Origin of the sequence: Thermotomaculum hydrothermale (assembly GCF_016592575.1) — a bacterium.
Lineage (GTDB): Bacteria > Acidobacteriota > Holophagae > Thermotomaculales > Thermotomaculaceae > Thermotomaculum > Thermotomaculum hydrothermale.
The window spans coordinates 2,141,544-2,199,214 of record NZ_AP017470.1 but is presented as its reverse complement, the minus strand read 5'-3'; the positions used below and the strand labels follow the sequence as shown (position 1 = coordinate 2,199,214).

41 protein-coding genes (2 of these 41 cut by a window edge) are annotated in these 57,671 nt (G+C 37.4%); 27 read left to right on the top strand and 14 right to left on the bottom strand.

Translation table 11 applies throughout. The features are described from left to right. The 9 genes from TTHT_RS10180 to amrB all read left to right on the top strand — a co-directional run. Window positions 1-205: the final stretch of a metal-dependent transcriptional regulator gene (locus tag TTHT_RS10180; RefSeq protein WP_201327874.1), read on the top strand. The gene continues 224 nt to the left of window position 1, outside the view; the window shows 205 of its 429 coding nt (coding positions 225-429); the start codon falls outside the window, past its left edge; the stop codon is at window positions 203-205. Next, window positions 202-2,127, top strand: a complete 1,926-nt coding sequence (gene feoB / locus TTHT_RS10175; protein WP_201327873.1) for a ferrous iron transport protein B — start codon at window positions 202-204, stop codon at window positions 2,125-2,127. Before TTHT_RS10180 ends, feoB begins: the two co-directional genes overlap by 4 nt. An 8-nt stretch (window positions 2,128-2,135) precedes the next feature. Continuing rightward, a complete protein-coding gene (locus TTHT_RS10170) occupies window positions 2,136-2,360 on the top strand; it encodes a FeoA family protein (protein WP_201327872.1) in 225 nt (74 codons plus the stop codon). A 1-nt stretch (window position 2,361) separates the two neighbouring features. Then, the gene (locus TTHT_RS10165) at window positions 2,362-3,303 is read left to right on the top strand and encodes a radical SAM protein (RefSeq protein WP_201327871.1); all 942 of its coding nucleotides are present in this window, start codon (window positions 2,362-2,364) and stop codon (window positions 3,301-3,303) included. A gap of 201 nt (window positions 3,304-3,504) precedes the next feature. Beyond that, entirely contained in the window at window positions 3,505-4,038 is a 534-nt protein-coding gene (locus TTHT_RS10160; RefSeq protein ID WP_201327870.1) for a hypothetical protein, read from the top strand. A gap of 55 nt (window positions 4,039-4,093) precedes the next feature. Next, complete coding sequence (locus tag TTHT_RS10155; RefSeq protein ID WP_201327869.1) at window positions 4,094-4,567, top strand: hypothetical protein; 474 nt, start codon at window positions 4,094-4,096, stop codon at window positions 4,565-4,567. Between the two features lie 8 nt (window positions 4,568-4,575). Next, window positions 4,576-5,463 carry a spermine/spermidine synthase domain-containing protein gene (locus TTHT_RS10150; RefSeq protein WP_201327868.1) on the top strand — a complete coding sequence of 296 codons (888 nt, stop codon included), beginning with the start codon at window positions 4,576-4,578 and terminating at the stop codon, window positions 5,461-5,463. Window positions 5,464-5,465: 2 nt separating this feature from the next. Next, a complete protein-coding gene (gene nadB, locus TTHT_RS10145; RefSeq protein ID WP_201327867.1) occupies window positions 5,466-7,037 on the top strand; it encodes an L-aspartate oxidase in 1,572 nt (523 codons plus the stop codon). Continuing rightward, window positions 7,034-8,074 carry an AmmeMemoRadiSam system protein B gene (gene amrB, locus TTHT_RS10140; protein WP_201327866.1) on the top strand — a complete coding sequence of 347 codons (1,041 nt, stop codon included), beginning with the start codon at window positions 7,034-7,036 and terminating at the stop codon, window positions 8,072-8,074. The genes nadB and amrB overlap by 4 nt, the downstream gene beginning before the upstream one ends. Before the next feature lie 84 nt (window positions 8,075-8,158). Here amrB and TTHT_RS10135 read toward each other — a convergent pair whose 3' ends face one another. The 7 genes from TTHT_RS10135 to TTHT_RS10105 form a co-directional block, all read right to left on the bottom strand. Then, window positions 8,159-8,857 carry a type II secretion system protein gene (locus TTHT_RS10135; protein WP_201327865.1) on the bottom strand — a complete coding sequence of 233 codons (699 nt, stop codon included), beginning with the start codon at window positions 8,855-8,857 and terminating at the stop codon, window positions 8,159-8,161. Next, window positions 8,842-12,444 (bottom strand): PilC/PilY family type IV pilus protein, encoded by a 3,603-nt coding sequence (locus tag TTHT_RS10130; RefSeq protein ID WP_201327864.1) that lies wholly within the window; start codon window positions 12,442-12,444, stop codon window positions 8,842-8,844. The genes TTHT_RS10135 and TTHT_RS10130 overlap by 16 nt, the downstream gene beginning before the upstream one ends. Before the next feature lie 11 nt (window positions 12,445-12,455). Continuing rightward, on the bottom strand, window positions 12,456-13,178 hold the full coding sequence (locus tag TTHT_RS10125; RefSeq protein WP_201327863.1) for a pilus assembly PilX N-terminal domain-containing protein: 723 nt from the start codon (window positions 13,176-13,178) through the stop codon (window positions 12,456-12,458). 10 nt (window positions 13,179-13,188) lie between these two features. Next, window positions 13,189-14,301 carry a prepilin-type N-terminal cleavage/methylation domain-containing protein gene (locus TTHT_RS10120; protein WP_201327862.1) on the bottom strand — a complete coding sequence of 371 codons (1,113 nt, stop codon included), beginning with the start codon at window positions 14,299-14,301 and terminating at the stop codon, window positions 13,189-13,191. Beyond that, the gene (locus TTHT_RS10115) at window positions 14,273-14,665 is read right to left on the bottom strand and encodes a prepilin-type N-terminal cleavage/methylation domain-containing protein (RefSeq protein WP_201327861.1); all 393 of its coding nucleotides are present in this window, start codon (window positions 14,663-14,665) and stop codon (window positions 14,273-14,275) included. Before TTHT_RS10115 ends, TTHT_RS10120 begins: the two co-directional genes overlap by 29 nt. A gap of 131 nt (window positions 14,666-14,796) precedes the next feature. Next, window positions 14,797-15,066, bottom strand: coding sequence for an acylphosphatase (locus TTHT_RS10110; RefSeq protein WP_201327860.1), 270 nt, complete (start codon window positions 15,064-15,066; stop codon window positions 14,797-14,799). Window positions 15,067-15,069: 3 nt separating this feature from the next. Beyond that, window positions 15,070-15,654, bottom strand: a complete 585-nt coding sequence (locus tag TTHT_RS10105; protein WP_201327859.1) for a YqaA family protein — start codon at window positions 15,652-15,654, stop codon at window positions 15,070-15,072. Between the two features lie 117 nt (window positions 15,655-15,771). Here TTHT_RS10105 and TTHT_RS10100 point away from each other — a divergent pair, with 117 nt between their 5' ends. From TTHT_RS10100 to TTHT_RS10085, 4 genes are read left to right on the top strand one after another with little or no spacing between them, the layout of a single operon-like run. After that, window positions 15,772-16,854, top strand: coding sequence for a 2-hydroxyacyl-CoA dehydratase subunit D (locus TTHT_RS10100; RefSeq protein WP_201327858.1), 1,083 nt, complete (start codon window positions 15,772-15,774; stop codon window positions 16,852-16,854). Beyond that, window positions 16,851-18,188: a 2-hydroxyacyl-CoA dehydratase subunit D gene (locus TTHT_RS10095; RefSeq protein WP_201327857.1), complete on the top strand. Its 1,338-nt coding sequence runs from the start codon at window positions 16,851-16,853 to the stop codon at window positions 18,186-18,188. Before TTHT_RS10100 ends, TTHT_RS10095 begins: the two co-directional genes overlap by 4 nt. Beyond that, the gene (locus tag TTHT_RS10090; RefSeq protein ID WP_201327856.1) at window positions 18,181-18,969 is read left to right on the top strand and encodes an acyl-CoA dehydratase activase; all 789 of its coding nucleotides are present in this window, start codon (window positions 18,181-18,183) and stop codon (window positions 18,967-18,969) included. Before TTHT_RS10095 ends, TTHT_RS10090 begins: the two co-directional genes overlap by 8 nt. Before the next feature lies 1 nt (window position 18,970). After that, window positions 18,971-19,969 (top strand): DUF6765 family protein, encoded by a 999-nt coding sequence (locus TTHT_RS10085; protein WP_201327855.1) that lies wholly within the window; start codon window positions 18,971-18,973, stop codon window positions 19,967-19,969. Here TTHT_RS10085 and TTHT_RS10080 read toward each other — a convergent pair. After that, window positions 19,966-20,961: a tetratricopeptide repeat protein gene (locus TTHT_RS10080; protein WP_201327854.1), complete on the bottom strand. Its 996-nt coding sequence runs from the start codon at window positions 20,959-20,961 to the stop codon at window positions 19,966-19,968. The two genes, TTHT_RS10085 and TTHT_RS10080, sit on opposite strands and share 4 nt — an antisense overlap. Next, window positions 20,942-21,169 carry a hypothetical protein gene (locus TTHT_RS10075; protein ID WP_201327853.1) on the bottom strand — a complete coding sequence of 76 codons (228 nt, stop codon included), beginning with the start codon at window positions 21,167-21,169 and terminating at the stop codon, window positions 20,942-20,944. Before TTHT_RS10075 ends, TTHT_RS10080 begins: the two co-directional genes overlap by 20 nt. Window positions 21,170-21,270: 101 nt before the next feature. Between TTHT_RS10075 and nadC the strand changes: the two genes are divergently transcribed. From nadC to fabG, 4 genes are all read left to right on the top strand, one after another. Continuing rightward, entirely contained in the window at window positions 21,271-22,095 is an 825-nt protein-coding gene (gene nadC, locus TTHT_RS10070) for a carboxylating nicotinate-nucleotide diphosphorylase (RefSeq protein WP_201327852.1), read from the top strand. A gap of 74 nt (window positions 22,096-22,169) precedes the next feature. Further along, window positions 22,170-23,525, top strand: coding sequence for an NAD-dependent malic enzyme (locus TTHT_RS10065; protein WP_201327851.1), 1,356 nt, complete (start codon window positions 22,170-22,172; stop codon window positions 23,523-23,525). 18 nt (window positions 23,526-23,543) lie between these two features. Then, window positions 23,544-24,488: an ACP S-malonyltransferase gene (fabD, locus tag TTHT_RS10060; protein ID WP_201327850.1), complete on the top strand. Its 945-nt coding sequence runs from the start codon at window positions 23,544-23,546 to the stop codon at window positions 24,486-24,488. Between the two features lie 7 nt (window positions 24,489-24,495). Beyond that, on the top strand, window positions 24,496-25,224 hold the full coding sequence (gene fabG, locus TTHT_RS10055) for a 3-oxoacyl-ACP reductase FabG (RefSeq protein ID WP_236578191.1): 729 nt from the start codon (window positions 24,496-24,498) through the stop codon (window positions 25,222-25,224). A 53-nt stretch (window positions 25,225-25,277) separates the two neighbouring features. Here fabG and TTHT_RS10050 read toward each other — a convergent pair whose 3' ends face one another. The 5 genes from TTHT_RS10050 to TTHT_RS10030 form a co-directional block, all read right to left on the bottom strand. Continuing rightward, window positions 25,278-37,829, bottom strand: a complete 12,552-nt coding sequence (locus TTHT_RS10050) for an isopeptide-forming domain-containing fimbrial protein (protein ID WP_201327849.1) — start codon at window positions 37,827-37,829, stop codon at window positions 25,278-25,280. Between the two features lie 252 nt (window positions 37,830-38,081). Then, the gene (mqnB, locus tag TTHT_RS10045) at window positions 38,082-38,798 is read right to left on the bottom strand and encodes a futalosine hydrolase (protein WP_201327848.1); all 717 of its coding nucleotides are present in this window, start codon (window positions 38,796-38,798) and stop codon (window positions 38,082-38,084) included. Then, window positions 38,785-39,261 (bottom strand): adenylyltransferase/cytidyltransferase family protein, encoded by a 477-nt coding sequence (locus TTHT_RS10040; protein ID WP_201327847.1) that lies wholly within the window; start codon window positions 39,259-39,261, stop codon window positions 38,785-38,787. Before TTHT_RS10040 ends, mqnB begins: the two co-directional genes overlap by 14 nt. Next, window positions 39,218-40,240 (bottom strand): bifunctional heptose 7-phosphate kinase/heptose 1-phosphate adenyltransferase, encoded by a 1,023-nt coding sequence (locus TTHT_RS10035; protein WP_201327846.1) that lies wholly within the window; start codon window positions 40,238-40,240, stop codon window positions 39,218-39,220. Before TTHT_RS10035 ends, TTHT_RS10040 begins: the two co-directional genes overlap by 44 nt. Continuing rightward, a complete protein-coding gene (locus TTHT_RS10030) occupies window positions 40,219-40,791 on the bottom strand; it encodes a D-glycero-alpha-D-manno-heptose-1,7-bisphosphate 7-phosphatase (RefSeq protein WP_201327845.1) in 573 nt (190 codons plus the stop codon). Before TTHT_RS10030 ends, TTHT_RS10035 begins: the two co-directional genes overlap by 22 nt. Before the next feature lie 293 nt (window positions 40,792-41,084). Between TTHT_RS10030 and TTHT_RS10025 the strand changes: the two genes are divergently transcribed. The 10 genes from TTHT_RS10025 to TTHT_RS09980 all read left to right on the top strand — a co-directional run. Then, the gene (locus tag TTHT_RS10025; protein ID WP_201327844.1) at window positions 41,085-41,972 is read left to right on the top strand and encodes a GSU2203 family decaheme c-type cytochrome; all 888 of its coding nucleotides are present in this window, start codon (window positions 41,085-41,087) and stop codon (window positions 41,970-41,972) included. A gap of 22 nt (window positions 41,973-41,994) precedes the next feature. Then, window positions 41,995-44,175, top strand: coding sequence for an MtrB/PioB family outer membrane beta-barrel protein (locus TTHT_RS10020; protein WP_201327843.1), 2,181 nt, complete (start codon window positions 41,995-41,997; stop codon window positions 44,173-44,175). 149 nt (window positions 44,176-44,324) lie between these two features. Continuing rightward, window positions 44,325-49,658, top strand: a complete 5,334-nt coding sequence (locus TTHT_RS10015; RefSeq protein ID WP_201327842.1) for an alpha-2-macroglobulin family protein — start codon at window positions 44,325-44,327, stop codon at window positions 49,656-49,658. Then, complete coding sequence (gene pbpC / locus TTHT_RS10010) at window positions 49,648-51,957, top strand: penicillin-binding protein 1C (RefSeq protein WP_201327841.1); 2,310 nt, start codon at window positions 49,648-49,650, stop codon at window positions 51,955-51,957. Before TTHT_RS10015 ends, pbpC begins: the two co-directional genes overlap by 11 nt. Before the next feature lie 156 nt (window positions 51,958-52,113). After that, window positions 52,114-52,704 (top strand): hypothetical protein, encoded by a 591-nt coding sequence (locus TTHT_RS10005; RefSeq protein WP_201327840.1) that lies wholly within the window; start codon window positions 52,114-52,116, stop codon window positions 52,702-52,704. A gap of 138 nt (window positions 52,705-52,842) precedes the next feature. Then, window positions 52,843-54,684: a glutamate formimidoyltransferase gene (ftcD, locus tag TTHT_RS10000; protein WP_201327839.1), complete on the top strand. Its 1,842-nt coding sequence runs from the start codon at window positions 52,843-52,845 to the stop codon at window positions 54,682-54,684. Between the two features lie 19 nt (window positions 54,685-54,703). After that, the gene (locus TTHT_RS09995) at window positions 54,704-55,597 is read left to right on the top strand and encodes a bifunctional enoyl-CoA hydratase/phosphate acetyltransferase (RefSeq protein ID WP_201327838.1); all 894 of its coding nucleotides are present in this window, start codon (window positions 54,704-54,706) and stop codon (window positions 55,595-55,597) included. A 9-nt stretch (window positions 55,598-55,606) separates the two neighbouring features. Beyond that, complete coding sequence (gene buk, locus TTHT_RS09990; protein WP_201327837.1) at window positions 55,607-56,680, top strand: butyrate kinase; 1,074 nt, start codon at window positions 55,607-55,609, stop codon at window positions 56,678-56,680. A 61-nt stretch (window positions 56,681-56,741) separates the two neighbouring features. Then, the gene (locus TTHT_RS09985; protein WP_201327836.1) at window positions 56,742-57,122 is read left to right on the top strand and encodes a DUF134 domain-containing protein; all 381 of its coding nucleotides are present in this window, start codon (window positions 56,742-56,744) and stop codon (window positions 57,120-57,122) included. Next, window positions 57,112-57,671, top strand: the beginning of a protein-coding gene (locus tag TTHT_RS09980) for a P-loop NTPase (RefSeq protein WP_201327835.1). The gene runs 652 nt beyond the window's last position; only the first 560 of its 1,212 coding nucleotides appear in the window; it begins with the start codon at window positions 57,112-57,114; the stop codon falls past the right edge of the window. The genes TTHT_RS09985 and TTHT_RS09980 overlap by 11 nt, the downstream gene beginning before the upstream one ends.

Here is a 57,671-nt window from a genome sequence, read left to right as displayed (position 1 = left end):
GGTATATAAAAAGCATACCCTTTTAGTTGAGTTTTTAAGTTCAATATTACAAATAGAGCAAAACATTGCGGAACGCGATGCGTGTTCATTTGAACACTTTATACACGAAGAAACATATAGAAAGTTTAAAAAAATGGTTAAATTTTTCAATAAAAACACGGAATGCCTTAAATTATTGCAAAAAATTATAGGAGAAGAGAAATGAAAAACCTTATACTTGTTGGACAACCTAACAGCGGAAAAAGCACATTTTTCAATGCACTTTCAGGATATAAAGCTTTAACAGGAAATTTTCCAGGTGCAACCGTTACCTATCAGGAAGGTGAATTAAACCTTTTTGGAAGAATTTACAAAATTGTTGACCTGCCAGGTACATACTCCTTAATCCCGCAGGATAAGGCAGAGTTAGAAGCAAAAAAATTCCTTGTAAAGCACAAAGACGCAACAATTATAAATATCGCAGACTCTTCAGTGCTTGCAAGAAGTTTAGAATTAACAATAGAGTTGATTGAACTTCAAAGGCCTATGGTTCTTGCATTAAATATGATAGATGTGGCAAAGAGAAAGGGAATACTTGTTGATGAAAAAAAATTAGAGAAATTGCTTGACATACCATGTATCCCAACATCTGCAAAAAGGGGAAGAGGGGTTATTGAAGTAATAAGGGCTGCAAATAAAAACAAAGTACCAGAAAATTCAATTACCCTTAAATTCCAGAAAGATGTTGAGGATGTAATTCAGTCTCTTGCAAAAAAAATCCCATCTGAGGCAATAAAAGAATTAAGCATTCCAGCGAGAACAATTGCCATAAGACTTCTTGAAGAAGATAAATACTATGTTAAGACAATTGAAAAATACGATAAAAATATAAAAAACCACATTGAAAAAGCAAAAAATAAATTGGAAAAGCATCACGGCAAAGAAGCGAAGTTTGTTATAGCTGCAGAAAGGCACAACCTTGCAATGAGCATATTTGAACAGGTAACAACCTTCTCAAAAAATAGAGAAACAATATCATTGGGAGACAAAATAGATAACTTTGTACTCCATCCATTTTTGGGATACATTATTCTTATTGCTGTAATTTACGGGCTATTCTCCATAATATTCAATGTTGGAGCCCATTTTGAAACCCTTATCCTTGATAAGTTTGACTTGTTAAGTAAATACATTGAAACATCTATTTCAAACAAAATGCTATCTTTAACTTTAATAGGATTGGTGCAGGGTGTCGGAGGTGCTTTAGGCATTGCTATCCCCTATATTGTTCCATTCTTGATAGGCCTTGCAATTCTTGAAGACACAGGCTATATGGCAAGAATAGCATTTTTAGCAGACTCTATAATGCATAAAATCGGGTTACACGGCAAGGCTGTTGTCTCCTTTGTATTAGGTTACGGTTGTTCTATCCCAGCCGTAATGGCTGCAAGAAACCTTGAAAACACAAGAGACAGAGTTATTACCGCTGCATTATCCGTACTTATCCCCTGCTCTGCAAGAACAGTTATTATCTTCGGTCTTGTTGGTTTTTACATTGGGAAATGGTACGCAATAGCCCTTTACATAGTAAACATTCTTGTTATCGGAATAATAGGAAGAATCCTTACCAGAATTGACAAAAAACTTGTGCCAGGCCTTGTTCTTGAAATCCCTGAATACCATATGCCTGTTTTAAAAAATGTGTTAATTAAAACCTGGATTAGAATAAAAGACTTTATTACAGTGGTACTTCCCCTTCTCATTGTGGGAAGTATTATTATGGTTTACATGGAACACTATTCTGTTGACACTATAATAAACTCTGCGTTAAAGCCATTAACTGTTTATCTATTAGGCTTACCTGAAAAGGTGGGGACAACACTAATTTTCGGAATCTTCAAAAAAGAATTATCACTAATGATGCTTTTCCAGGCACTTGGAACAAATAACCTTGGGACAGTGATGACCCACACACAAATGTTTGTCTATGCAGTATTTACCCTTTTTTACATACCGTGTATATCAACAATCCCCGTTCTATACAGGGAAACAGGTAAAAAAGCGACAACTTATGTAATTTTTGGAACACTAATCCTTGCAACAATTTTAGGGTTTGCAGCAAGGCTTTTAGGGATTATAATCTTTTAGGAGTATTTATGGAAACTTTATTAAATGCAAAACAGGGCAAAGAAGTTGAGATTGTAAGTTTCAATGGCGGGTCAAACTTTGTATTAAAACTCTATAAACTTGGAATTCAAGAAGGGGTAAAGATAAAAATCAAAAAAAAGGATAAAATTTGCCCCATTCTCCTTGATGTAAATGGAAGTACAGTTGCAATTGGCAGGGGAATGGCATCAAAAATACTTGTAAAGGAAAACTAAAATGAAGTATATCTTTGGTCCTGTACCTTCAAGAAGATTTGGACGGTCATTGGGAATTGATCTTTTCCCGAAACAAAAATACTGCACATTTAACTGTGTTTACTGTGAAGTGGGAACAGGTACCCCAAAAAAAGATTTAATAGATTTTGATTATAGAGTTGTTTTAAAGGAATTAAAAGAGTGGTTAATAAAAAACCACAAAGCCTTACCTGACTTCATTACCTTTGCAGGAAGCGGAGAACCAACTTTATACAAAAGTTTAGGGGATTTAATTAAAGGGATAAAGGAAATTACACACATTCCAGTTGTTATTCTTACAAACGGTTCTCTTCTTTTTAAAAAAGAAATAAGAGAAAACTGTAAGCAATGCAATTACCTTGTGCCTTCCTTAGATGCGGGAACTGAAAAAACCTTTTTAAAGATAAACAGGCCACACAGAGAATTTTCAGATTACAACAGATATGTAAACGGATTAATTGAAATGAGAAAAGAATTTAAGGGGCATTACCTTTTAGAAGTGTTGTTGGTTGAAGGAATAAATACAACGGAAGAAGAATTTTTGCACATAAAAGAAAAAATAGACTTAATAAAGCCAGATAAGGTGCAGATAAACACTGTTTTCAGGCCGCCTGCCGAAGGGTTTGCAAAAAGCGCATCAGAAGAGAGTATAAACAAATTAAAAAATATTTTAGGTGATATTGCAGAGCCTGTAAAATACTATTCATCAAACGGCAGTGTAATTGAACACCTTAAAGGAGAGTTGCTTAAAGAGGTTGTCTTAAAAACCGTCGGGATAAGGCCATGTACAATTCAGGAATTATCAGACAGCCTTTCAATAAATACAAGTAAACTCAAATCTCTTGTAAAAAAACTTGAAAAAGATGGCTTAATAGAATTTTTTGAATACAATGGGGAAACTCACATAAAAAGGATAAAAGACTAATCGTCATCCCTGTAATACTTACAGGAATTGTCCACTCAGGTTGGGTTGCCTGTAAGAATTGATACAACCTTCTGAAAAAGGTACCATCCAAATGCAACAGCAAGTATTGTCTCTATAAAATCCATTATTCACCTCTCAACCATTATACACAAACATTTAAAAAAATTTCACCTCAAACTTCAATTGCGGTAAACTTAAAATATGAAGAAAATAATAGTTGTCTTAATTATAATTGCTATCCCATTCATTGCAAAGGGTTTTGAAGTAAAACTTATTCACTCCCCTGAAATAGAATCAGAAGCAGACGGAGTAGTTTTTATACCGTCTGAAAACACTCCATACGAGTTTACAGGCTTTCTTGAAGAAGAAATCAAAAAAAACACAAAATTAGAGGTAATTAATCGCAAAGCATTCTCAGACTTTCTAAAAAACCACAAAATAGGCCGGGAAAGGATAACAGAAAAGGATTTAATAAAGATTTACAAAACTTTCGGAAATATTGACATTATATTTGTTGACCTTAAAAATCTCTCAGTGGAAAAGGATTTTTTAAAAGGAAAAATTCCATGCAAAAAAGGGACTATTGATTTTGAAATATCAGTATTTCATTCAAGAGACGGTCTTGTATTGAAAAACAAAAACATTGAATTTCAAACCACTGTTTGTTCAAAAACACCCATTTACCCTGAAACATCAAAGGTTGTAGAAATCCTTTTTTTTAAACTCCTCAAATGAAGTTATAAAAACAGTCTGGCCATGGAAAGAGGTTATAGACTTTCCAGATTTAGACTTGAAAACATGTAAAAACAAAGAAGTTTTCAATTTAATAAAAGAAAATAGATTGAAGAAGGCATTAAAGTTACTTGGGAAAAACAAAGACTGTTACAAAAGCCATTCATACTCATACCATTTGCTAAAAGGGTATATTGCTTTCTTTGAAGGGGAAATTAAAAAATCACTTATTTCTCTGAATAAAGCTAATCAAATAAAAAAAAGCCAGAAATTAGTAAAACTTATATCAAGATTAAAAACACCTGATACAAGTACACTTAAAGCTGTTGCAATTTTGAGAAAAGAAAAAAAGGAGAACAGCAATACCATTCACTCAACTGGCACAAAGCAACAGTATTATACAAATCAATACAGAAACAGCGCTGATATTCTGCTTGAAAAACTTCAAAAACTTGAAAAATTATACAAAAGTGGAAAAATCTCAAAACAGGAATATATGGAAGAAAAATACAAAATAATAAATCAATTTTAGGGGGGTAAATGGAGGTTTACGGAATTTTCGGAAGGGATAGAATAGAGCTTTTTGAAACAATGGGGCCTGAACTTGCCTTTGTCCACAGAATAGAAAGGGTGCACTATCACAAAAGAAGCAAATATCAGGACATCCTTGTTGGAGAAAACAGATTGCACGGAAAAATGTTAATTTTAGACAATGTTTTTAATGTATCCAACCTTATGGAAGCGTATTATCACGAACCTATGGCTCACATCCCGGTTGGACTTGTAAACAGGGAAAATATAGAAGCACTAATAATAGGCGGTGGAGACTTTGGAGTTGCCTATCACCTTTTAAAACATAAAAACATAAAAAAAATTGCAATGTGCGAACTTGATGGAAATGTTGTAAAAGTTTGCAGAGAGCATTTCCCATGGGGGAAAATATGCGAAAAAGATCCAAGGTTTAAGCTTGAAATAGGGGATGGATTTAAATACCTTGATAACTTAAAAGAAAACTCATTGGACATAATTATAATTGATTCAACAGACCCATTTGACAAAGCAGGGATTCTTATCTCAGAAGAGTTTTATACAAAACTTAAAAGGGTAATAAAGGAAGATGGTGTAATAATCCAGTTGATTTCCGATTTTCACATATATGGGGAATGCTATTCCTATGTTTTACCAAGGGTTAAAAAACACTTTATAGGGGTTAAAGTTATAGCAGTGCCTGTTGCCTTTTACATTACCGGCTACACAGGAATGCTTTTGTTTTCAAAAAATGAAAAAATGCTTGAGTCCTCAAGGATTCCAGAAAAATTTGTCTCTAATATACCCGATGTTAAAACCTTAACTGATTCAAATATAAGAGCGTTTCTTGAATTACCTCCTGTTTTAAAGAAATTTATTGAAAAGTTTTCAACAAAATAGCCATGCTCTTTAACACACTTGTTATAGGCTCAGGGATAAGCGGGCTATCCTTAGCCCTTCACCTTGCCGAAAATGGACAAAGTGTCTGCTTAATAACAAAGGAAAGTAATTTAGAAAAGTCCAATACATACTATGCGCAGGGCGGAATAGTTGCATTAGGAGAAAAAGATTCCCCAGACCTTATTGTAAAAGACATAATCAAGGCAGGGGGAAAATTAGTAAACAAAAAGGTTGCAAAAGAAATAGCCTCAACAGCTTTTAAAGTAATAAAAGAGTTTCTGATAGAAAAAGTTGGAGTTGAGTTCTCACAACAAAAAGGCAAATTTGTTTATACAAAAGAAGGGGCACACTCAATACCAAGAATTTTATTCCAGAAAGACTATACAGGAAGAGAGATTGAGTTAAAACTAATACAAAAAGCGAAAGCAAACAAAAATATAGAAATTATTACAGACTGTATGGCAATTGACTTAATAGATAACACACATCATTCAAGAAACCCAGAAGAAAGGTATAGAAAAAAAGAAGTCTGGGGGGTCTATGCATACCTTTTAAAAGAAAAAAGGGTAATAAAAATATTTGCAGAAAGCACAGTGCTTGCCACAGGGGGTGTTGGCTATATTTTTAAACACACAACAAACCCTGACTCTTCAACAGGAGACGGAATTGCAATGGCAATTAGGACTGGATGCGAGGTAATAAATACTGAGTTTATTCAGTTTCATCCAACAACCCTTTACCTTCCCTATTCAAATGAAAGATTTTTAATTTCAGAATCAGTGAGGGGAGAGGGGGCAGAAATTGTTGACAAAAACGGCTACCCCTTTATTAAAGATTATCACCCTTTAGGCTCTCTTGCCCCGAGGGATATTGTTTCAAGGGCAATATTTGATTATTTAACAAAAACTAAAGAGCCCTGTGTTTATCTTGACCTTACAAAGGTAAAAGAGAAATACGATATAAAAAAGAGATTCCCACAAATCTATAAAAAATGCATAGAAAAAAACATTGATATTGAAAATAATCCTGTTCCTGTAATCCCGGCCGCCCATTACTTTTGCGGTGGGATAAAGGCAAAGTTAAACGGAGAGACAGGGATAAAGAGGCTTTATGCAATTGGAGAGTGTGCATGCACAGGGTTGCACGGGGCAAACAGGTTAGCCTCAACCTCTCTCCTTGAAGGGCTTGTTATGGCATACAAATGTGCAGAAACCTTAACAAAAAAGAAGGATAAACTATCAGAAAAGAGAATCAGTCAGATTCCAGACTGGATAGAACCGGAGGGAAACATTGCCGACCCTGTTTTAATTGAGGGAGATATTGAAAACATAAGAAATTTAATGTGGAACTATGCAGGGATAATTCGCTCACCTAAAAGGTTAAAACGATTAAACACTGACCTTCTCTTTCTTTACAACACGGTTGAAAACTTTTACAAGGAAAATAAACTATCAAAAAGGCTGATTGAATTAAGGAATATGATAACAGTTGCAAGGGTAATTTCCAGTCAGGCTTTGAGAAACAGGGAAAGTTCAGGTTGCCACTATATTACCTCTGAAAGGGAGGATTTATGAGATATTTAATTTTTTTAAGCGTCTTTTTGCTATTCGGGACTGCGGTTTTTTCTAAGGACAATGTAAGAAAACCATTTGATGACATCTCTTATGCTTGGAGCAACAAACAGATTGAAGAGTTAATTAAAACTGTTGAGAGAATGAATTTGCCTTACAACAGAATTGATGGGAATATTGTTGCTGCAATATTTCCCCACGACGACCACCTTTACTCAGGAGTAACTTTAAATTCCCTTATCAAACAGATAAAGGGGAAAAAACTGGCTATTATATTTGGGGTAACCCACAAAGCAGCGAGAAAGATTGCAGGAAAAGTAACCAACACCCTTATATTTGACAACTACTCATACTGGTATGCCCCTTATAACCCAGTAAAAGTCTCTGATATGAGGGAGTATTTAAAACAAAAATTAAACGACAAAGACTATATAATAAGCAACATCCTTCACGCAAATGAGCATTCAATTGAAGCAGTGCTGCCATTTTTGAATTACTATGACAGAGGAATTGAAATAATGCCAGTAATGATACCGCCAATGGATTTAACGCATATTGAAAAATTGTCCTCTGAATTATCAAAGGCAATTGTCTCATACATTAAAGAAAAAAATCTTAATCTTAATGAAGTTGTCTTTTTAATATCGGCAGATGCAAACCATTATGGGGAAGACTTTCACAACCTTGAATTTGGAAAGGGAGAAGAGGGGCATAAAAAAGCAAGAGAGCATGACCTTGAATTATTTGACAAATACTATAAGGGAAAGATTACAAAGACAAGAATAAAACGGATTGTGTCAGATGGAGCTTACGAGAAAACACTTTGGTGTGGAAGATACTCAATACCCTTTGGGTTATTAACAACAGAAAAAACAATTGAAAAATTAACAGGAAAAAATCTCTACGGCCACTTTGTCCGCTATGACGATACCTATATTGACCCAATTGTGCCATTAAAAGGTTATGGATTTGGAATTTCAGCACCCTTTTCACTTAAACACTGGGTAGGGCACATGGCAATTGCTTTTACACTTGAATAATTTAATTTCTTTATTTAGAATTCAAAAAATAGCAAATAAAAACCCCGCATAAAGCGGGGTTAATTTTTCTCTATTTATCAATTACTACAATTCTTTTGGAACATAGTTACCGCTTCCATCATCTTCAAGCTTTAAAATCCTTAAAAAAGTCTTTGTAATTAAAACAAAGTATTGCCTGTCCTGAACTCCCTCATCAATATCATCAGTATGCCTGAATAATACCAGGCCACCAGCAGGAAGTTCAACTCCTCCCTGCTTTACAACAAAGACCCCTTCCGGCCTTATAATGATTTTTGCATTTCCTCCCAAAATTGGAATGTTTTCAAATCCTGTCCCATATATCGAAGAAAGGTCAAGGCTATTGCCCCCACCTTCAATACTCCCTGAAAAAACAACATCTGGAACAAAATAATAATCACCATTAAAACCAGCCGGTGCACCAGGGTCTACTTTGTCTCCTGTCACAACAAAGTAAGCAAGTATTCTGTCATTTGCTCCACCGTAAGAAAAATTTTCATCACTGTCTATATACATCCTGAACCTTGAACCAGAGGAAAATGAGGGGTCTAATTCAACAATAATTTGTTTATAACTTGACATTGCTTCTTTCGAACCATCAGTTAACATAGTCTTAAATACAAACGCAGCCTTTTTTGTCCTTGCATCCCTTGTAGAAGTGCCAACAGTAAGGGCTGCGGCGCCCATAATAATTATGAGCACCGCAATAGCAACAAGTAATTCTACAAGAGAAAACCCTTTTTTATTTTTTAATATACTACCCATGAGCCAGCTCCTACTTTTTTAGCATCTGAACAGTTAGTTGACAAAGGTGAATATATTGGAATTGATGAAGAACCTGCACTATCATCAAGAGGCATAATTCTCAAAGGCCCGTCAGGAGTATTTATCCATACTGTTCCACTCACCCCTGTCCTAACCGGGCTTCCGCTTCTTCCCTTTGAAACCATTGAACCGTAATCATTCTGGTTATCCTCTCTCGTTCCTACAAACAAATCTGTTACCCCGAATATATAAAGGTAAGAAGTACCCAATCCGCAATAATCTCCACTTTCTGGATACTGATAGGTAACAAAAACACTAACGGTTTCAAATTTTGTTGCCCCTGTGTCTGCATCCTCATAGAAGTAGGTTGTAATAAGCGGATCTGCGAACATTGTTTCGTTTCTCTTTAATTCAAAATAGTATCCATCATTACCGCCTAAAGGAATTTCTGTGTTGAAATTTGAATTATCCACATATTGCGTCAAATCCACAAGATTCTTGCTACCATTACAGGATCTTGTTGGATATGCTTTAAAAGTATAAAGCACTGCATTATTGGCAAAGATTCCAGAATATACATCCTGGCAACCTAATTCTCCAATAGAAACCCATTCATTATTGGAGCTATCCACATAAACAGCAGGCAAAGTAATAATTGCATAGCCGTTATTTGTGTCAAAAACCTCGCATACATCATCAGCCATTAAGTCGTATCTAAACAATTCCCCATGGGTTGAGCCAACATAAACACCCTTAATAAACCTTGCATCAGGATTAAGAATTCCAGCAGGAGCAGCAAACAGGAAGTCATCATTGCGCCCGGATAAAATTGATTTTTTAGTAATTAAATCTCCAGTAGCTATATTCATTACATACAGCTCTTTCCCTTTGCTATTGTCGGTGCTGTACCCAGAGGTAAAGAATCCTACATTGTAATAATCATTCCCCATTTTAGTAAGCCACATTGCAGGATAAGCCCAGGTTTCTCCTAAATCATCAAAATCAGAATTTGTAGATGTATCCCATCTAATTTGAGGATTTAATGGGTTTGTAACATCAAGGCAGAAGTAAGAGTTACCTCCTCCTCCAAGACCACATACTAAAACTGTGCGCCATTCATCATTGTCAGGATTATCATCATCAAGGTTGCCAATATCAACTATTTTAGGTGAGGAAGCAATTCCATATATATGCATGTTTCTTCCAAGAGAATCCTGGTTTGTCACATCAACCTGCCCTGATGGATTATTTTCAGGGTCGTAATTGTCAACCATTTGCTTTAAGCTTTCTATTACACCCCATGGGATAACTGCCCATTCTTCTTTTCCAGTATAAGCATTAAAGCCGTGAAGCATACCGTCATTTGCTCCAACAACCACAACAGGAGTTCTCAAATGCCTTGCTACAATTTTGTATTTTAGGTAACTATCTCTCCAATCCTCAAACCCCATTTCAGGTTCAAAAATTGTAGAAGGTGAAGAATATGTTATATCTCCCAGCATTCTCGTCTGAACAAAATGGATTAACTTTGCAGCTTTACCAATAGCATTTGAATCCCCTGGATAAACAGCATCTGCAACCTGAGAGACAAGAGTTGGCGAAGGCACCCATTTTTGATTGGTAGAGTCATATACAAATTGGTTTAGGTTAATCATTGTAAAATTAGGATATGCACCATTAGGAACCACTAATTTAATATTTCTCCACGGAATACTGTCATCTTCCGTTGTGGTATACCCTGTCATTCCTAAAGCATCACGAATACCCGGCACATGATTACCATTATCATCATAGCCATTTAAAACTTTTGAAAGTTCTTCCCTTGCACTCCATATTTTCGGATAATCTGGTTTATATGTACCGGTCGAAGAATCGTAGATTTGAGGGAAGTAGTAAAGTTTGTGATCACTTGCACTTCTATACATTGGCATATATGCAATTAAATCCCCTTCCCATGATGGATAAAATATCTTTGTTGTATACATGATATTTGCTTCCAGTGCAGGATATTTACCTTCATAGGTCGCCCCTGAAGGGGTTGTAAAAGTATCTGCATGAAAGATTGTCCCAGCAGGTGCTTTATCCGGGTTTATCGTTCCAAAAATAACATCTGAATTAATAACAACTTCCTGTGCAGAGGCAGAGTGTACTGCATCTGAAAAAGCCTCCATTAGTTCTTCTGAATTTTGAGGCATATAAGCGTGGGCAGAATTATTTCTATAATCCCCATCATCTCCAGCATCAGCCCAATCATCAAGCCATTGCCTATCTTCCTCTTTTAAAGATAACCCTATTACATATGTTTTTGTCCCTCTGCTTGAAGTACCAACCTGAATAATATGATCTCTGTAAATAGATGCAATAGTGTTTCTAATTGTGGTATTGCTACACCCTCTCTCTGTGCACTCACCGTCAGTCATAAAAACAACCGCATAGTTTCTGCATGCCTGATAACTATCCTGAGAATATTTGTAGTTAAGAAAACTTCTTACATTTCTCATACAAGATTGTATAGGAGTATATCCCCTTGCAAATATCTCTTTTCTCAAACTACCGTTGACTGTTTCATCGTGATTTGCATCCTTTAAATCAATCCATTCAATTAGAGACTGCCTGTTACTCTGGGTATCAATCCCATCAGAAGGCCAGTCTTCCCAGACAGAAAGGCCGGGATTTGAGGAAGTAACATACCAGTAGTAAGAACTTCTTTTTAAGCCATCAGCATCCCAAACAGTTGTATAACTGGCTCTTGCTTTATAGGTGCCAAGGGCAAACCTTACTTCGGGATTTGCCTCAAAAATTCTTTTAAGAACTGTTTTCAAAGCTGTCATTTTTGAAACATATATATTGAAAGCCAATCCAAACCTCTCATAATACAACCTGTAAGTTGTATAAGAGGTTTTTAAATACAACTTCCATACACCCGCCTTATCCTGTCCGTAAAATTGAGGGAATGCATACTGAACCCTCAACCTGTAATAATACCTTCCGTTAATTATCTTCCTATCCCGTGAACCAGCGTAACCATCTGAATATCTGTAGGCAAACCACTGATTTGTAGGCTTAATTTCTGTCTCAATTCCTTCGTGTTCAAGCTTAATAGAAATATTTGCTTTAGTTCTGTTACGATACACATCATATGGAACCCAGACATCAACAGCAAACCCTGCGTAATCTACTTTCCCACTATCAGGAATCTGGATCTCTCCCACCTTGGCATAATTACCTGTTGAAATACGAGTTAAACCGGCCGGTGTACTGTAGTCAAACCTCTCATATGGTTGAACCCTTCTAATCCTTGAATAATACTTCTGATAATCCAGGCTATAATGGTAATAATCACCAGTAGCAGGTGCATAATCACCATACCACACATAAGTATTAGTTCTGTAATCATATAAATACAGATTTCTTGTATCCCATGCCATCGAACCTGAATTATCCACAACTACCAGAATATTTGGTGGTACTGTTTTGTTTATTGGTTCAAGCGGGTCAAAAACCTTTCTGGTGCAGGCTGCATAACCTGAAAAAGCAAAGGTTATCATTAGCAAGCACAAAATTGCTGAATTTATTACCCTCCTCATAAAATCCCCCTTTATTGTGGAATAAAATTTGATTGTATACAAAATCTTTTAGCCACATTAGCATTAGCCGCAGAACCGCCTTTTTGCGTCCCTGATGCCTGTTCAATAGCACAAATCCTGATGGTGATCAATTTTGTTCCCAAAATTCTCGTTCCCTGGCGTATAATACCCCTTCCCTGGACAAAGAAATTTCTATCTCTGTCTATTCGCATATTGGCAAGTACCACACCGTTAGAAGGGTCACCATCCTCATCTTCAAGCTGATTCTTAAACAAATCTCCATCTTCGTTAATAAAAATATCATTATCAATAATCCTGATATAATACTCACCAACAACATCATCACTTGAATCTGAAGGATTTCCACCATCAACAACATATGAGCCTTTGAGAAAAGGAAAATGTGAGTAATAGGCTGAGTAAAGAGATCCGTTTGCCCCCTGGCCATTAATAAGGGCATCAAAATCTGCAAACCTCGGATCAGGCAAAGAGTCTAAATCAGAGGGATTGTAAAAAAGGTAAGTTATAAGGTCATTGTATGTACTTAACCTTGTTCTTACTATATTCTCAAGCCCTGATTCTGCAACATTGAAAGCCTGCTCATTCTTCTCAAAACTGGTAGCTATTTTTAAACTTGACTTTGAAAGATACAACAAAGTTATACCTAAAACACTTAATAACATCAAAATTATAATTGTTGCTGTAAGGGTTGCAGCCCCTTTTTCTCTATACATAACACCCCCCTCAATTACAGGTATAAACATTTCTTAACTGGCAGCCGAAAGAATAAACCCTCGGAACACCGGGGGCAGAGCCATGAACCTGCTGAAAATCATTTATCACAGTGCTCCAATCAACTTCCCTACTCCACAATCCGTTTGAATTCTGGTCAAGCTGATTTATTTTATCCATAACACTCATAGAAACACCCTTTTGCTCTGTTGTTGTAGCTGTTACTATATATATTTTCATTGCCTTTACTTCGTAAAGAGAACTTAAATCGCTTTCATTAAAAGTCCAGCTATCCACAACATTATCTCCATCCGTATCAACACCCATGGCAACCTGTAAAGAAAGAACATTTGTCATTAATGGAATATTCTGATTCCCCTCAATAACCCTTAAAATATTATTATTGTCAACATACATCATATTATAATCGCCTAAATAAACAGCACTTGTTGGGATAAAAGGTAATCCCTGATTTGAATTGCCTCCCCAACCAGGGTTAAATACAACCTGGGTTTCAACTCCACCATGGGTTCCTGCCACAACATTTGTTATTTTTACAATCTCAAATGTTTGATTTACATCATCGTAAAACATCAAAAGCTGACCTATATATTTGTCAGTATGGCCATGCTCAACCCCTTCACTTAAGATGTTAGGCTCTTTTAAAAAAGCAACCTGAGAATGCGGATGATAAGTTACAACCTTGATTTCACTTGGCACATCTGATGAATAAAAAGCAACCATATCAGAATACGCAAGATTATCAGTTGGCCAGATAGATAGCTCTGCTATCCCTCCACTTGTACCACCAGGGCCTCCTCCCTGGCCACCTCCTCCACTTGAGGAAGCTCCTTCGTCTCCGTCATACCATATAACGGAAGGAACAGGAAGTTTAGTGGTAACTCCAAACCCAAGGTTTCTCATCTTTTTGGAAAGATACCTTAAAGCAGTTTGAGTGTTTAATTGCAAATCATTAATACTCATCTCTGTTTTTGTAAGTTTTAACTGTGAGGTAAAAATTGCGTAAGTCATACCCATAACTATAACTGCAACAACCATTCCCACCATCAATTCAACAAGGGTAAACCCCTTTTTATTAGTAAATAATTGCGCTCTGGATAACATTTTTTACCTCCCCTCTTTCTGTCCAGGTAACCTTTACTTTCATTAAAGTCCCTGTTCCAAGAGTCTGGGTTGTTATAGTTCTTCTAAAAACAACACCCATCTGGCCTCCCTGGCTATCAATCTCGTTTCCTACTTCGTCAAAGTATTTTACATCTCCGTCAAGAGAACTTGCCCAGGCCTGTCCATGGTTCCTTGCCTGCTCTATAACACTTGAAGCAAGGGTGGTTGCGGTAAACCTTGAATTTGATGAACTAACAAGGTAAACTGAAGTGTAAGACATACCTGCAATTGCAAGCATAGCAAAAGCAAAGATTGCAGCTGCAATCATTAGCTCAATCATTGAAAAGCCTCTGTTACTTTTCATTGTCCCCCCTTAAATAGACTTTTAGTCTCTTTATTTAACTGCAATATCCATGCCTGATTTAAACGGGATTTTTAAAAAAAATTGTGTAAAATCTACATAAAAAACAGAGGACGAACGACAAATTTTGTCAGTTATCTTTTTATTTCAAAGTCAATATACCCTTCTGGTGCTTCTTCCTGTATTTCAATCCTTTCCACAAGAGCAAAATGAGGGCCTTCTCTCAAATAGTCAAGGAAAATTCTTAAATTCTCATCATCCCCTTCACAGTCCACAAAAACACTTCCGTCAGGTAGGTTTTTTACAAAGCCATTTATCCCTAACAGCTTTGCTTTAGACAGGGTAAAATACCTGAAACCTACCCCCGGGACAATTCCGTAAACCCTGACTAAATAGCGTTTCATAAACTACCTCAGGAAAAGGGAATAAACTAAAACTCCCGCAACCACTACGAGAGCAATTACAATAGTGGCAAAAACAAAGTGTTTCTCCAAAAACTCCAATGCCTCTTCACCAAATTTTGCAACAAGAAAAGCCTCAATATAAAACCTTATCCCTCTCCCAAATAAAGATGCAAAAACAAAGCCCAATAAATTCATTTTAAAAACTCCAGCAGCAATGGTAAAAACCTTGTAGGGAAGAGGGGTTAATCCTGCCACAAAAACCACAAGGAAATCGTAACTTCTGTAAAGATGCTCAACATACTGAAATTTATCCCACAGGTGGTAAAAATTGATTATCGGCTTTGCAACTTCGTTAAATAGAAACATACCAATCCCATATCCAAAAACCCCACCTAAAACAGAAAAAATTGTTGTAAAAAACGCAAATTTTTTCCACTTCTTTGGGTCAAAGAGACACATTGGAGTTAAAAGAGAATCAGGCGGTATTATAAAAAAAGAACTTTCAGCAAATGAGGTGAGGCACAAAAAAACTAATGCGTACTCAGAATCAGCAGCCCTTCTTATTCTTTCTTTCCACTTTTTAATCATCTATCCTCCTGTCTTGAATATTTTAACCCAGGCTAACATTTAAATAAAACAAAAGGTTAAAAAATTGAAAATTTTAGTAACTAATTGCTATAATAATCAATTAAATAAGGAGGTTAAATGCTAAAAGTACAAGGAAGGATAGAAACCATACAAAAATTTAAAGCAAAAGGTGGAAAAATCATCGGGGTTGCACCCTATCATTACCCAAAAGCAATTTTCAGGGCTTTTAATATCCTGCCAGTCGAAATATGGGGACCTCCCAAACTAAATACCCTTGAAAGTAAGGCACATATTCAGACATACATTTGTTCAGTCGTCCACTCTATTTTAACCTATCATTTAAAAAAGAATCTGGATATTTGTGATATGTTCCTCATACCTCATACTTGCGATTCGTTGCAGGGGTTAGGAAGCATCTTTCTTGATTTTGTCAAACCAAAACAAAAGGTTTTTACATTTTACACCCCAAGGGGGAGAAGGAGTGTTGATATTGACTTCATCACAAAAGAGATAGAAAAGATTTACAATATGCTTTCAGAATTGACAGGGCAAAAACCGTCTTACAAAGAACTAAAAAAACACATTGAAATTGAGGAAAAGGCAAATCTTGTCCTTAAAAAACTTTTAGACCAGAGGCTTTACCTTGACATAGATGATTACAAATTCTACTCACTAATAAGAACAAAAGAATACCTCCCAGCTGAAGAGTTTATTGAAATTGCAAAAGACATTTATTTAATGTACAAAAAAGATTCAAAAATAGAAAAGACACCAGTAATTATATCCGGGCTTTTGGCTGAACCTATGGAAATCTTTAAGGTAATAAATCAAAAGAACGGCATTGTTGCCGGAGATGACCTTGCTATAACAGGAAGAAGGCTTTACCCCCCCTCAGAGGGAAATAACCCTTTTAACAGGCTTGCAAAATCTATAATAAACTCCCCACCTGACCCTTCAAGGGGGGATAGTGTTGATTTCAGGGTAAAGAGATTGCTTGAAATTGCAAAAAAAACAAACGCAAAGGGAGTAATATTTTACATTGTAACCTTTTGCGAACAGGAATACTTTTACATCCCACACATAAGAAAAAGATTAAGGGAAAATGGCATAAAGTCAATTCTAATAGACACAGATATAAATCAAGAGTTATCCCAGCAGGCAATAACAAGGTTAGAGGTTTTTATGGAGACATTACAATGAATGTGTTGAAGTTTATAAGATATTACCTGATGACAAATCTAATTGGAAAACCATATCTAAAAAGACAGCGAAAGATAGGGGAGAGAAAGATTGAAAAAATAACAGGAGAAAATTCCCCATTAAATCCTCCTTTGAAAATTACAGCATACACAAAAGAATTTGTCTCTTCCCATTACTTTAAAGGAAGGTATATTGAAGGGGTAAAGCCTGTGGCATGGGTAACATCAGGAGCACCTATTGAAATACTCAAAGCTCTTGGATTTTTTCTAATTTACCCTGAAAACCACGCAGCATTATGCGGTGCAAGAAGGGTGCAGATGGATTTAATAAAAACAGCACAAAAACAGGGGCTTTCACAAAATGTATGTTCCTATGTTAGAACAGACATAGGCTCTTTGCTATCAGGGAAAACCCCTGCAGGCAAACTTCCAAAACCTGATTTACTTGTCGCATGCTCAAATATATGCCAGACTGTTTTGCACTGGTATAGAATGCTTCAGGAATACCTAAACATTCCCCTTGTGATAATTGACACTCCTTTTGTTTACAGGGATATTGAACCCCACCAGGTTGACTATGTAAAAAAGCAATTAAAAAATGTACTCCTCCCTATCGCTGAAAGGGCGGCAGGTAAAAGCCTCAAAGAAAAGGATTTAAAAGAAGTAATCAAGTTTTCAAAAGATGCAACCGAGCTATGGCTTGAAATACTCAACCTCTGTGCAAAGAGGCCATCACCATTAACAGTTTTTGACCAATTTGTATTTATGGCCCCCATTGTTGAAATGAGAGGGGATAGGGAGACTGTTGACTTTTACAATACAATGTATAAAGAGGTAAAATTTAGAGTAAATTCAGGAATTGGTGCAATAAAAAAGGAGAAGAGAAGGCTTTTATGGGACAATCTTCCCATATGGTTTAAAATGAGGGAACTTGCATTAAAACTTGCAGAAAAAGGGATAAACATCCCTATATCAACATACACCTATGCATGGGGAGAACTTGCTCCGTTAATGGATTTAAACAAAGATGAATTTGAGGTAATGGCAAGGGTTTACCTATCACCAATTTTAAACAGAGGAGCAGGTCATAAGCTTAAAACAATGGCAGATATGGTTAAGAGATTTAACCTTGACGGAGTTATTCTCCACTCAGACCGCTCATGCAAACCTTATTCAATGGGACAGATGGACCAGAGAAACAAACTTATAGAGGAATTTAGCATTCCGGCAATGCTGCTTGAGGCAGACCAGAATGATGAAAACGCCTATTCAGAGGAGCAAACTGTAATTAGAATAGAATCATTTTTTGAAATGTTAGGAGTTAGCAATGGATAAAGCAATAGGAATTGATGTTGGTTCAACCACTGTAAAATTGGTGGTTATTAATGAGCAAAAGATTATAATCAACAAACACATTGAAAACACAAAACCAAGAATAAAAGAGCAGGTAAAGAAGTTGATTGAAAAGGTAAAAAGCGATTTAAAGGAAGAAAACATCCCGATTATTTCAACAGGCTATGGGAGAAAATTGGTGGAAGATGCAAAGGAAAACCTGACTGAAATAACCTGCCATGCAAAGGGAATATATAATGCTCTTGGATTTGGAGGCACTCTCGTTGACATAGGTGGGCAGGACAGCAAGGTGATTGTTATTGACAAAAAGGGAAGGGTTCTTGACTTTACAATGAACGACAAATGCTCAGCAGGAACAGGCAGATTTTTAGAGCATACCGCAGGAAAGATGGAAATCTCTGTTGAGGAGATAGGGAAAATAGCCCTCAATGCGAAAAAAGAATTGAAGATTTCCTCAACATGCACAGTTTTTGCTGAATCAGAGATAATCTCCCTCCTTGCCTATGGAGAAGAGATAGATGCTATTTTAAAGGGACTGCACAGAAGCCTTGTTACCAGGATAGTTGGAATGATTAACTCTGTTGCCTTTACCCCACCAATAATGCTATCAGGGGGAGTTGCAAAAAACGAGGCTATAAAAAAAATGCTTGAAGAGGAAACAGGTTACAAGATTTTTCTCCCAAAATACCCTCAACTAATGGGGGCATACGGTGCAGCAATTATTGCCTTTGAAAAATACATAAAAAATTCAAGGGGGATATAGTATGAACATTGAGTTTCATTACTATTCTGTTTACATTATTGCAAGAAAGGCAGGCTTTGACGAAGATTCTTCCTATATACTCGCATACTCATCTCAGTACACAGACGATAATTGCGAAAAATGCAGAGTAAACATCAAAGAAGGTGAAGAATACAAAAACTATATAAGCCAGACAATGGATATTTTAAAGCCTAAAAAAGAGTTGATGAGGATTTACCCCTGCTTTCACTTTTTCCCGGGAGATTATGACAACAATTCAACAATGAGAAAAGACGGAAAACTTCACCTTTTAAACACAACCCCCAACAGTAAAAATGTAAAAACACTGCTTGAAAAAGCATTAGAAACCAAAAACCTTTACAGAATTGGAATAGCCCTTCATACATACGCAGACTCATTTGCACATCAAAACTTTGTTGGATACTACGATTGCTTTAACGGAATGAAGGGGGTAATTGAGAGAATGCTGCCAAATATCGGACATGCAGATGCAAAAACAAATCCCGACATTCCTGGTAAAGTATGGAAAGACAAAAGGCTTATCTCTAAAAACGAAGAAGTGCACAATACAGAAAGGTTTTTAAATGCAGTAGAAAAAATCTTTGATTACCTGTGGAATTTTAAAAACAAAAACTTAAAAGGAAATTTAAAGGAAAAGGCAAAAAAAGAAACCATTGAAACCCTCAAAAAATGCTATTACAAAGAATTCAGACACGGGGATTATTACAAGAAAAAAAGAATGAAACTATACTTTCAATACGGGCAAATGCCTGAATACTCAAAAAATGAGTGGATAAGTAAGGCTTTAAAGACCCCCTCAATTGAAACTGAAATCCCATCAACAATACCTGTAACCACTTTTTTTTGCGAAAACAGGGAAAACTTCTTCAACTCACACTGGTATAAATTTCAGCAAGCGGTAAAAGAGCATCAGCAAACAGCACTTGAAATCTTAGAGCCTGTCTTTAAAAAGATAGAATTAGACCCTGAAACATTCTAAAATTCCCATTTAATTTTCAACTTCAGGAATTTATACCCTTCAACACTCCACTTAATAAATTCATCGTAAAGTTTGGCGTTTTTCTCGTCCTTAAACCACTTTTTAGCCGCCGCCTGATACTTTCTATAAAAAACCTGCATTACCAGAGGCATAACATACCCTCTCTTTTTTAATTCAGCATAGTAGGGTGCATAAAACTCCCAAACAAAACCTTCTTTCTTTTTTTTATTGTTTTCAAGAATAGAAAAAAGGCTTTCCATCTCAAAACTTATTCTTTCAATCTCGCTTTCACTTTTGCCTTTTTTTGTTTTTCTGTCTGCAAAACTGAACATTCTTATAATCCCAAAACTCATAAAAACCGAGGAAAAATCTCCTCCGCAATCTCCCCCTGTCTCTTTAAGTTTAACTGAAAGAACATCCTTCTTTTTTTCTTCCACCATTCCACCTAAAATATCATTAATTGCTTCAAAAACAGCCTCGCTTCTTTGAGTGTCAGGCTCAAGGATTAAAAACCTGTAAAACAAGAGAAGGGCGGAGATACTGCAACCGTTTTGATAGTAATAATTTCCAAGCATTAAAGTGCTTGAGGAATGATTTGGGTTTAAAGTTAAAGCCTTTTTATAACACTCTTTTGCTTTATCCCTATAACCTAACCTTTCCAAAGTAATGCCCGCATTGTAATAGCCTAAAAAGTAATCAGGCTGTTTCTTTATTGCTTCCCTGTAATATGCAAGAGCATAATAGGGTTTGTTCAAAGCGTCAAAGGCATTTCCTATCTCTGTGTAAATATGCCCGAGCACATTTGTTTTATACCTTGCCGCTTTTAAAGCGTATTCAAGGCTTTTTTCATAATCCCCCATTGCAAAATAGGTAAAAGCCGTCTCCGACAACGCTGTTACATTGTCAGGGTTAAGTTTCAACACCTTTTTGTACATGTCCAGAGCCTCTCTGTACATCCCTTTATCGTGGTATTCAACTCCTTTTGAAATCAACTCTTCCTGAGTTTTGTCTGATTTTTTTTGGTGTCAAAAGAGGCTTTACTATATCAATTTTTTTATCAAATAAAATTACTTTTGAAGGAGTGTTTAATAATTTTTTGTCAATCTTATTACCCTCAACCTTATTTCCTGCAATATCCCCTTTTAAGCCCAAAGGAAAAAACAAAAAAACAAACAGGATTAACACCAGTATTTTCCTCATAACACCCTCTCCATAAGTTGTTGATTATAAAAAAATAATAACCCCAAAACTGTTAATATTCAACAAAAAAGTTTATAATAAAGGCGTTTAAGGAGAGTGTTATGGAAGGGATAAAAGAGATTATTGCTTTAGCTCTAAAAGAAGACATAGGGCACGGAGACATTACTTCAGAGAGTATTTTTGAAAAAAATCATACTTCAAATGCGGTTATAAAGGCAAAACAGGATTGCATTGTTTGTGGAGAGATTGTTTTAAGAGAGATTAAGAATTTTTTCAAAAATATTGACTTTACCGTTTTTAAAAAAGACGGAGAGAGTGCAAAAAATGGAGATATTATATATTCACTACAGGGCAACACAATAGAACTTCTAAAACTTGAAAGAACTCTTTTAAACTTCGTTCAAAGGCTATCAGGGATTGCAACCACAACAAATAAATTTGTTGAAGAATTAAAGGGAACAAACATTAAACTTCTTGACACAAGAAAAACAACCCCGGGAATGAGATACCTTGAAAAATACGCAGTAAAAACAGGTGGAGGTTTTAACCACAGGTACGGGCTATTTGACGGTATTTTAATAAAGGAAAACCACATAAAGGCTGCCGGAAGCATAGAAAAGGCTGTTCAAATGTGCAGGAAAAACAACCATCACTTAATAAAGATTGAGGTTGAGGTGGAAGATTTAACCCAACTTGAAGAGGCTTTAAAGGTAGGGGCAGACGGAGTTCTCCTTGATAATATGAATAATAAAGACATTGAAAAAGCATGCACCTATAAAAATGATTACAATTTTTTCATAGAGGTGTCTGGGGGAATAACTATTGAAAGGATAAAAGAATTAAAATACTTTGATATTGATTATATCTCATCAGGCTACATTACCCACTCTGCCGGAATTGTTGACTTAACAATGCTTATTATTTAAATAAATCTTTACAAAACTTTATTTATTTTTTCTTTGGTGTACAATGGCGGTGTATTTTTTTTATGGAGGGGGATATGAGAAATAAAATAATAAAAAGAATTAAAGTCAAAATCCTTGAAGACCCAGGGTTTTTAGGAAAATTTGCAACAATGGTTGGAGAATTTGGTGCGCTGTTTGGTGAAATTAAAACAGTGCACATAGGCAAAAATTTTAAAATCAGGGAAATGGATGTTTATGTTAAAGATGAGGAAACATTTGACACAATTGCCGACACAATCAGGAAAATGGAAGGGGTTGACTTAATTGAAGTTAAAGATGTTGTAAAGGAATACCACATTAACGGCAAAATTAAAGTTTGCTCAAATGTTGAGATTGAATCAATGGACGATTTATCAATAGTTTACACTCCAGGTGTTGCGCAAGTATGTAAACTAATTCAAGAAAATCCAGATTACGCATATAAATTTACAAGCATAAACAACAATGTTGCAATAGCAACAAACGGAACGGCAATTTTAGGGTTAGGAGACATTGGGGCTGTTGCAGGAATGCCCGTTATGGAGGGAAAGGCTGTGTTGTTCAGAGAGTTAGCAGGAATAAACGGAATTCCAATTCTCATTAACAGCAAAGACCCAAAGGTTATTATCCAGACTTTAAAGGCCATAGCCCCAACCTTTGGTGCAATAAAACTTGAAGATATAAAAGCCCCTGAATGCTTTGAAATTGAAGACACCCTTGACAGAGAATTAGACATACCTGTTGTTCACGATGATCAGCACGGCACTGCGGTTGTGGTGCTTTCAGCACTATTAAACATTGCTCAGTACACATACATAAATCTTAAAAGGGTATCAATAGGGATTATAGGCCTGGGTGCTGCAGGAATGGGAATTTCAAAACTCCTTAAAGCTTTCGGGGTTCAGGAAATTTACGGTGCAGATATAAATGAAAATGCTTTAAAGATGTTTAAAAAATTAGGGGGAAAACCTGCAGACTTAAAAACAGTTATGGAAAAATCAAAGATAGTTATTGCAACAACAGGGGTTCCAGGATTGATAAAGAAGGAAATGGTAAAACCAAAACAGGTGATTTTAGCATTGTCAAACCCTGACCCTGAAATAACCCCGGAAGATGCGTTAAACGCAGGGGCTTTGTATGCAGCAGACGGCAAAGCAATAAACAACGCCCTTGGTTTTCCCGGACTGTTCAGAGGGGCATTGAATGCAAGGGCAAAAACAATAAACAATGCAATGAAGATTGCAGCAGCAAGAACAATTGCAAAGTTTACAATGGACGGGGATTTAGTTCCAAACATTTTAAACAAAAAGGTGCATCAGGCTGTTGCAAAGGCTGTTGAAGAGGTTGCTTTAAAAACCGGTGTGGTAAAATACTTATCTATTGTTGAAGAGGAAATAGAAGAAGAACTTTAAAGATTAAGAGGAGGAGCGATGAGACTTGAAAAAACCGCTTTTATTTTTCCGGGACAGGGCTCACAGTATGCTGGAATGGGGCTTGAAATCTGCGAAAACTTTGAACAGGCAGAAAAAACATTCTTTGAAGCAGATAAGGCTTTAAACTATCCAATTTCAAAACTCTGCTTTCACGGCCCTGAAGAGGATTTAAAATTAACCTATAACACCCAGCCAGCATTGTTAACAGTTTCTACTGCAATTTGGGAAATTTTAAAGGATAACAACATAGAGCCTGAGGCTGTTGCAGGGCACTCGTTGGGAGAATACTCAGCCCTCGTCTGTGCTGGAGTTATCCCATTTAAAGATGCAGTGAAAATAGTTAGAAAGAGGGGAGAGTTTATGCAGGACGCAGTGCCTGTTGGAATGGGGAAAATGGCAGCGGTATTAAACCTTCCCTTTGAAAAGGTTGAAGAGGTTATAAACAGCGTTAAGGAAGAGGGAAAGGTTTTATCTGTTGCAAACATAAACTCACCTGCTCAAATTGTTATTGCAGGCCATGCAGATATAGTTGAAAAGGCAATGGGAGCATTAAAGGAAGCAGGGGCAAGAAGGGTTGTTGAATTGCCGGTAAGCGCCCCATTTCACTGTGAACTGATGAAACCGGCAAGGGAAAACTTAGCACCCTTCATAGATGAGGTTGAATTTAAAAAACCGGCTTACAGGTTTTACTCAAATGTAACAGCCACCTCAATTGACAACCCAGATGAAATAAAAGAAAGGTTAAAGGAGCAGATAACAAGCCCTGTTAAATGGGCTCAACTTATTGAAAATATGATAGAAGACGGTATTGACACCTTTGTTGAAATTGGAGCAGGAAGGGTATTAAGCGGTCTTGTTAGAAAGATTGACAGAGGGGTAAATATACTAAACATTGAAGATATGTCTTCACTTGAAAAATTTTTAAGATTTATCAACGAGTGAGGTCGGTATGATTGATTTAACAGGGAAAACCGCAATTGTAACAGGCGCTTCAAGGGGAATAGGCAAAGCAATTGCAGAAAAACTCTCTGAAGCGGGGGCAAAGGTAATCCTGATTGCAAGGAATGAGGAAAGATTAAAGGAATTAGCAGCGAAATTGGGAAATAGCCCATACTTTACCCTTGATATAACAGACAGAGAAAAGGTTAAAGAGGTTTTCAAAGAAATTCAAAAACAATACGACATTGACATTCTTGTAAACAATGCTGGAATCACAAGGGATAATATTTTAATGATGATGAAGGATAATGAGATTGAAAGCGTAATTGATACAAATTTAAAGTCAATTTTCTATGTAACAAAGCAGGTGTTAAGAAAAATGCTAAAAAAAAGAAGCGGAAGAATAATCAACATCACCTCTGTAATTGGGCTAATGGGAAATCCAGGCCAGTCTAACTATGCTGCATCAAAGGCGGGGATTATTGGATTTACAAAATCACTTGCAAAGGAGATTGGGTCAAGAAACATAACTGTAAACGCAATTGCTCCTGGATTTATTGAAACAGATATGACAAAGGATTTAAGCGAAGAAACAAAAAAGGCAATGCTTGAAACAATTCCATTAAAAAGAACGGGCACCCCGGAAGACATTGCAAACGCAGTCTTATTCCTTGCATCTGATTTAGCATCATATATTACAGGCACTGTTTTAAATGTTTCAGGTGGTATGTATATGTAAATTTTCCAAAATCTTTTTAAATAGAAAAAGGGGGCTAAATGCCCCCTTTTTTATTACCTTGATATTGTAAGTGCCTTCATTACAGTGTAGGAGTAATCACCCTCAATCTCGCAGGCTGAAACAGGTTTATCAGAAATCAGGTAAATATAGCCACCTGCAGGAATCTGATTGTTAAACAAGTCGTCAACAACAACTTTATACTGACCATAACCTTTAATATCAACAGATTTCTCTCCAGTAACATTTCCGTCTTTGTCAATCAACCTGATTTTTACCGTTGTCTGCTCTGCATTCGGGTTGGCAATAGCAATTCCTGTCCAGTGTCCGTCGTCACTATTTACAACAGGAAGTATCCCTTCAATGACTGTATCTGAGGATACCAGCATTCCGCAGATAGCACCACCTTCAATTTTTGTATTCTTTTGCGGGAATACTCCAAAAATTTCAGCACATACAAATTTCCCTTCTCCCTCAACCTTAGCCCATGAAGCATTGCCGTAAACATCTGCAAAGTCATCTCTAAACAATCCCTTAACTTTGCTTCTTGCATTAACTGAAATTGTTTTTGTGCCAACAACATTGCCATCAGCATTATAGAATGTAAAGGTTATATTCTGGTTAGAATACTCAAGGTTGTCAATTACATACCCTGTCCAGAACAAGTCTTTCTCAACAGGAATGTGGGGCAGTATGCAGGAAGAATAGCCTTTTGACGGCATTTCAACAAATGCACCGTCGCAATTCTTCTTCTTGAAAGAAATAAATCCGCTTAACGGCTTCAATGTGCTGAAAGGAGAGGTGTCACCAAACTCAACTAAACCCCAGCATGTTGAAACATCCTGATTTTCTTTAATTAAATTATTTAAATCAACAATGTGCAGGTAATCTTTATCAGTAACCACACTCTCATCTGACAGAGTTAACTTCAAAATATCATTATCAGCAGTAGCAATATAGGCTTTTGAATCCCAGTATTCCTTTTCCTCAGCAGCATGAGGAATTATCAATCTCTCACCAGTTATCGAACCAAGGTAAGATGTAGATTCTACTTTATCAGCCTTTTTATCAACATAGTAAGTAAGTTTTTGATTTGCATTTACAACCAATCTTGAAGCTTCGTTCAAATCTCCATCATACTTTAACTTTCTCTTACCAAAAGGCGGGATTTCAATTGTTTTTTCACCAAGTGCTTTACCCTTTATGTCAACCAGAGAAATTGTAACAGAAGCAGCTGAAGGATTGTTGTTTACAGCCCATATATCAAAGCCGCTAATTGTTGACTGAGAGCCTAAAAGTGCACCGTTTAACCCAACAGGGTTTTGTCTTGTAACCTTAATTGTAATCGGGAAGGATTCTGTAATTGCGTTTTCCTCATCCACAGCATAAACAACGGCTGTGTAAACACCTTCGAGGGCATAAACATGGCTTGCATTAGGCTCAATTGTTGTCAAATCAATTACTCCGTCATTATTAAAATCCCATCTATACTCTTTAATATCTCTGCAATTTGCACCATCCGGGTCGTATGCCTCAACACTAAAATCTACCTTCAAGGGGGCAATGCCACTTAATGGAGTTGCAGTAAATGAGTTAATTACAGGGTTTTCATCTCTAACAAAAACTATGTGAACAGTATGGTCTGTGGAAACACCTTCAAATGTAAAACTCCTCATCTTTGGACAGAAGCAACTTGGCTTTCCATCGATGTAAACTCCTGCAAGGTGGTAACCATCGTCAGGCTCAAAGTAAACTGTATATGTACCGGCAGGGTCACAACATCTGATTGAAGAAGGCTGAATTGTACCATTCTCAGCAGTGGATGTAATGTACAAATCAGCACATAATTGAATTGAGAGGGAATATGATGCTACATAATCGTTTAAACCGCCTTCTCCATCACTTCCGTCTCTTCCACCGGTTGGCAGCGAGGTGTAATCAACATTTGCAGTGTTTGTAACATATGAGCCTAAGTCTGCATCGTTGTGAACCACAGTGTCAAAATCAATTGTAAAGCTTGAATTTGGCGGTAAAGTTAACGGATTTAGAGTTATTGTGTCTCCATTTTCAACTGTTGAGAGTATTACAACATCACTATTTGTCACAGGCTGGCCAGTTGAAGTTACCACAACACCACCAGATGTAGAAAGTGCAATATTTGTAATCTTTGTTGCCCCGCTTCCGCTTCCATCCGGTGCGCCTAAAAATTCGTGTGGAATTACATCGCTTAAATTAACATTGTATGCGTAAGCACTTCCACTTAAATTTGAAACAGTAATCCTGAACCTTACAGTGTCACCGTGAGTGCTTCCAACACCGCCGCTTATTGCTTCCTTATTAACCACAATATCAGGCTCAACAACATTCAGGCTGACCCGTTGCTCTGGCAATAATTGAGGCTGTCCAAGTGCATCCTTGTATGTTAATACCGCCCTGTTTGTTAAAACAGTTCCCTGCTGATTTGACATTACATTATCAACAATAGCCTGAATTTCAAGTATATACTGCTCAGCATTTCCATCGTTGTCAGAGTTTGTTATATCGCCAAAGAACAGCCTGATTTGTGAACCATTTATTTCAATGTCATTTCCATCTGTTAGAGATACAAAGCTTCCACTTGGGGCATTGTTAATATCCCCTGGATTCATTGAGGAAGTTAACCCTGTGTCAAATATCCTTGCAAGCCTTGCACTTCCCGCAACATAGTTTAACCCCTGAGGCAAGGTATCAACTATAGCAACCTCATTAACGGTACCTGACGGGAGATTAAATGACATTCTAAATGTTGCAACCTCTCCAATTGCAACATTCAACCCTGAGGTATCGGCTAAGGAGGTTCCATACAAAGTTTTTTCAAAATTGTAAGGATAATTTCCACCTGATGTGCCAGTTGAGACAGGGGTTAATGTTGGGTTAATACCGTCATCGTCATTGCCATTATCATCACTTTGTTCAGTATTAAAGTTGTCTCCGCTTACACTTGCCTGATTCTGAATTACAGTTCCATCTGCAACATTAGAATCAATCACCACATCAAAAGTAACAATCTCAACACTGCTTGCAGATACTGTTCCTATGTTTACATCAACAGGGTTTTCGGTTACAACCACACCGTGTGAAGTGGTAACACTGCCTGAAACAAGTGTTGTATTTGAAGGAATATTATCGCTTAACCTTACATTTTCCGCATCCACTGCACCATTGTTGTATACATAGATGGTGTACCTTATTGTATCTCCCGGGTCAACAATTCCGTCACTGTCGTTGTCAACCAATAAACTCCACCTCTTTTCAACATCAATGTTAGGTTGTGCCGGGCTTCCATCTGTTGCAGTGAAAGAGGTTGGCTGATAACCGTCAGTTGAATCACCGTTTCCATCTGTTAATACAGAGTCTGTTTCATTGGAATCTGCTGTTCCCTGATTTACAAATGTTTCAGTACTCGGGTCTCCGTCACTGTCATAAAGCGGGTTGTTAATTGTAACATCCACGCTTGCATACTCATAATCATCAACGGCAATACTCATTCCAGATACGCTGATATTGTTGCCTGAAAGGGATATATTTCCGCTTGATACATACTCACTTCCACCAACAGGGGTTAAACCTGTAGGTATCACATCTGAGAGAGTAACTCCTGTTAAAGGTTTGTTGCCTTCATTATAGAATACAAAGTAATACCTCATTGTATCCCCGGCTGTAATACTGTCTGAACTGTCGTTGTCGCTTAACAATTCCACAAACTTCCAGACATACAATGAGTATTCCTTATCCTGACCGCCAATAACCACATCAGTTGGCTGGTCACCGTTTGAATCTATCCCGTCTTCATCGGTATATTCACGAACTGTCTGGTCTGATTCAACATACCCCTGGTTAGAAATTGTTGTCCCGTTTGCTACACCCTGATTTATGGTGGCTCTGAATGTAAGAGTTACCGTTGCATTTGAAGCCATATCCCCAACATTTACAACAAGATGAGGTGCACCTGAATCATCTACTGAACCTTGAGTTGTTGTTAAACTTCCAGCAACATAGGTTATTTCAGACGGTAAATCATCAACAAATTGAACCCCTGTTAAATCTCCATCGTTATTTTTAAGGGTTACTGTATATTCAATTGTATCTCCAGGGGTATATGTTCCATCGCCATCCGCATCGTTTACCAAATCAACCGTCTTTTGCGCATCAATAAAGGTGTATGCTGTTGCAGTAACACTTTCATTTGTATTTGCACAGTAATCGTTAAGTGCATTTGCATTCCCGCAATCGTCTCCCGTTCTTCCGCTATCGCTTGCCCCTGTTGCACCTGTTATTGACTTATAGGTTACTGTTGCATCGTTTGTTAATACAGTATTTACCGCAACATCTCCATTTAGTTTTGCCCTGTAAGTAAATTGCCATTGACCATTGTCAGGGGCACCAATAGTTAAACTTGATTTTGTAAAGGTTAGGTTCTGACCATTCACACTGTAACTTCCAGAAGGTAAACTGCAATCAACAAATGTTAATCCGTTTGGCAATACATCTGTTACTTCAACATCGTAAGCATCGCTATGGCTGTTTGATGTGTGAGACACAGTAATTGTGAAGGTAATTATAGAACCTAATGGTGGCTCTGTATTGTCTGCCGTTTTGGTTATTGTTAATTCAGGCTCAACAATTGTTACAGGTATTCCCTGAATTCCAGATTGTGTTGCATCGTAATCGTAATCAAGCCTTGAAAGGTTGTTTGTATCCTCACCATATTCAACATAAACTTCAGAACCCTCTAACTGCTCTCCGTTCTTCAATACCACTCCATCCTGGTTTGCATCAACATTATCAACCCTTGCAACAATTTCAATCTCAAAGTAATCATCTGTGCTTGAATTGTTTGCAGGGTTCTCAACATCTCCAAAATCAAAGTAAACTTCCTGCCCTGTACCAAGCCTTGTATTGTAATTTGCATTGGTAAAGTTCATTCCAATATGGCCTTGAGATATTGAGTGGTTTACATAGGTTAATCCTGATGGCAGTATATCGTGAACACTTACATTGGGTGTTACACCTTCAATTACATCAACCTTTATGGTGTAAATTACAGTATCACCAATTGTAACCTGAGTTTTATCAACACGCTTGTCAATTGCAATGTCTGAGGCCACCGTTAAACTCTGATTTGCGCTCTCCTCATAGTTGTTTAAATCGCTATCGTCATCGTCATCAACACTTCCTGGATTTGTTGAATTGTCCCTACCACCATTTACAAGGCTTGTGTAATTTGCACTTGTTTCATTGGTTAGTGTTTCTCCAAACACAACACTATCCATAAGCACGCTGTCAAAGGTAATGGTTAAGGTTGCATCCGGGGCAATTTCAACCGGTTCAATAGAAATTGTGTCGTTGTTGTTGTTAGTTGTTGTTATCTGCAAATTAGAGTCTGAAACTGTGGTTGTTGTTCCATTAAGGTAAACATTGCCCCCAGAAACGCTTACATGGGCATTGGAAATATTGTACAACCCATCAGGAAGCACATCTCTCCAATCAACCTGATATGCTGTTGTGTGCCCATTGTTTGCAATATCTATCTGCCAGGAAACAGTATCCCCTGCTTCAGAACCAACTGCACCTTGAGTAATTGTTTTTGAAATCTCAAGGTTAGGTTCTCCAACCCTTACACTGTGAGCATTGTTTACAGGCCCAACAGTTATTGTATTTCCTGCATTATTCGGGTCATCAAAGGTTAATGTAGCTGTATTTTGAAGAATTACACCATCCTGATTTGAAAGCACATTATCAACATTTACTGTATAATCAATTGTAATATCCCCTGCATTTTGAGCCGTTAATGTGCCAAAATCAAAGGTTAAAACATTATTGTTTGTATCGTAACTAAAGAAGTTTGCATTGCTTTCATCCGGTGAATTTGAACTTGTTATTCCAGAAGACAATGTTACATTCAAACTGCCTGATACAAAGGTCAAACCTGAAGGTAACTGGTCTGTTACAACAAAATTATTGGAAGAGCCTTCCGGCACACTGATTGTAATTCTAAACTGCGGTTTTTCTTCAATAGCATAGTATGACTTGTAATTTACAATATCCTTTGCCAATGATGGCCTGTTTATTGTTACAATTGCAGAAGATTGTCCGTATAAATCGTTTACTCCGTTTCCGCTTCCTGTTCTCTCTCCTGTTTCCTCTCCCGGATTTCCCGGTGTTGCATTACCAGTACCATGGTCTCCTGGCAAACTTGTTGTCTGAAATGTTGCAGTGTTGGTTACAACCTGCCCATACTGAACATCAGATTTTAACTGTGCGGTATAGGTTATTGTAATGCACTCACCTGGGTCAAGCTGGTCTATTGATGCATTCAATGTATTACCGGTAAAACTTGCACTTACATTTGCCCCTGTGCTTCCTGTGTCAACATTTGTAACCTGTGGATTCTCGTATTCAGATGGAAGCGGGTCATTTATTACCCAGTCAAAAGCACTTGCTGCATTTGAACCTGAGGCTGTGTTACAAATCTGCAAAGTGAAGGTTATTGTATCTCCACCAGACGCAACTGATGGATTTGCCGTTTTGGTTATAGTTGGAGTTGGCTCTGCCACATGCATTACAACATTTGAAGTACGCACATAATGATTTGAACCATCTGCATCCTGATATCTCAACCTGCCCTGGTCATACAGCAAAGTTCCAGCATTTGTTGAAGTGTTGTTGTTTACAACCACCTTTAGCCTGAAAATATACCTCTCACTTGTATTTGAATCATTGTCTGAATTTGTAACATCCCCTAAATCAAGGTATATAAAATAGTAATTTGAATTAGAGTTTGTGGAGATATTAGAGTCAACATTAACAAATGTATTTACAGGTGCATTGTTTATATCCCCAGGGTTGTCAGTACAACTTAATGCTGTTGAAGTTCTCGCAAGTTCTGCACTTCCTGGGACATAGGTGCCCCACGATATATTTGAAATAGCATTCTGCAACCTGTCATACAACCTGACATTATTTGTTACACCCTGCGGGATTGAATAAGTAATTTCAACCTCTACAACCTCTCCAACAGCAACAGGTGGATTGCTGTTAATATTTGCATCCCCTGAATCTGTTGAGTCCTCAGAGGTTGAAATCAAGTTTTTACTCTGAACAGAACCACGGGAAAGACTAATATTGTAACTTCCAGCCCCGTTTGTTTCCCTGTCATACGAAGTATTTCCTGATTCACTATCAGAAGATGCCAATGACCAGCCGCTTACCCTTGCAGTATTCGTATAGGTTGAACCTGTTATTGCATCCTGACTTATCTTAACAGTAAAAGTAAATGTTACAGTATCTCCCGGGTTAATAGGCCCATCTGAGGTGTAAGTAACCTCACAGGCAGGGGATGAACCGTTTACGCTAAAGGTGTAACCGGCGGGGGTTGTTCCCTCTGCTATTGTCGAACAATCGTAAACAACTGTGTCATTTGCATCAACAAAGCCATCTCCGTTTGTATCGTTTAACAAATCTGTTACAGATATTCTATATGCAGGGCCGTCTCCATTATTTGTCACATTCAGGGTAACTGTGACACTATCACCTGACTGAAGGTTTGTGTGGGGATTTATTGATTTTGTAATGGAGAGGTTTGGCTCCGTTAATGTCGTTTGTGCAGAATCGTTCTGAGAAAAAGATGCATCTGCGTTGTCGTCACCGTCAAAATCAATACCAAAATCAGCCTGCACATTGTTTGTTAAAATAGTTCCACTTGCATTGTCAGACACATTTTTAATTCTTACCTTAATATTGTAATTAAACTCTTTCAACCCCTGAAAATCGCCAAGGTTAAAGGTTAGAACCTGTCCATTTATAGTTAGAGCTAATGGGAAATCCCCACCATTCTGGGTTGCTGAGACATAATCTGTATTTGGTGGAAGGGTATCTGTTATTGTTACAGATTTAAAGGTATCTGTATTTAAAAACCTTGCAACAATGTTATAGGTTAACTCTTCACCAATGTTTGCCGTTGCTTTATCAACTGTCTTTGTTAATTCAAATCCTGCAGTGTAAGCATCTGCCTCGTCGTGGGTATAGGAACAGGTATCGCTCCCTCCCTGGTCTTTACACATCCCCTCAACAACTGCATGGTTTAAAAGTGAGCCTGAATTTACCGTTGCACTTACATGAACAACCCATGTATCACCTGGAGCAATTGGCCCTGAAATTGTCCAGGTTCCTGTGTTGCCACTCCAGGTTCCTGACTGGTCATCAGTAATATTTGAAAAACCGTCTCCAAGAGTATCTGTTAAGGTTATATTGTACGCTGGTGCATCTCCATTATTGGTTAAGGTAATAGTCCAGTTGGCAGTTCCCCCCTCTGCAACAATCTGCTTATCAGGAGTTATAGAGATATCTATATCTGGTTGAGTAGGATTAATTGTATCTGAGCCTGATGAACTATAGTTATTGCTGCATGAATCATGGTAATCAAAACTAACCGAATTTGTAAGGTTAGGAATTGAAACATCAGGGTTATTACTATCATTTGAAGATGTTGTATCACAATAGGTGCCATCTGTTTTTACATAAAATGTTATGGTTAATGTCTCTCCAGGGGCAATAAAATCAACATTTGTAGAATCCCAGGTTAAAGTTGAAGCCCCATCTGTTAATCCTGTGCAGTTTGGTATACCACTGCCATGGGTTACCCCTGGTGGAGTATTTGAAAAACTTATATTGCAACCGCCTGAAGAATCGTAAACATAACCTGGAGGCAAAGTTTCAGTAATTCCGTCATTGTATGCTGTACCACCGTTGTTAGTAATGGTTATGGTAATCTGGCCGCCACAGGTGGTAAAACCTGAGTGAGTTACTTCAACCTGATTGTTAGGCAATTCCGGTGTTGTTCTTAAATCTACACTATCTGTGTTAGAAACCCTGTAACAATCACACCCGTACTCAGCCTTTGCTGTATTTGTTGTTGGGCTTGAGGTGCAGGTGTCAACAGTTGTCTGATAGGTAACTGTACATGAGTCACCTATATTCATATCCCCAATTGAACACCCGCTTCCAAAGTAATCTGTTTCATTACATGTGGAACAAGTTGAAGAAAATGAGCCTGAAACAAGGGTTACATTTGATGGCAAGGTATCGCTAATAACAGTGTTTATCGCAACATAATCCCCATCACTTGTATAGGTTATTCTCCACTCAACAGTATCCCCACTATCAGCATCAACCTCTCCTGTAACCCAATCTGTGCCTTTTGTAATATTCCTTGCCTCTTTTACAACTCTTACATGAGGGTTTGTTGGATTAACAGTAATTATAAACAAAGGAGAAAGGGAATCAGGAGTTCCTGAGCTTGCCTGACAAAGTTTATCATATTCTGCACTTGCCCTTGCCTGCTTTGTTGAATTCTGGAAATTTGTACAATCAATCATTTCAACACTAAATGTAATCTCAATGGTACCACCAGGTTCAAGTGCCTTATCTCCGTCTGGATTTGTCCCTAACAGGGATGAAAAATCCCAATCAAGGGTCTGCCCATTAACTGTTGGCTCTAATGAACCGCTTGAATTACCGTAAGATGAAGTAATTGTATATGAAGCACTATTTGCAACATATCCTATTCCGTCCGGCAATTCTTCTAAAACATGGACATTAAAAACATCTGTATCACCAGTATTCTTTGCCAAAATGGTAAAACTTGATTGTTTATAGCCACAAGAATCAATCGGTTCTCCTGTATGCTGAGTAATTGCCAGATCACTCAAAGGCAACAATACCTCTGAATGGGCTGTTACAGTCTGACATACTGTGTCGCACCAGGTTAATGTCCCGTCTAATGTTAAGTTGTCACAACCAACAACATGGGCTCTAACCTTAATCCTTACCTCTTCGTTTGGGGACAATGTGTCCCAGTGGAAGGTTACAGTGCTATCCCCCTGATTGCCTGTAACAACAGGTGTTTGTCCAGTATCAACACTGTAATCCCAGTATGTTAAGCCTGAACCAAAATCTATTTTGTATTCAGTATCGTTCGCCTTACCTGCCCCTGAATTGATAATTTGAACAATAAATTCAGGATACGGGGTGTAAGTGGTGTATTTAGCAGCAGACATCTTTAATACAAGGTTTGCTTTATTTAAAAGGTAAATATTTGCATTTGCAGAAGCTGACTTATTTCTGCTGCCGCTGTCATTATCACACCTATTGTTGTACTGTGCACTTGCGCTCCAGCCTTCCGTGCCTGGAGTTGCATCACAATCCCTTTTCATATAAAAGGTTATGTATGGTGTGTTCCCATTAACATTATGCTTAATATCACCTAAATTCCAGGTATATGTTCCGTCACCGTTGTCAGTTGGGTCAAATGAATTAATTGTATTTCCCAATGTATCAACCACATTGTGAAATTCAACAGGATAGTTTGAGTCACCTAAAACAAGGGTATAGTGATTGTTTGTGTTTACATTTAAAATTAAATCGTATAAATCCCATACATCACCTGAACATCCCCCCCCACCAACAAGGTCAATTCTATACTGCTGAATATCGCATGTATCAACAATTTTTGGAGAGTTGGAAAGATCTAAAGCAAGATTATTTTCGCTAATATTAACAATAACTCCCTGGTCATAATCGTCATCATCAGAGCAACCTGAAGATTGACTTGGAATATACAACCCAGAAAAATCAATAAAACCGCAGGCTGGTTCGTCAGCATGTAATGTAAAGGTAAGACAGAGTGTTGCGCCCGTATTTGGGGCAGGAGCACCCTCACTGTCAAGGCCGCTTAAGTCAATTTGTAAAGGTGAAGTATTTGTTACTGTATAGTTTGAGTACTCTGTACCGTTTACCTTTACAGAATCAACAGATACATAACTCTGGTGAGGCATGTCGTCACTAAAGATTATCCCCTGCCAGTTTGAAGGAGAAGTATTGCTTGAAAATGTATAGCATGTTGTGTATTGGATATTTGTACAAACCTGAGCCGCATCAACGCCGGTAGGAGAATCAATATAGGTTACTGTTTTTGATGAATCAGAAATAGCTGGGTCATCAGGCTGGTTAATATAGGTATTTTGAGAAGCCTCTCCTGTAACAGTATAAGGGCATCCCAGACAATCTGTAAGGTTTACTGCACTTATTGACAAAATATTTGTGTAATCGTGCCCAGGTGCGCATTTGTCGGTTGGGGCAGTCATTGTTATTGTTTTTGTCCAGGTATCCCCTGGATTAAATGTAACATCACTCCATACTATTTTATCCCCATCATCAGAACCACCGGCAGGGTCTGTTACAACAAAGCCGTCAGTTAACCCTGTTTGAGCGCTATCAGGGTAATCATCAGTAATGTCAATTGTTACAGAGCCATAGTCTGAAGGAGCGACAAATTTAACTGTTAAAGTATACTGTAATCCCGTCTCTCCCCTATCTGCATAGCGAGGACCAGACTTTGATACCTCAAAGTGCGGCCTTGTTCCCTGGTCAACAGTGTATGTAACAGGCCCAGCATAGGGTGGTGTATACTGGTTTCCACACTCATCCTCATAGTCTGGCTTATACAAAATACTATCGCTCATTGTTATATTTGAACCGCATTGTGTGCCATCAGGACCTAAATAAAAACTAAAAGAAACGCTATCCCCTGCTGCAATATCCCCAACAGTAAAGGTATCTGTATTTGAATCAAAGGTTGCACCACTTACATTTGAAACCTGCCAATCTGAAACAAGCCCAGTCATTTGAAGTTTAAAATTTTTAGCAGGCCCTTCTCCATTAGTATTGTCAATTGTAATTGTTACCTGATTCTGAGTTGGGTCACAGTATGACAGTGTTGTTGCTCCGCCAACATTAATGCTAACATCAGGTTTTCTTACAAGGATTTTAACACCTGCTGTAACACTCTTTGACTGACAGATATTTGTCCCGTCGGTAAACTCGCCCAAAACAACATTGGTTAAAGTGTCAGGGTCACAACCTGTTACTGTTGCCGTTAATGTATATTGAACAGAGTCACCTGCTGCTATTGGACCTGTATTCCATGGGTTTGAAACATCAGATGGAGCATTTGGGCCTGTAATTGATTGAAATGTAAAGCCTGAACCTAATGTATCAGTTACATTGACACCGTTTACAATATCTCCAGTTCCTGTATTTTCAATTGTAATTGTCCAACTAACTGTATCTCCCACATATGCATCCTGTGTCTCCGGCGAAATTCCCACAACAAGAAAGGAATACTTTACTTCTATCTGTGAAGAGTATGCAGTTGAACCCCCTGCATCAGCCTGCATAACCTCACCGTTTGAGCACCCACAGTTTGGCCTTGCTTTGTAACTCACAGAGTAACTGCCACCTGCAGGAACTGTAACTGAACTCCAGGTTATTGTCTGCGGAGGACCTGAATTCAATGTCCCACCGCCGGTATCGGTAACGGTAAAATCGTCTGGTACTGTGACGACTATGTCTGTAACAACATCTGACGAATCAGGATTTTGAACTGTTACTTCCCAGGTACCCTCTTCCCCTTCTGACAAACTTGTTGCCTGCTGGGTAAAAGAAACACTGACAGCCGCAAAAACATTAAGGCTTAAAAAAAGAAAGAACAGAAAAGTGACTTTTTTCATTTATAAACTCCTTTTTCTATTTATTCTTAACTTGTTTTTTTCCTTTTGTGAAAACTTTTTCCATTTTAATAGCACCTAATTTTTTATGAGAAAAACCTCTTAAAATAATATGCTAAAAACAGAAGGGCTGCAACAAAAAAAATAGTGTTGTTTTCATAGTATTGTTTTCATTGTTTTATAAAAAATTTAATAAGGAGAGGTAAAAAATTTAGTAAATTACAAGATAAAGAAATCTAAACAAAATTTGAAAAATTATTCTTCTATATAGGCATACACAGAGCCTGCTGTCAGTTGCATAGCCCTTTCAATCTGCCAGCCCTCTTTAGCATAAGAACCAACAAAGTTTGAAACACCTCTAATCTCTGTAAACTTTACATCAAAGGCATAGCAGGTATGACAAACAGCAGCCCCTTCCATTGATTCACAGAGGGGGTTAAATAATTCCTTTCTCTTTATCTCCAATTCAGGGTTTGAGGTTGTTGTTGAAACAGTAATAAACTTTCCACCATAAACAGAAAGTTTCGTCTTTTTTAAAAGTTTAAGCCTTACCGATTTTGAATGAGGGATTTTAAACTCATTAAAATATGTTTCATCTTTCTTAATTAAAGATGGGAATGCTATGTCTTCAAGGGTATAAAACCTGTCTGCCTCAACACCCTCGTCTCCATAAATCTCGCTTTCGGCAACCGCAATATGGCCTATAGATATCCCTTCCCCGGGATATGCCCCACAAATACCCGTGTTTATCACCTCTTCAGGGATAAAAAAATTGTTGAAAAAGTGGGTTAAAACAATTGCGCTGTTTGTTTTTCCTATCCCTGTTGTCAATACAGCGTGTTTCTCATCTGATTTCGGGAAAAAAGCAACTCCTGAAGCAACCTTTACCTTTTCAAAATCGCACTTAAACCCCTGAACAACAAACTCTGCTTCCAGCGGGGTTGCAACAACAATTAATTTATCCTTTTTCATTTTTAATCCTTTCTAAAATTTCAGTTGTTGAATGGTCTTTCGGGTCTCCCACAATCATCACCCTTCCGCCTAACTCTTCCATAACCTTTTTTTCAGGCACTGTATCAACAGTGTAATCTGTGCCTTTAAACTGAATGTGAGGCTTTAATATTCTCAATGTCTCTTCAACTGTATCTTCGCCAAAGAATGTTAAATAATCAACAAATTCAATTGCCTCCATTATCTCAAGCCTCTCATTCAACGGGGTTCTTGGCCTTCCCTCTCCTTTAAGCCTTCTAACACTTTCATCTGTATTTAAAGCAACCACCAAAATATCACAGTTTGATTTTGCATCTTTCAAATACCTTATATGCCCAACATGGAGTAAGTCAAAACACCCGTTGGCAAAGCCTATTGTTTTTCCCTCTTCTTTCAGTTTATCAATTATTTCTGACAATCTTTCTCTCGGGTAAACCTTTGTCATTTAAAAAAGCCTCTCTTAATTCACTATTTTTAACAGAATAGGTACCTTTGTGCATAACAGAAATGCCGCCTGCCACAGTTGAGACAATAGCACTATCCTCAGAATTCAACCCTGAACAAAAGGAAAGTGCAAATGCTGAAATTACGCTATCCCCTGCCCCTGAAACATCAACAGGCTCATCGCTTCCGTAAATCCCTATTGTACTGTAATAGTCTTTATCTCTTTCATAAACAACCATACCCTTGCTTCCCCTTGTTAGCAAAATTCCCTTTGCTGAGGTTAATTTCAAAAGTTTTCTCAATTGAGCAATAAGCCTTTCCCCGTTTTCAGCAATCTTTTCCCCTATTAAGTCTCCCGCCTCTTCTTCGTTGGGGGTTATAAAATCTGCGTTTTTAAAGCCATTAAGCCTGTGCCTTGAATCAACAAAAACAGGCTTTCCTGAATTTTTTGCGAATTTAATAATTGAGTTTGCGGTTCTTAAAGAAATTGTGTTGTACCCGTAATCGCTGATTATTATTCCATCACACTGTTTTATTAAACTCCGAAGTTTATCATTAAAAGAAATTGAAGGCATTGTATTTTCATAATCAACCCTTAACATGTGCTGTTTAGCCCTGTGAACCCCCCCTGCAAGAATCCTTGTTTTTTTATTTGTGGAGACCTTTCTTGAAAATTTTATAAAGGAAGTGTTTATTTTTAACTTTTCAAATGTTGTTTTTATTTGTTTACCGTCAGAATCAAGCCCGACTACGGATACAGGGTAAGGGTTTCCCCCTAAACTTTTAACATTTAAAACAGTGTTTCCCCCGCAACCGGGATAGTATTCAGAGTAAAGGTAAGAGCAAATAAAAACAGGTGCTTCCCTTGAAATCCTCTTGATTTCTGTGTATTGAAACTCGTCTAAAACAATATCCCCAATAACCAACAGTTTGATGTTTTTGAAGTTATCTATTGCATTTAAAAATTTTGAGTTATCCATTTAACCGCCTCTAATACATTCTCAGCAATATAATCAGGCTCAATATCCCAGTCTTTCCTCTGGTATTCATACTCTCCCCTGCCGTAACCTGTTAAAACCATTATTCCCTTTGCGCCAACATTTTTTGCAAGCTTGACATCACTTATTTTATCCCCAATTACAAAAGACTTTGTTAAATCTATATTATACTTTTCTGCAGCCTCAAGCAACATTCCCGGTTTTGGCTTTCTACAATTACAGTCAATTGTAAATTCAGGATTACCGTTCGCTGTTGGGTGGTGAGGGCAGTAAAATATATCGTCAAGGTATGCACCCTCTTTCTTCAAATCTTCCTGCATCTTTCTATGCACCTCTTTTACAAGGCTTTCTTCAAAGTATCCCCTTGCAACCCCTGCCTGATTTGTAACACAAATTGCAAGGTATTCTGACTTGTTTATTAGCCTGATTGCTTCAGGGGTAAAAGAGTACAACCTAAACCTTGAAATATGGTTTACATACCCAACCTCATGGGATAATGTCCCGTCTCTATCCATAAAAATCGCCTTATTCATAACAAAAGCATTTTAGCATAAGTTTAAACTATTTTATATGGCACAATACTTTATCCCTGATTTGCCAGATCTAAAAAAAAATATTTTTCTAAATAATTCCATACATTCTAAGCAAAAATTTTTGTGATTTTATTCATTTATTTATTGACAAATTTGCCAAATATCAAAATAATATATAATGAATATACTTGACAAATGGAGGAAAAGTGCGCAATAGTTTATGATTTTTTTCTTATTTTTCAAAACAAGAGGAAGGATTTTTAGATTAATTTAAGTTATTTCAGGAGGTCATAATGAAAGTTAGGTGGTTACCTATCCTACTTGCCTTCATGGTATTTTTTGCGGCTTCATCCCTAACATTGAAGGCACAAGAAAAAGATATGCCTCAATATGTAGGCTCTGAAGCCTGTGCGGATTGTCATGAGGAAATTTATGATTCATTTAAATTTACTGCCCATGGCATGTTAACAAATACCAATTCAAAAGAGTTTGCAAGCTGCGAATCCTGTCACGGCCCGGGGTCAATACACATTGAAACAAATGAAGTAAAGGATATCTACTCTTTTAGAAAATTAAGCCCTGAAAAAGTATCTTCAATTTGCTTAAAATGCCATTTAGACACTGACTTTGCAGACTGGCCTCATACTGAGCACTTTAAAAACGGGGTTTCTTGCACAGCATGCCACAAAATTCACACAAAAAGAGGCAATTACGGCTTAAAAAAAGAAGGCGACAAACTATGCTACTCATGTCACATGGACATTAAAGCAAAGTTTAACCTTCCCTCTCACCACCCTGTAAAAGAAAACAAAATGAGTTGTCTTGATTGCCACAATCCTCACGGTGGAGAGGAGTACAACCTTAAAACAAGCGAGAGAAAAAACGACCTATGCTTTAAGTGCCATGCAGACAAACAGGGGCCTTTTACTTACGAACACGCACCTGTTGTTGAAGACTGCACTATATGCCACGACCCCCACGGCACCCTTGTAAACAACCTTTTAAAGAAAACAGAACCCTTTTTATGTCTCCAATGCCATCATGTACACTTCCAGATAAGAGAACACCTGGATGTAAGAGGAATAGCGTCGTCTGCATGCACACATTGCCACCCGGCAATACACGGAACAGATTTCCCATCAACCCTTAAAACCAACGGCGGCTCAGCCTTAACCCGTTGATTTACGGGAAAGGGAGGTAAGCATGATTAAAGAAAGAAAAAAAATATTTAAAACCTGCTTAATGATAGTGATGATTGTATTCATTAACTTTGCATTTGCAAACCCTATAAAAGAGAAGGGAAGCAAAAAAGAAGAAACAAATAGTGAAACAACAGTAAATAAAAAGGACAAAATAAAAATTAAAGTAAAAGAAGCAAAGATTTTTACCAAGTTTTCGTATCTTGAAGACTCTCCAAATATGGTTGGCGAATACACCGATGTAAAGGACAATGTTCAGCCTGGAGTAGCATTCGGACTTATAGGACTTGGAAACGGGATTTACCTTAAATTAACAGGGGAATACGATAATTCCCATGAACAGAATTTGAAAGGGGCAATCGATTACAAGGGAAAAATAAAGGCAAAATTTAAATACAACAAACTCCCCCATACTCTTGACCATGACCCTGTAAAAAATGTACGCGAGGTGCAAGGGCTTCCTCCGGCAAGAAAGGTATTTACCACCGATTACGATGCAAACGCCCAGTACTCAATTGATAGAAGCGTATCGGAAGCATTATTCAAGTTTTCCTCAAATAAGGTTAAAGGATTGTCAGGAGAGGCTGGATTCAGGGTTGAAGAGAAAAGCGGATATAAGCAGGCAATTTCATTTAACATGTGTTTGACCTGTCATGTTTCAAGCCACAGCCAGAGAATAAATGAGGTAACTCAAGACTATACCGCAAAGTTAGAATACAAGATGAAACATACAACTATAAGTTACAAATTTACATACAGAGACTTTGAAAATAGAGCAAATGCCCCCTTAAACTTCTACGAAGGCCCAACAACAAATCCTGACCCAAATTACTTTGACACATGGATTACAAATTTACCCCCCTCATTTTCTGACAAAAGAACTTACAAAGACGAGACTCTGCCCTTTAATTTAATACCAAACACACACAAACAACTCCACGAATTGAGGATTGTTTCAAGGATTGGCAGGTATACAAAATTAAGTTTTTACGGGCTATACTCTTCAAACACCAACGAGCATAATAATGCTGAGATAGAAAACACCTCAGCCGGAGCAAACCTTTCAACCTACCTAACTGAAAAACTCACCTTTCAGGCTAAATACAACCACAGAAACATTGACAACGACGATATATACTTTGCTCAAATTGAAGCCCTGTCTAAGTACATAACCGAGAATGACCCGTATTATTACCCTGACAAATTCTATTACTCGGCATTAAGCAGAACTGAGGATAAAGGAACCCTTGATTTTGAATATAAATTGACTTCAAGGTCAAGGCTAAGAGTCGGCTGGGAAGGGAAATGGATTGACAGAGACCACTTTTTAAACGATGAGACTACAGTAAATAAATTTATAGTAAGCTTTAACACAAGGTTTAACAAAAAGTTAAGAGTGCAATTAAAGTATATTGGAGAATCAATTGACAACCCATTTGAAAACCCTTACGGAGGACTGGAAAAACAAGCCGGAGAAGAATACCTTCATGAAATTTATTCAAACTTTTTTAAAACAACCCGTTCTCCACTCACAAGTGAACCTGATTCAAGTAACACTGGAGAGGTAAGGGTAATATACAATCCCACAAACAATTGGAATATCTCAACAATTATAGACTTTACAGGCAGCTCAAACGACGATACTCACTGGGCAAATGACACATTTTCAGGAACCTTAAACATTTCATATTCGGCAAATTCTTGGCAGGCAGGCTTGTATTACAACTACTTTGATTCAAGCACAAGGACTTTTCTTTCCCTCTTTGACGGTAAACTCCACACCGGAGAGCTTGTTTACCACCACGGGTCATTAAATGTCAAGGAGCCCTACGACGAACAGGTTCACTCAATAGGAATAAATTATTTTGTTGAGGCCACTAACAGACTAAACATATATGCAAGCGCATACTATGTTATAGGGAAAGGCAATTTTGACACTTCAGACTTTAAGGGTTACGCAAACGGTGAAGGTGCGGTTTATGTAGATTTAAGTGATTTCAACGAGTATTCAAACCATGACAACAGGGAGTTTCAATGCAAACTTGATTTTGATTACCTGCTTGACAAAAACCTTTACTTTACCGCTACCGTTGGATATGTCCATTTCAGGAACCCGATAATCTATATACAGGATTTAGAGGGAACAAATTACTATGCTATTTTAGGCCTCTCCATTCGACCGTAGAACCCTACCTAACGAAGGGGGCTAACTTGCCCCCTTATTTTTTATCCAAAAAAATCTATTTCCTTTCGTCTAAACAAATAGAAAAAACTTAAAAAATCTTATATTCATTAGGATATAATTTAATTAACATAAATTTTCGGGGGTTTTTAATGAAGAAAAAACTTTTTATCTGGATTGTTTTAATTGTGGTTATTATAGCAGGGGTAAAAATCTTATTACCGGAAAGGAAAAAACCACAAACTTATAAAAAACCTAAAAATTTAAAAAGCAAAGCAATAAATGTGAAAGCCAAACTTGAGCCTTATGGAGATTTAGATTACTTCCCTGAAAATCTAACAATTTACTTTTCAGAGCCTATATTTGGAACCTCTGGTGTAATTATAGACAAAAGAGAGATTAGTAATTTCATAGAGATAAAACCCTCTTTAAAAACAGAAGGAAAATGGCTTAACTCAAACACATTCTATTTAAAATTACTTTCAAAACCCTCTCCAGACACAGAGTACACAGTTTTTGTAAAAAAAATCCCCTTAAAAAGAAAGTTGAATCTTAAGTTTAAATCTCAAAAATTCTCTTTTAAAACACCGGCTTTAAAACCTCTTTCAGTAACCGCTTTAAGTGCTAAAAATGGGAAGGGAAAGATAAAGGTAAGGTTTAACTTTTCTGTAAACATTTCAGATATCCAAAACTTTATTAAAATAAGAGACAAAAACGGTACTAATTGTGAAATTTATTCCGTTAATTACCTTACCAAATATGGAGAAACAAACAAGGATACTTTGATTTTAACTTTTAATATCAAGAAAGCAGGAGTATACACTATTTTATTTAAACAGGGAATTAAATCCCTTGATGGTTTTAAAACATCAAGAGATTACACTATAAAATTTTCCGCAGGATTCCCCTCTCTCCCCATCTTTATAAAGAAGGTAAGGGTTAACGACCTTGGAGATATGTATTCAATTAATTTTAGATTGGTAACCTTAAAAAACAAGCCTGTAACCTTAAAAAAGGAGTTTATTAAAAACTTAATTACCATATCCCCTGAAATTGAATTTTCCGCATATCCTACAAAGGGAAATTTAAGCATTACAGGAAAGTTTAAGCCGGGGGAAAATTACACAGTTATACTTTTTTCAGGGTTAACCGGGACAAACGGAGAAACTTTAAAAAATGATTATAGGACAACTGTCTCAATCCCCAACCACAAACCAAAATTGATGTTTTTATACAAGGGAAGGTATTTTGGTACAAAGGGAGCATGGAAATTCCCCCTCGTTGCTAAAAGGCTTAAAGAGGTTAAATGCGATCTTTACCTTATCCCACCTAAAAATATAACAACATGGTACTCTTACACAGGTGCATCTTACTGGGATGTTGATTATTTTGGAAAGTTAATTAAATCAGATTACAAAATTAAAATCCCGGTAAACTCAAGCGGGCTATACTTCATAGACTTAAAAAAATTCATTCCCAAGGTTGAAAAGGGAATCTATGTTTTAAAGGCAAAATCCTATTCAAATGAAACAGACAGGTATTACAGGGATAAAACAAAATTCACAATCTCAAACATAACAATTATTGCAAAGTGGAACGAAAAGTATGTAAATGTGTTTGTTGTAAACTCCAATGATGCATCTCCAGTTAAAAACGCAAAAATCATAGTATTTGACAATGCAAACATTGAAAAGGGAAGAGCAGTTACAGATTCAAAAGGATTTGCATCAATAAATGTTGGAGGAGATAAATCAAGTTACCTTATTACGGCACAAACGGAAAATGATTGGAATTACTTGAAATTAGGGGACTCAATGCTTCCCACTTCAAACTTTGATATTAAAGGGGATACATCTTTAAGGGATTACATCGGATACCTTTACTTTGAAAGGGATTTGTACAGGCCGGGGGAAAAGGTACACTTTGGAGTAATCATAAGAAAAAATAAAACCTATAACCCCCTCTCAATACCTGTTAAAGTTGTAATAACAAACCCTGAGGGAAAGAAGGTTAAAGAATTAAACTCTGTTACAGATGAAAACGGGTTTAGCGAGTTTGAGTTTAAAACCTCCCCATCCTTTTCAACAGGGAAATACAGATTTAGCCTTTTTGTTGCAGACAAAGAGGTTTACTCTGCCTTTGCATTTATAGAGGCTTTTGCCCCTGAAAGAATGACCATAAAGGCAAAATTCCCTGAAAAGATAAACCTTAAACAACCTTTTACAATTGAGACAGAAGCATTTTACCTCTTTGGTGCACCTGCAAGCGGAGAAACCTTAAAGGGGGAAATTTCCATTGAAGAAATACCATTTTCCCCGGAAGGGTACCGGAATTATTCATTTGGACCTCTGCCATACTATTACCAAAAATCAAAGGTTAATAAAACCATATCTCCTATAAAGGTTGACAAAAACGGTAAGGCAAATATCAAAGTACAAATTAAACCTTTACCTGATTTTCACAACCCTGTAAACATTAAAGCCTATTTAGAGGTTAGCGAAGCAGGAAGCGGAAGGGTAACAAAAAAGGTTTTCAATAAAGTTGTCTATCCGAAAAACTATTACATTGGGTTAAACTGCACCGCATCAAAGGTAACCTCTGGAGTGCCTCTAAAAATTAAAGGTGTTATTGTTTCAAAAAACGGTAAAACCCTAACAAAAGACGAAAAACTCAAATATACAATTTACAGGGTTGCATACAATTACAGTTATTACTATTATGATTCATTCTCATGGAGAAAAAACTCAACATTAATCCCTCTAACAAAAGAGAAAGAATTAACAGCAAAAAACGGTAAATTTGAAATAACCTATACCCCTCAAACATCTTACGACGACATTGTAATTGAGGTGAGGGGAAGTGAAAACTTTGCCCAGTTATTTGTAAGCGGCTGGGGATGGTGGGGAAATGAACAGGCTGAAACCCCTGAAACACTTATTATTCAGCCTGACAAAAAACAATACGATTACGGTGAGAAAGCCACTATAAAAACAGCCATTCCATTTGAGGGAAAAATACTCTGGACAGTTGAAGCAGACAATATAATTGAATACAAATGGCAAGAGGCAAAGGGCAAGGTATCAACCTATGAATTTAAAATCCCAGAAGGTTACCCCTGCGTTTATGTCAGCGCATTGCTTGTTCATACAGGAGACAATTACCTTGTTGAAAGGGCTTATGGGGTAAAAAGGGTAAAGATTACTCCGAAAAAATTTAAATTAGACTTAAAAATAGATACGCCTAAAACACTTAAACCTGGAAATTACATGACAATTAACTTAAAGGGAGACGCTCAATTTGAAGCAACAATTGCCATCGTTGATGAGGGTGTGCTTCAAATTACAAACTTTAAATCCCCAAATCCATTTGATGGGGTAATGAGGCCTATTGCATTAGGCCTTGACAGTGCAGACGGTTTCGGCTGGCTAATAAAAAAATACCTTGCAACAGGCGGTGGCGAAGGTGCACCTCAAAAGAAGGGCTTTGCACAGCCGCAATTTACAAAGATTGTGTCAATATGGAGTGGAAAACTTAAATCAGACAGCAACGGAAACCTGAAGTACAAAGTAAAAATCCCACAGTACAATGGAAAATTAAGGGTTATGGTTGCCGCTGTTTCAAAGGAAAAGTTAGGGGGAATATCAAAGTATGTTACTGTAAAATCAGACATAATTGCAACCCCCACAATTCCAAGGTTCTTAACACAGGGGGATAAATTCCAAATCCCTGTAACCCTTATAAACACAAAAGACAGCATTATTAAGGGAAAGTTAAAGGCAAAGATAACAAATGCCAACATCCCTGAATTCAGCAAAGAATTTACCCTCTCTCCGCAGGGGAAAAAGACAATCTTTATACCGCTAATTGCGGGAGAAAAGTTAGGCAGTTTTAAAATATCAATATCTGTATTTGCAGAAAATAAAAAGCAGTACTCAGAAGACTTCAAAATACCCCTATTCCCTGCAACTGCAAAAACAGTTGAAACAAAAACCCTAACTGTTAACACAAACAAACAGAATATAAAACCATACTTTGAAAACTATGTTGGATTGGGCTATGAGGGAGAAATCTATGTTTCAACAATCCCAGGATTAAGCAAATTGTACATGACAAAAATGCTTTTAGGATATCCTTACGGCTGCATTGAGCAGGTGTCAACAAAAACATTTGCAATGATAAAACTGAAAAAACTTCTGCCGTTTATTGACGAAAAAATCACCCTTGAAAAGTACAGGGAGTATGTGCAAAACGGAATAGGACAAATCCTTTCAATGCAAACATTTTCAGGTGGATTCTCATACTGGCCAGGGGGTTCAGAACCTGAAAGATGGGCAACCGCTTACGCAACCCTTGTTTTACTTGAAGCAAAAAACTCTGGCTTTTCAGTGCCTCAATCCTCAATAGACGCTGCATTAAATTACATTCAAAGCCTTGATTCAATACCGCCGTTAGGCTATTATGTCCTTTCAAAAACCGGAAGGTTGCAGAAAAACCCGTCCTTACTCCAGCAATTAGAAAACATTGTAACAAACGAAAAATTAGATTTCCCAACCACAATGTGGTATGCGGCAACCTTTTACAATTGCGGCAACAGTGATTTTGCAAACCTCCTTTATCAAAAAGACTTATATTTACAGCCTGACCAAAAAGAGAGGCTATATGACGACTTTTACACCCCCCTTAAAGGAGAGGCAGTAAGAATCTATGTTGGGGAAGAGATTAATTACGACAAAAATGTAATTGCAAAGTTAATACAAAACCTTGCAGAAGACCTGTCAAAGAGGGAAATGCTTTACTATTACACAACACAGGAAATTGCCTGGTCAATGTTTGCAATTGGAAACTTTGTTGAGAAAAATGTTGAAAACATATCCTTTAACGCAGTGCTTAAAATAGACGGGAAGAGCATAAAGGGCAAATTTGAAAAGGGGATTTACAAATTCAGGGCATACAATCTGCCTGATAAAAATGATATCGTTGTTTCCTGCAACAAAACCCCATTCTATGTTGAAATTGTGCACAATGGATACAGGAAAAACATCAAGCAAAATGCTGTCTCAAACGGAGTTACAATAAGCGAAGAACTTTTAGATTACAAAACAGGGAATAAAATCAACAGTTTAAAACAGGGAGACCTTGGCATATTGAAAGTAACATTTACCAGCAGCAAATACTATCCAAACTGCGCAATTGAAATACCCCTTGCAGGTGGATTGGAGCCTGAAAACCCAAGGCTAACCTCAGCAAACCTTCCTGAATGGGCTTACTCAGAATTTAGCCCTGATTACATTGATATAAGGGACGAAAAGATTATTGTATTCTCTTCAATTGAAAAAAACTCACAAACCCTTTACCTTATAGTTAGAGCGGTAACACCGGGAGAATTTTACCTTGCCCCAGCGTCTGCAAGTGTAATGTACAAGCCTTTCGTTAACGGAAAGAGCAAACCTCAAAAGGTTATTGTAAAAAAGGCAAATGGCTTTTAAACTTAAAAAAGTTTTAAAATCAAGAATTTTAAGGGGATTTTTATATCCCCTTGTTCTTTTTTTTGCACTAATTTACCTTATTCCTCTGCCTGAAAAGATTACTGCGCCTCAATATTCAACAGTAATTAAAGACAGAAACGGCAAAGTGTTGAGAGTGTACCTCTCAAAAGACGGAATGAGAAGGATATTCGTCCCATTGGATAAAATTGACCCTCTTTTAATAAAAACAACAATAGTTTACGAAGACAGGTTTTACTATTACCACCCTGGATTTAACCCTGTATCAATTTTAAAAGCGGCATACATTGACTTAAAAAACAGGAAAATCATATCCGGTGCATCAACAATACCAATGCAACTTGCAAGGATTGCAGAACCAAAACCGAGGACAATACCTTCAAAACTAATTGAAATTTTCAGGGCAATTCAATTTACCTTAAGGCTTGGAAAGAAAAAAACACTTGAACTATACCTAAACCTTGCACCTTACGGGGGAAACATTGAGGGAGTGGGGGCAGCATCATTAAGTTACTTTGGCAAACTCCCTGAAAAACTTTTGCCTGGAGAAATTGCATTTTTAGTCAGCCTTCCCCAATCTCCCAGTTTAAGAATGCCGGGGAGAAAGCAGAGAAAAGACGCAAGGGACAAGGTATTAAAAAGAATGCTTAAACACAAACTGATAACCAAAAAAGAATACAAAAAGGCTTTTGAAATACCTGCCCCTGAAAAAAAGAGAAAATTCCCATTCTTTGCACCCCATATATGCGACTATGCAAAAAAACTCTATCCTGAAAAAAAAGAGATTGTTTTAAGCATAGACTTTAACATTCAAAAAAAGTGTGAAAGAATACTGAAAACCTATAAATACCACTTTCTTTTAAACGGTGCAACAAACTCAAGCGTAATTGTAATTGACAACAGAAACTCAAAAGTTGTTGCTGCAATCGGTTCATTAAACTACTTTGACAAAAAAAACTCCGGCCAGGTAATTGGATTTACAGCATACCGCTCCCCCGGTTCAGCACTAAAGCCATTTTTATACGCACTTGCACTGCAAAAGGGAGTAATTACCACTGAAAGTTTAATTGAAGACGCACCATACAACCTCAACGGCTTTTCCCCAAAAAACTTTTCAGGCAAATGGCACGGATTAATAAAGGCTGAAGATGCCCTTTCATTCTCTTTAAACATGCCGTTTGCAATTCTATTAAGGAGAACAGGTTACGAAGAATTCGTAAACCTTCTATATAAAGGTGGTGTAAAGGGGCTGTTAGACAAAGACCAATACGGCCTTGCCATAATAACAGGGGGAATGGAAACAAGGCTAATAGACCTTACAAACCTGTACTCAGCCCTTGCAAGGAGGGGAATATTTATACCCTGGAGCATACTAAAAGATGAAAAAGCTAAAAAAGGAAAACCACTTTTAAGGTATGGGGCATGCTATCTAACCTTAAAGGCTTTAAAAAAGAGGGGAAGGCCTGATGCACCTGAATTAAAAAACTTCGTATTCCCTGAAGGTGATATTTACTGGAAAACAGGCACATCATGGGGAAGAAGGGATGCCTGGAGTTTAGGCTTTAAAAACAGGTACACAGTTGGGGTATGGGTTGGAAACTTTGACGGAAAGGGGGCAAGCGGAATTGTTGGTTCAAACCTCGCATCCCCTGTAATGTTTGACATAATAAAAGCAATAGACAAAACAAATGAAAAACTTAACTGGGAATGGAAGGGAATTGCAGACACTGAAGAGGTTGAAGTATGCAAATTTTCAGGCTTCAGGCCAAACGGGAACTGCCCTGAAACAAAAAGAGTACTAACTGTAAAAGGAGTAAACCCATACTATCTTTGCAAATTTCACAAAAAAGTACTCCTTGAAAAGAAAACAGGAAAGCTTGCCTGCCCTGAAAAAAGTTACAAAGAAGGGGAGTTGGAAGAAAAAACAATACTCGTATTTCCCCCATTAGTCTCTCTCATAATGCACAGGGGATTTATGCCACAATATCCGAAAAATTGCGGGATTTCATCTCCAAAGGGAAGTGTTAGAATTGTATCCCCCACCCCTGACACAACCATAGTAATACCAAAGGGAGTAAACTTTTCAAAAACAATACCCCTCCAGGCAACAACCTCAACAAAAGACGGCACAATTTACTGGTTTGTTAACGACAAATTCATAGGCCAGACAAAATCAGAAGAAAAAATCTTCATAACCCCCAAAACCGACAGATTAAAAATAGTCGCCGTTGACTCCTCCTCTTCCCTCGCCAAAACAATCATAAAAATCAAAAGAGAGTAAAAATTTCTGTTTATACCAAAAATTTTTCTCTAAAAATAAGAAACTTGCCTCAACATTTTTACTTTCTTGACCTATCTCAAGTTTAATCTTTAAAAAAAAGTTATAATTAGAATGATTAAATTTAATTTAATCGATTATATTAAAAGGAAGTGATTTATGGAATACCCGGAATTTTTTGATAGAGTTGAGAAAATTACGCTTTACGACCCGCTTGCTGAATTTTTAGGAAGTTTTAAAGATGGCATCATTGAATACGGATTTACAGACATTGTGAAGGCAACAGGGCACGGCTGCGTAACAGTTGCCGGAGCATACCTTGCAACAGTTTACGGATTAAAGGCATTGTATAAGAATGGATTGCCTGAAAGGGGAAAGATTAAGGTTGAACTTCCTCAGGCAATTGATGAGGGAACTCAGGGGGTTATTGCGTCTGTCATTACCCACATTACAGGGGCAACCTCTAATCAGGGGTTTAAAGGGCTTAACGGCAAATTTTCAAGGACAAACCTAATGTTTTTCAATACAGGAATTCAATCTTTCGCAAGGTTTACAAGAATTGATAATAATAAATCTGTGGATGTTTTTTACTTTCCTCAAAAACTCGTATCCCCCGGAAATGTTTTGGGCAAAATGCTTTCAATCTCCCCTTCCGACAAAGAGTTTGAAAATTACCAGAATCAATGGCTTGAAATTGTTAAAACAGTGCTTGAAAACCCTGATAAGGTAATAGAGGTCAAAGAGGTTTAATTTTTCCGCAAAAAAACAGGCTATTTTTAGACTTTTCCCTGCCAAAAGGTGACAAAAAATTGATTATTTGCTATGTTTATACCGACGGGATTATTGTCCCTGAAATGGTTTTATAGAAAAATATTTCGGAGGAGATAAATGGCAAAAAAATTGGTTGAATGTGTCCCAAATTTTTCCGAAGGAAGAAACAAAAAGGTTATAAATGCAATAGTTGATGCAATTAAGTCTGCAGAGGGGGTTGAAGTTCTTGATGTTGACCCGGGATACGACACAAACAGAACTGTTGTAACCTTTATTGGAGAGCCTGATGCTGTGGTTGAAGGTGCTTTCAGGGGAATAAAGAAAGCCTCCGAATTGATTGATATGTCAAAACATCACGGAGAGCACCCGAGAATGGGGGCAACAGATGTTTGTCCTTTTGTCCCTGTTAACAATATAACTGTTGAAGAGTGTGTTGAACTTGCCCATAAACTTGCAAAGAGGGTTGGAGAGGAGTTAAAAATCCCTGTTTACCTTTACGAATACGCAGCCCAAAAGCCAGAGAGGAAAAACCTTGCAAACATAAGAAAGGGTGAATACGAAGGGCTTGCTGAAAAACTAAAAGACCCAGAGTGGAAACCAGATTACGGCCCTGCGGAATTTAACCCTAAATCAGGGGCAACAGTTATTGGCGTTAGAGAATTTTTAATTGCATATAACATAACCTTAAACACAAGGGAAAAACTCTATGCAACAGATATTGCACTTGAAATAAGGGAAAAGGGAAGGCCTAAGAGGACAGGTAATATTAAACCCTTTTATACCTATGGAAATATAGTTAAACACAAAGAGGGAGAATTCTATTGCGGAAACTGCGATTTTGTCGCAAAGACACAGGAAGAATTGTTTGAACACTGCGAAAAAGAGCACAATTACGATTTAAAGGCAATCTATAAAGAGCATGGAATAGATTATACAAACCTTGTTGGCAAGCCTTCAATTAAGGCTGGAAAATTTAAATTCTGCAAGGCAATCGGCTGGTATGTTGACGAATACAAAAGGGCGCAAATATCAATAAACCTGACAAATTACAAGGTAACCCCCCCTCACATTGTTCTTGAAGAGGTAAGAAAGCTTGCCGCAGAGAGGGGCTTAACCGTTACCGGAAGCGAGGTTGTTGGCCTTATTCCTTTTGAAGCACTGTATCAGGCTGGCGTTTACTATCTAAAAAAACAGGGTAAATCAGCAGGTGTTCCATTGGACGATGTTTTAAAAACAGCAGTTTACTCAATGGGGCTAAACGATGTTTCTAAATTTGATATTAAGGAAAAGGTTTTAGGCTATCCATCACTTGACGACAGAAAACTTATAAATATGAGTGTTAAAGATTTAATAGACGAGGTTTCAAGGGCAACCCCTGCCCCTGGAGGCGGTTCTGTTTCTGCCTTAGCATCTGCACTCGGAGCGGCATTATCCTCAATGGTTGCAGGGTTAACCATCTCAAAGAAAAAGTACTTAAAGGTAAAAGATTTAATGGCTGAAATAGGGGAAGAGGCACAGAAGATTAAAGATGAACTGGTTAGGGGAATAGACGACGATACCGACGCATTTAACGAATACTTTGTTGCATTAAAGATGCCTAAAAACACAGAGGAAGAGAAAAAAGCAAGGGAAAAGGCAATGCTTGAAGGGTTGAAGAAGGCAATCTCCGTTCCCTTAAAAACCGCAGAAAACTCATTAAAGGCAATTGAAGTTGCAATCAAGGTTGCAGAAAATGGAAACATAAACTCTGTAACTGACGCAGGGGTTGGAGGAGAGGTTGCCTATGCAGGGCTTAGAGGGGCTATATTAAATGTGCTTATAAACCTCCCTGGAATAGAAGACAAAGAATTTGTAAATGAAATGAAAAAGAAGTGCGATTCATTACTCAACAACGGACAGAATTTAGTTGAAAAATTGAGAAAGGTTGTTGAAGAAAAGATTAAGCAATTGGAAAAATAAGGTTTTATAAGGAGTTAAAATGAAAAAGCTTTCAAACCTGATAGAAAAGGCTAAAGGTGCGCAAAAAAAGAAGATAGTCGTTGTTGAAGGCCATGATCTCCCTGTACTTGAAGCAATAAAAGAGGCTTTGGGATTGGAAATAATAGAGCCTATTTTAGTTGGAGAGAAGGAAAAAATAGAAAAATCCCTTAAAGAATTAGATATTCCTGTTTCACAGGTGGAAATACTCAATACACATTCACCTGAAGAATCTGCAAAAAACGGGATTTCCCTTGTTTCCAAGAAAATGGCAGATGTGGTAATGAAGGGGCTTATTCCAACTGATACATTTTTAAAAGCAATTTTAAACAAAGAGTGGGGGTTGAGAACAGATTCAATCCTCTCCCATATTGCACTGTTTGAAATACCCACCTACCATAAACTTCTTCTTATAACAGATGCGGCAATGAACATAGCTCCTGATATAAACCAGAAGATTCACATAACAAAAAATGCTGTTAATTTTATGAAAAACATAGTGGAAGAAAAACCTAAAGTAGCTTTTTTAACTCATAACGAAAAGGTAAAACCAGGGGTTCAGGCTTCAGAAGACGCAGCAATGCTAACAATGATGGCAAAAAGGGGACAATTGGGAGATATAGTTGCAGACGGCCCACTTGCCCTTGACAACATAATCTCAAAAGAGGCTGCCGAACACAAAGGAATTAAATCAGAGGTTGCAGGGGATGCTGATATAATTATCTGCCCTGAAATTATGAGTGGAAATGCACTTTACAAATCATTAACCTACTTTGTAAAGGCAAAAGCAGCCGCATTGATTGCAGGGGCAAAGGCACCGGTTGTACTAACCTCAAGAGCGGATAGCGCTGAGACAAAGTTGTATTCAATAGTTTTTGCAGTGGTAAACTCATAGAGGAAAAAAATGACATACAAAATATTAACAATAAACCCTGGCTCAACCTCAACAAAGGTAGGATTGTTTGAAGGTTCAAACCCGATTAAGGTTGAAAACCTAAAACACGACAGCAATGAATTATTACAATTTAACTCTGTTTACGAGCAATTCCCATTCAGGAAAAAGGCAATAATGGATTTTTTAAACACAAACGGAATTGAATTAAAAGAGATTGATGCATTTGCAGGGAGGGGTGGGCTGTTAAAACCAATCCCCGGCGGGGTTTACAGGGTTAACACATTAATGAAAAGGCATTTAAAATACGCAAAATTTGGAGAGCATGCATCAAATTTAGGGGCAATTTTAGCAGATGAATTGGCAAAGGAAGCGGGGGATAAACCAGCATTTATTGTTGACCCGCCTGTTGTTGATGAAATGATAGAGGAAGCCCGTTACTCTGGAATGCCTGAAAATCCAAGAAAATCAGTGTTTCACGCATTAAACCAAAAGGCTGTTGCAAGGAGGTATGCAGATTCTATCGGCAAAAAATACAATGAATTAAACCTTGTTGTAGCCCATTTAGGAGGCGGGATTACTATTGGCGCCCATAGAAAGGGCAGGGTTATTGATGTTAACGACGGTTTATCTGGGGACGGTCCATTTTCCCCTGAGAGAAGCGGGGGAGTTCCAACCTTAAAACTTATTGAACTTTGCTACTCAGGTAAGTATGAGCCTGAAACAATGAAAAGAAAAGCAGTTGGAAAAGGGGGGCTTGTTGCATATTTAAAAACAAGCGACGCAATAAAAATAGAAGAAATGATAAAACAGGGGGATAAAAAAGCAGAAACAGTTTACAGGGCAATGGCCTATCAGGTTGCAAAAGAGATTGGTGCATACCATGTTGCTTTAAGTTGCGAAACAGATGCAATTATAATAACAGGGGGGCTTGCACACTCTGAAATGCTTGTCTCCTGGATAAAGGAAAGGGTTGAGTCCTTAGCAAAGATTGTTGTATTCCCTGGGGAAGACGAATTGTTAGCCCTTGCAGAGGGAAGTATAAAAGCATTAAATGGAGAAATTGAGATAATGGAGTACGAATAGCTTTAAAATTAAAAATATTCTGCTATATTAGTTATGAACAAATGTTCTTTATGAGGAGAGAATGGTCAGGCCAAGAAAATTAAGGGTTATAGGGAAAAAACCTGAAGTTAAGATATTCAAGCCTGTGGGAATGCCTTTTAGAATGATAGAAAATATAACCCTTACCCTTGACGAGTTTGAGGCAATAAGGCTATGCGATTACGAGGGGCTTGACCATGCAGAGGCTGCAGAGTTAATGAAAATATCAAGGCCTACCTTTACAAGGCTTATTGATAAAGCAAGAAACAAAATTGCAACAGCAATTGTTGAAGGAAAAGCCATAACTGTTGAAGGGGGAAATGTGGCCTTTGAGGAAAGACAGAGATGCAAAGATTGCAATAAAGAAATTCCAGCAACAAAAAAGCATAATTGCAAAAATAAAGGAGGAAACAATGGCAAATAGTTGTTCAACAGGTTCGTGCGGAGCAAACCAGAACCAGGATTTTGAAAGAATGATAAAGGATGCTCAAATACAGGAAACATTATCAAAGATAAAAAACAAGGTTGTTGTTTTGTCTGGAAAAGGCGGGGTTGGTAAATCCACCGTTGCAGCAGGCATTGCAGTATCCCTTGCAATGGAAGGATATCAGGTTGGATTAATGGATGTTGATGTACACGGCCCAACAATTCCAAACCTCTTTGGCTTAACAAATGCAAGGCCGGGGCTATCCCCTGCTGAAAAGCTTGTTCCTTTAAAGGTTTTGCCAAATTTAAAACTCATTTCAATCGGATTTTTACTTCAATCCCAGAAAGACGCTTTAATATGGAGAGGCCCTTTAAAAATAGGCTTGATTGAACAGTTTATTTACGATGTTGAATGGGAAAACCTTGATTATCTAATTGTTGACTGCCCTCCAGGAACAGGAGACGAGCCTTTGACAATTTTTCAATTAATGAAAGACGCTCAGGCAATTTTAGTTACCACTCCACAAAATGTATCAGTAATTGATGT

Coding starts and splice junctions, on each gene's coding strand:
- feoB (WP_201327873.1), top strand. CDS start 202: ATGAAAAACCTTATACTTGTTGGACAACCTAACAGCGGAAAAAGCACA.
- TTHT_RS10170 (WP_201327872.1), top strand. CDS start 2,136: ATGGAAACTTTATTAAATGCAAAACAGGGCAAAGAAGTTGAGATTGTA.
- TTHT_RS10165 (WP_201327871.1), top strand. CDS start 2,362: ATGAAGTATATCTTTGGTCCTGTACCTTCAAGAAGATTTGGACGGTCA.
- TTHT_RS10160 (WP_201327870.1), top strand. CDS start 3,505: ATGAAGAAAATAATAGTTGTCTTAATTATAATTGCTATCCCATTCATT.
- TTHT_RS10150 (WP_201327868.1), top strand. CDS start 4,576: ATGGAGGTTTACGGAATTTTCGGAAGGGATAGAATAGAGCTTTTTGAA.
- nadB (WP_201327867.1), top strand. CDS start 5,466: ATGCTCTTTAACACACTTGTTATAGGCTCAGGGATAAGCGGGCTATCC.
- amrB (WP_201327866.1), top strand. CDS start 7,034: ATGAGATATTTAATTTTTTTAAGCGTCTTTTTGCTATTCGGGACTGCG.
- TTHT_RS10135 (WP_201327865.1), bottom strand. CDS start 8,857: ATGGGTAGTATATTAAAAAATAAAAAAGGGTTTTCTCTTGTAGAATTA.
- TTHT_RS10130 (WP_201327864.1), bottom strand. CDS start 12,444: ATGAGGAGGGTAATAAATTCAGCAATTTTGTGCTTGCTAATGATAACC.
- TTHT_RS10125 (WP_201327863.1), bottom strand. CDS start 13,178: ATGTATAGAGAAAAAGGGGCTGCAACCCTTACAGCAACAATTATAATT.
- TTHT_RS10120 (WP_201327862.1), bottom strand. CDS start 14,301: ATGTTATCCAGAGCGCAATTATTTACTAATAAAAAGGGGTTTACCCTT.
- TTHT_RS10115 (WP_201327861.1), bottom strand. CDS start 14,665: ATGAAAAGTAACAGAGGCTTTTCAATGATTGAGCTAATGATTGCAGCT.
- TTHT_RS10110 (WP_201327860.1), bottom strand. CDS start 15,066: ATGAAACGCTATTTAGTCAGGGTTTACGGAATTGTCCCGGGGGTAGGT.
- TTHT_RS10105 (WP_201327859.1), bottom strand. CDS start 15,654: ATGATTAAAAAGTGGAAAGAAAGAATAAGAAGGGCTGCTGATTCTGAG.
- TTHT_RS10100 (WP_201327858.1), top strand. CDS start 15,772: ATGCTAAAAGTACAAGGAAGGATAGAAACCATACAAAAATTTAAAGCA.
- TTHT_RS10095 (WP_201327857.1), top strand. CDS start 16,851: ATGAATGTGTTGAAGTTTATAAGATATTACCTGATGACAAATCTAATT.
- TTHT_RS10090 (WP_201327856.1), top strand. CDS start 18,181: ATGGATAAAGCAATAGGAATTGATGTTGGTTCAACCACTGTAAAATTG.
- TTHT_RS10085 (WP_201327855.1), top strand. CDS start 18,971: ATGAACATTGAGTTTCATTACTATTCTGTTTACATTATTGCAAGAAAG.
- TTHT_RS10075 (WP_201327853.1), bottom strand. CDS start 21,169: ATGAGGAAAATACTGGTGTTAATCCTGTTTGTTTTTTTGTTTTTTCCT.
- nadC (WP_201327852.1), top strand. CDS start 21,271: ATGGAAGGGATAAAAGAGATTATTGCTTTAGCTCTAAAAGAAGACATA.
- TTHT_RS10065 (WP_201327851.1), top strand. CDS start 22,170: ATGAGAAATAAAATAATAAAAAGAATTAAAGTCAAAATCCTTGAAGAC.
- fabD (WP_201327850.1), top strand. CDS start 23,544: ATGAGACTTGAAAAAACCGCTTTTATTTTTCCGGGACAGGGCTCACAG.
- fabG (WP_236578191.1), top strand. CDS start 24,496: ATGATTGATTTAACAGGGAAAACCGCAATTGTAACAGGCGCTTCAAGG.
- TTHT_RS10050 (WP_201327849.1), bottom strand. CDS start 37,829: ATGAAAAAAGTCACTTTTCTGTTCTTTCTTTTTTTAAGCCTTAATGTT.
- mqnB (WP_201327848.1), bottom strand. CDS start 38,798: ATGAAAAAGGATAAATTAATTGTTGTTGCAACCCCGCTGGAAGCAGAG.
- TTHT_RS10040 (WP_201327847.1), bottom strand. CDS start 39,261: ATGACAAAGGTTTACCCGAGAGAAAGATTGTCAGAAATAATTGATAAA.
- TTHT_RS10035 (WP_201327846.1), bottom strand. CDS start 40,240: ATGGATAACTCAAAATTTTTAAATGCAATAGATAACTTCAAAAACATC.
- TTHT_RS10030 (WP_201327845.1), bottom strand. CDS start 40,791: ATGAATAAGGCGATTTTTATGGATAGAGACGGGACATTATCCCATGAG.
- TTHT_RS10025 (WP_201327844.1), top strand. CDS start 41,085: ATGAAAGTTAGGTGGTTACCTATCCTACTTGCCTTCATGGTATTTTTT.
- TTHT_RS10020 (WP_201327843.1), top strand. CDS start 41,995: ATGATTAAAGAAAGAAAAAAAATATTTAAAACCTGCTTAATGATAGTG.
- TTHT_RS10015 (WP_201327842.1), top strand. CDS start 44,325: ATGAAGAAAAAACTTTTTATCTGGATTGTTTTAATTGTGGTTATTATA.
- pbpC (WP_201327841.1), top strand. CDS start 49,648: ATGGCTTTTAAACTTAAAAAAGTTTTAAAATCAAGAATTTTAAGGGGA.
- TTHT_RS10005 (WP_201327840.1), top strand. CDS start 52,114: ATGGAATACCCGGAATTTTTTGATAGAGTTGAGAAAATTACGCTTTAC.
- ftcD (WP_201327839.1), top strand. CDS start 52,843: ATGGCAAAAAAATTGGTTGAATGTGTCCCAAATTTTTCCGAAGGAAGA.
- TTHT_RS09995 (WP_201327838.1), top strand. CDS start 54,704: ATGAAAAAGCTTTCAAACCTGATAGAAAAGGCTAAAGGTGCGCAAAAA.
- buk (WP_201327837.1), top strand. CDS start 55,607: ATGACATACAAAATATTAACAATAAACCCTGGCTCAACCTCAACAAAG.
- TTHT_RS09985 (WP_201327836.1), top strand. CDS start 56,742: ATGGTCAGGCCAAGAAAATTAAGGGTTATAGGGAAAAAACCTGAAGTT.